The sequence below is a fragment of the Pseudofrankia asymbiotica genome (assembly GCF_001983105.1).
GTDB lineage: Bacteria > Actinomycetota > Actinomycetes > Frankiales > Frankiaceae > Pseudofrankia > Pseudofrankia asymbiotica.
On the sequence record NZ_MOMC01000070.1, the window covers coordinates 1 to 57,671 of the forward strand.

At 74.5% G+C, this 57,671-nt stretch carries 49 protein-coding genes (1 of these 49 running past the window's edge); 30 read left to right on the top strand and 19 right to left on the bottom strand.

Annotated features, from left to right (window positions below):
• Positions 1 to 501 (top strand): transposase (locus BL253_RS39720; RefSeq protein WP_158230451.1); only part of this gene is annotated, 501 nt, incomplete at its 5' end.
• Positions 502 to 541: 40 nt separating this feature from the next.
• Positions 542 to 1,660, top strand: coding sequence for an MFS transporter (locus BL253_RS30310; RefSeq protein ID WP_198946460.1), 1,119 nt, complete (start codon positions 542 to 544; stop codon positions 1,658 to 1,660).
• Here the strand turns inward: BL253_RS30310 and BL253_RS30315 are convergent.
• Positions 1,607 to 2,680, bottom strand: coding sequence for an AraC family transcriptional regulator (locus BL253_RS30315; RefSeq protein WP_081438844.1), 1,074 nt, complete (start codon positions 2,678 to 2,680; stop codon positions 1,607 to 1,609). The genes BL253_RS30310 and BL253_RS30315 overlap by 54 nt on opposite strands.
• Before the next feature lie 105 nt (positions 2,681 to 2,785).
• Between BL253_RS30315 and BL253_RS30320 the strand changes: the two genes are divergently transcribed.
• On the top strand, positions 2,786 to 4,048 hold the full coding sequence (locus tag BL253_RS30320) for an amidohydrolase family protein (RefSeq protein WP_076820736.1): 1,263 nt from the start codon (positions 2,786 to 2,788) through the stop codon (positions 4,046 to 4,048).
• A 58-nt stretch (positions 4,049 to 4,106) separates the two neighbouring features.
• Here the strand turns inward: BL253_RS30320 and BL253_RS30325 are convergent, their stop codons facing one another.
• Together BL253_RS30325 and BL253_RS30330 are read right to left on the bottom strand one after the other, a co-directional pair.
• Complete coding sequence (locus BL253_RS30325) at positions 4,107 to 5,168, bottom strand: SDR family NAD(P)-dependent oxidoreductase (RefSeq protein ID WP_241835280.1); 1,062 nt, start codon at positions 5,166 to 5,168, stop codon at positions 4,107 to 4,109.
• A 229-nt stretch (positions 5,169 to 5,397) separates the two neighbouring features.
• Complete coding sequence (locus BL253_RS30330) at positions 5,398 to 6,369, bottom strand: methyltransferase domain-containing protein (RefSeq protein ID WP_241835281.1); 972 nt, start codon at positions 6,367 to 6,369, stop codon at positions 5,398 to 5,400.
• A gap of 567 nt (positions 6,370 to 6,936) precedes the next feature.
• On the opposite strand from BL253_RS30330, the gene BL253_RS30335 reads away from it, so the two are divergent.
• From BL253_RS30335 to BL253_RS30355, 5 genes are all read left to right on the top strand, one after another.
• Positions 6,937 to 7,593, top strand: coding sequence for an ABC transporter ATP-binding protein (locus BL253_RS30335; RefSeq protein ID WP_241835282.1), 657 nt, complete (start codon positions 6,937 to 6,939; stop codon positions 7,591 to 7,593).
• Entirely contained in the window at positions 7,590 to 8,312 is a 723-nt protein-coding gene (locus BL253_RS30340) for an ABC transporter permease (RefSeq protein WP_076820738.1), read from the top strand. Before BL253_RS30335 ends, BL253_RS30340 begins: the two co-directional genes overlap by 4 nt.
• A 191-nt stretch (positions 8,313 to 8,503) precedes the next feature.
• Positions 8,504 to 9,628: a sensor histidine kinase gene (locus tag BL253_RS30345; protein ID WP_241835283.1), complete on the top strand. Its 1,125-nt coding sequence runs from the start codon at positions 8,504 to 8,506 to the stop codon at positions 9,626 to 9,628.
• A 140-nt stretch (positions 9,629 to 9,768) separates the two neighbouring features.
• A complete protein-coding gene (locus BL253_RS30350; RefSeq protein WP_076820740.1) occupies positions 9,769 to 10,437 on the top strand; it encodes a response regulator in 669 nt (222 codons plus the stop codon).
• 250 nt (positions 10,438 to 10,687) lie between these two features.
• Complete coding sequence (locus BL253_RS30355; protein WP_076820741.1) at positions 10,688 to 11,137, top strand: peroxiredoxin; 450 nt, start codon at positions 10,688 to 10,690, stop codon at positions 11,135 to 11,137.
• A gap of 249 nt (positions 11,138 to 11,386) precedes the next feature.
• Here the strand turns inward: BL253_RS30355 and BL253_RS30360 are convergent, their stop codons facing one another.
• Both BL253_RS30360 and BL253_RS40620 read right to left on the bottom strand, forming a co-directional pair.
• Positions 11,387 to 11,737 carry a hypothetical protein gene (locus BL253_RS30360; RefSeq protein ID WP_076820742.1) on the bottom strand — a complete coding sequence of 117 codons (351 nt, stop codon included), beginning with the start codon at positions 11,735 to 11,737 and terminating at the stop codon, positions 11,387 to 11,389.
• A gap of 85 nt (positions 11,738 to 11,822) precedes the next feature.
• A complete protein-coding gene (locus tag BL253_RS40620; RefSeq protein WP_198946461.1) occupies positions 11,823 to 12,302 on the bottom strand; it encodes a Clp protease N-terminal domain-containing protein in 480 nt (159 codons plus the stop codon).
• 923 nt (positions 12,303 to 13,225) lie between these two features.
• Here BL253_RS40620 and BL253_RS39725 point away from each other — a divergent pair.
• Positions 13,226 to 15,046 carry an HNH endonuclease gene (locus BL253_RS39725; RefSeq protein ID WP_081438846.1) on the top strand — a complete coding sequence of 607 codons (1,821 nt, stop codon included), beginning with the start codon at positions 13,226 to 13,228 and terminating at the stop codon, positions 15,044 to 15,046.
• 348 nt (positions 15,047 to 15,394) lie between these two features.
• Here BL253_RS39725 and BL253_RS30385 read toward each other — a convergent pair whose 3' ends face one another.
• Positions 15,395 to 16,027, bottom strand: coding sequence for a DJ-1/PfpI family protein (locus tag BL253_RS30385; RefSeq protein ID WP_076820745.1), 633 nt, complete (start codon positions 16,025 to 16,027; stop codon positions 15,395 to 15,397).
• Positions 16,028 to 16,584: 557 nt separating this feature from the next.
• Between BL253_RS30385 and BL253_RS30390 the strand changes: the two genes are divergently transcribed.
• Positions 16,585 to 16,893 (top strand): DUF1272 domain-containing protein, encoded by a 309-nt coding sequence (locus BL253_RS30390; RefSeq protein WP_076820746.1) that lies wholly within the window; start codon positions 16,585 to 16,587, stop codon positions 16,891 to 16,893.
• 551 nt (positions 16,894 to 17,444) lie between these two features.
• Positions 17,445 to 18,476, top strand: a complete 1,032-nt coding sequence (locus BL253_RS30395) for a serine/threonine-protein kinase (RefSeq protein WP_076820747.1) — start codon at positions 17,445 to 17,447, stop codon at positions 18,474 to 18,476.
• 94 nt (positions 18,477 to 18,570) lie between these two features.
• Here the strand turns inward: BL253_RS30395 and BL253_RS30400 are convergent, their stop codons facing one another.
• Both BL253_RS30400 and BL253_RS30405 read right to left on the bottom strand, forming a co-directional pair.
• Positions 18,571 to 19,338 (bottom strand): SDR family NAD(P)-dependent oxidoreductase, encoded by a 768-nt coding sequence (locus BL253_RS30400; protein WP_076820774.1) that lies wholly within the window; start codon positions 19,336 to 19,338, stop codon positions 18,571 to 18,573.
• 10 nt (positions 19,339 to 19,348) lie between these two features.
• Positions 19,349 to 20,050 (bottom strand): MarR family winged helix-turn-helix transcriptional regulator, encoded by a 702-nt coding sequence (locus BL253_RS30405; RefSeq protein WP_241835284.1) that lies wholly within the window; start codon positions 20,048 to 20,050, stop codon positions 19,349 to 19,351.
• Positions 20,051 to 20,408: 358 nt separating this feature from the next.
• Between BL253_RS30405 and BL253_RS30410 the strand changes: the two genes are divergently transcribed.
• Complete coding sequence (locus BL253_RS30410) at positions 20,409 to 21,998, top strand: MFS transporter (protein WP_076820748.1); 1,590 nt, start codon at positions 20,409 to 20,411, stop codon at positions 21,996 to 21,998.
• 56 nt (positions 21,999 to 22,054) lie between these two features.
• Here the strand turns inward: BL253_RS30410 and BL253_RS30415 are convergent, their stop codons facing one another.
• A complete protein-coding gene (locus BL253_RS30415; protein WP_241835285.1) occupies positions 22,055 to 23,209 on the bottom strand; it encodes an oxygenase MpaB family protein in 1,155 nt (384 codons plus the stop codon).
• A gap of 634 nt (positions 23,210 to 23,843) precedes the next feature.
• Between BL253_RS30415 and mptB the strand changes: the two genes are divergently transcribed.
• The 8 genes from mptB (at position 23,844) to BL253_RS30455 (ending at position 33,852) form a co-directional block, all read left to right on the top strand.
• Positions 23,844 to 25,553, top strand: coding sequence for a polyprenol phosphomannose-dependent alpha 1,6 mannosyltransferase MptB (mptB, locus tag BL253_RS30420; protein ID WP_198946462.1), 1,710 nt, complete (start codon positions 23,844 to 23,846; stop codon positions 25,551 to 25,553).
• A 38-nt stretch (positions 25,554 to 25,591) separates the two neighbouring features.
• Positions 25,592 to 26,797, top strand: a complete 1,206-nt coding sequence (locus BL253_RS44900) for a galactose-1-phosphate uridylyltransferase (RefSeq protein ID WP_076820749.1) — start codon at positions 25,592 to 25,594, stop codon at positions 26,795 to 26,797.
• A 73-nt stretch (positions 26,798 to 26,870) separates the two neighbouring features.
• Positions 26,871 to 28,145, top strand: coding sequence for a galactokinase (locus tag BL253_RS30430; protein ID WP_081438849.1), 1,275 nt, complete (start codon positions 26,871 to 26,873; stop codon positions 28,143 to 28,145).
• A 1,104-nt stretch (positions 28,146 to 29,249) separates the two neighbouring features.
• Positions 29,250 to 30,863: an ATP-binding protein gene (locus tag BL253_RS30435; RefSeq protein WP_081438856.1), complete on the top strand. Its 1,614-nt coding sequence runs from the start codon at positions 29,250 to 29,252 to the stop codon at positions 30,861 to 30,863.
• Between the two features lie 210 nt (positions 30,864 to 31,073).
• Complete coding sequence (locus BL253_RS30440; protein ID WP_198946463.1) at positions 31,074 to 31,493, top strand: roadblock/LC7 domain-containing protein; 420 nt, start codon at positions 31,074 to 31,076, stop codon at positions 31,491 to 31,493.
• The gene (locus BL253_RS30445) at positions 31,490 to 31,864 is read left to right on the top strand and encodes a DUF742 domain-containing protein (RefSeq protein WP_076820752.1); all 375 of its coding nucleotides are present in this window, start codon (positions 31,490 to 31,492) and stop codon (positions 31,862 to 31,864) included. The genes BL253_RS30440 and BL253_RS30445 overlap by 4 nt, the downstream gene beginning before the upstream one ends.
• 58 nt (positions 31,865 to 31,922) lie before the next feature.
• Entirely contained in the window at positions 31,923 to 32,528 is a 606-nt protein-coding gene (locus BL253_RS30450; RefSeq protein ID WP_076820778.1) for a GTP-binding protein, read from the top strand.
• Between the two features lie 76 nt (positions 32,529 to 32,604).
• Positions 32,605 to 33,852 (top strand): cytochrome P450 family protein, encoded by a 1,248-nt coding sequence (locus BL253_RS30455; RefSeq protein ID WP_076820753.1) that lies wholly within the window; start codon positions 32,605 to 32,607, stop codon positions 33,850 to 33,852.
• Positions 33,853 to 33,967: 115 nt separating this feature from the next.
• Here BL253_RS30455 and BL253_RS30460 read toward each other — a convergent pair whose 3' ends face one another.
• Positions 33,968 to 35,206, bottom strand: a complete 1,239-nt coding sequence (locus BL253_RS30460; RefSeq protein WP_076820754.1) for a hypothetical protein — start codon at positions 35,204 to 35,206, stop codon at positions 33,968 to 33,970.
• Between the two features lie 255 nt (positions 35,207 to 35,461).
• On the opposite strand from BL253_RS30460, the gene BL253_RS30465 reads away from it, so the two are divergent.
• Positions 35,462 to 37,192: a DNA polymerase ligase N-terminal domain-containing protein gene (locus tag BL253_RS30465; RefSeq protein ID WP_076820755.1), complete on the top strand. Its 1,731-nt coding sequence runs from the start codon at positions 35,462 to 35,464 to the stop codon at positions 37,190 to 37,192.
• A 13-nt stretch (positions 37,193 to 37,205) separates the two neighbouring features.
• Here the strand turns inward: BL253_RS30465 and BL253_RS30470 are convergent, their stop codons facing one another.
• On the bottom strand, positions 37,206 to 38,549 hold the full coding sequence (locus tag BL253_RS30470) for an FAD-dependent oxidoreductase (RefSeq protein ID WP_076820756.1): 1,344 nt from the start codon (positions 38,547 to 38,549) through the stop codon (positions 37,206 to 37,208).
• Positions 38,546 to 38,902 (bottom strand): hypothetical protein, encoded by a 357-nt coding sequence (locus BL253_RS30475; protein ID WP_076820757.1) that lies wholly within the window; start codon positions 38,900 to 38,902, stop codon positions 38,546 to 38,548. Before BL253_RS30475 ends, BL253_RS30470 begins: the two co-directional genes overlap by 4 nt.
• Before the next feature lie 245 nt (positions 38,903 to 39,147).
• On the opposite strand from BL253_RS30475, the gene BL253_RS30480 reads away from it, so the two are divergent.
• Positions 39,148 to 39,522 carry a YccF domain-containing protein gene (locus BL253_RS30480; RefSeq protein ID WP_076820758.1) on the top strand — a complete coding sequence of 125 codons (375 nt, stop codon included), beginning with the start codon at positions 39,148 to 39,150 and terminating at the stop codon, positions 39,520 to 39,522.
• 97 nt (positions 39,523 to 39,619) lie between these two features.
• On the opposite strand, the gene BL253_RS30485 is transcribed toward BL253_RS30480, so the two are convergent.
• The 4 genes from BL253_RS30485 to BL253_RS30500 all read right to left on the bottom strand — a co-directional run bounded on the left by BL253_RS30485 (position 39,620) and on the right by BL253_RS30500 (position 45,749).
• Complete coding sequence (locus tag BL253_RS30485; protein WP_081438850.1) at positions 39,620 to 40,345, bottom strand: TetR/AcrR family transcriptional regulator; 726 nt, start codon at positions 40,343 to 40,345, stop codon at positions 39,620 to 39,622.
• A gap of 25 nt (positions 40,346 to 40,370) precedes the next feature.
• Positions 40,371 to 41,930, bottom strand: a complete 1,560-nt coding sequence (locus tag BL253_RS30490) for an MFS transporter (protein ID WP_081438858.1) — start codon at positions 41,928 to 41,930, stop codon at positions 40,371 to 40,373.
• Positions 41,931 to 42,127: 197 nt separating this feature from the next.
• Positions 42,128 to 44,068, bottom strand: a complete 1,941-nt coding sequence (locus BL253_RS30495) for a rhodanese-like domain-containing protein (RefSeq protein WP_076820759.1) — start codon at positions 44,066 to 44,068, stop codon at positions 42,128 to 42,130.
• A 187-nt stretch (positions 44,069 to 44,255) separates the two neighbouring features.
• Positions 44,256 to 45,749 carry a carboxylesterase/lipase family protein gene (locus BL253_RS30500; protein WP_076820760.1) on the bottom strand — a complete coding sequence of 498 codons (1,494 nt, stop codon included), beginning with the start codon at positions 45,747 to 45,749 and terminating at the stop codon, positions 44,256 to 44,258.
• Between the two features lie 377 nt (positions 45,750 to 46,126).
• Between BL253_RS30500 and BL253_RS30505 the strand changes: the two genes are divergently transcribed.
• The 6 genes from BL253_RS30505 (at position 46,127) to BL253_RS30530 (ending at position 52,502) form a co-directional block, all read left to right on the top strand.
• Entirely contained in the window at positions 46,127 to 46,906 is a 780-nt protein-coding gene (locus BL253_RS30505) for a hypothetical protein (protein WP_131831611.1), read from the top strand.
• Between the two features lie 98 nt (positions 46,907 to 47,004).
• Positions 47,005 to 47,988, top strand: coding sequence for a hypothetical protein (locus BL253_RS30510; protein ID WP_076820762.1), 984 nt, complete (start codon positions 47,005 to 47,007; stop codon positions 47,986 to 47,988).
• Entirely contained in the window at positions 47,985 to 48,959 is a 975-nt protein-coding gene (locus BL253_RS40625) for a hypothetical protein (RefSeq protein ID WP_076820763.1), read from the top strand. Before BL253_RS30510 ends, BL253_RS40625 begins: the two co-directional genes overlap by 4 nt.
• Before the next feature lie 10 nt (positions 48,960 to 48,969).
• Positions 48,970 to 49,401, top strand: coding sequence for a hypothetical protein (locus BL253_RS30520; protein WP_076820764.1), 432 nt, complete (start codon positions 48,970 to 48,972; stop codon positions 49,399 to 49,401).
• Between the two features lie 49 nt (positions 49,402 to 49,450).
• Complete coding sequence (locus BL253_RS30525; protein ID WP_131831612.1) at positions 49,451 to 50,257, top strand: copper resistance CopC family protein; 807 nt, start codon at positions 49,451 to 49,453, stop codon at positions 50,255 to 50,257.
• On the top strand, positions 50,247 to 52,502 hold the full coding sequence (locus tag BL253_RS30530; RefSeq protein ID WP_081438853.1) for a bifunctional copper resistance protein CopD/cytochrome c oxidase assembly protein: 2,256 nt from the start codon (positions 50,247 to 50,249) through the stop codon (positions 52,500 to 52,502). Before BL253_RS30525 ends, BL253_RS30530 begins: the two co-directional genes overlap by 11 nt.
• Before the next feature lie 80 nt (positions 52,503 to 52,582).
• On the opposite strand, the gene BL253_RS30535 is transcribed toward BL253_RS30530, so the two are convergent.
• Positions 52,583 to 52,942: a YkvA family protein gene (locus BL253_RS30535; protein WP_076820765.1), complete on the bottom strand. Its 360-nt coding sequence runs from the start codon at positions 52,940 to 52,942 to the stop codon at positions 52,583 to 52,585.
• A 219-nt stretch (positions 52,943 to 53,161) separates the two neighbouring features.
• Between BL253_RS30535 and BL253_RS30540 the strand changes: the two genes are divergently transcribed.
• Both BL253_RS30540 and BL253_RS30545 read left to right on the top strand, forming a co-directional pair.
• Positions 53,162 to 53,791 (top strand): pyridoxamine 5'-phosphate oxidase family protein, encoded by a 630-nt coding sequence (locus tag BL253_RS30540; protein WP_076820766.1) that lies wholly within the window; start codon positions 53,162 to 53,164, stop codon positions 53,789 to 53,791.
• A gap of 148 nt (positions 53,792 to 53,939) precedes the next feature.
• Entirely contained in the window at positions 53,940 to 54,797 is an 858-nt protein-coding gene (locus BL253_RS30545) for a thioesterase family protein (protein ID WP_241835286.1), read from the top strand.
• Positions 54,798 to 54,873: 76 nt separating this feature from the next.
• Here the strand turns inward: BL253_RS30545 and BL253_RS30550 are convergent, their stop codons facing one another.
• Both BL253_RS30550 and BL253_RS30555 read right to left on the bottom strand, forming a co-directional pair.
• Positions 54,874 to 56,829 carry an Hsp70 family protein gene (locus BL253_RS30550; RefSeq protein ID WP_241835287.1) on the bottom strand — a complete coding sequence of 652 codons (1,956 nt, stop codon included), beginning with the start codon at positions 56,827 to 56,829 and terminating at the stop codon, positions 54,874 to 54,876.
• Between the two features lie 82 nt (positions 56,830 to 56,911).
• Positions 56,912 to 57,671, bottom strand: the end of a protein-coding gene (locus tag BL253_RS30555; protein ID WP_076820768.1) for an acyl-CoA synthetase. It continues 872 nt past the right edge of the window; only the last 760 of its 1,632 coding nucleotides appear in the window; its start codon lies off the right edge, out of view — the gene reads right to left on this strand; it ends in the stop codon at positions 56,912 to 56,914.

Below are 57,671 nucleotides of genomic sequence, written 5' to 3' on the forward strand. Positions count from 1 at the left end.
GTCCAGAAGTGGGCGGGCCGGCTCATCGACCTGCTCCGCGAGGCCAACCGGCTGGCCGTCGCCGCCCGCGCCACCGGCCAGGCCCGCCTCGACCAGCAGGTCATCGACAGACTGCGGGCCCGCTACGACGCCGACGTCAGGATCGGCGAGCTGACGAACATGTCCCGGCTCTGGCACGACGAGAAGAACCATCCCGGCCTGGTCCTGGCCCGCCGGCTCGCCGCGAAGGCCGACCAGGTCTGGCTGTTCTGCACCGACTTCAAGATCCCCTGGGTGAACAACGCCGCCGAGCAGGCGATCAGGCTCCCGAAACGCCACCAGACCGTCTCCGGCTACTGGCACACCCCGACGACGCTGGCCGGCTACCTCCGCGTGCGCTCCTACCTCGTCTCCGCCCGCGACCACGGCATCCGCGCCATCGACGCCATCCGCCTCGCCCTCGCCGGCAAACCCTGGCTACCCGTCCCCCCGACGGCCAGCGCCGAGGCCCTCACCACCTAAAGCAACATCAACACAGGGGTGCTGGAACCGCCACCCGTGAATGGACACGTTCTTCGGTGTCGGCGCGCTTCTCGGGCCGCTCCTGGCGGCCTGGCTGCTGACGTTCACCGGCTGGACGACGGCGATGCTGATCATCGCGGTCATCCTCGCGCCGACAGTCGCGGCCTGTGCCGTCGCTTTCCCGACTCGCGCCGCCGACCCGCTGCTGACGGCGTCACCGGCGCCGGCCGGGTCAGCGCCAGCCGGGCTGGCGGCGGATGGGCCAGCGCCGGCCGGGCCGACGGCGGGCCGATCAGCGGCGGGCGGGCCCACGGCGGGCGGGCCCACGGCGGGCGGGCCCACGGCGGGCGGGTCAGCGGCGGCCGGGCCCACGGCGGGCGACAGCCGGCCCGCCTCCGCCCTTCCCACGGTGCTGCGCCAGCCGGTGGTGCTGCTCGGCGCGGCCATGCTGGCCGTCTACGTCGGGCTGGAGATCGCCGTCGGCAACTGGGGCTACACCTACCTGGTCGAGGAACGGTCCGTCTCCGGTCTGCTGGCGGGCTACACGACCAGCGGGTACTGGCTCGGCCTCACCGCCGGCCGGTTCCTCATCACCCCGGTCACCGCCCGGCTGCGGCTGACCCAGACCGGCCTGATGTACGCGTGCATGGCCGGAACGGTGGTCGCGGGCGCGCTCGCGTGGGCGGCGCCGGGCACGGCGGGCCTGGCGAGCACCGCGTTCGTGCTGCTCGGGTTCTTCCTCGGCCCGATCTTCCCGACCACCATGGCGGTCTCCCCGCGCCTCACGTCGGAGCGTCTCGTGCCGACGGCGATCGGGGTGCTCACCGCGGGCGGGCTCGTCGGCGGCGCCCTGCTGCCGTGGCTCGCGGGCACGCTGCTACAGGTCGCGGGAGCCTGGACGTTGTTCCCGTTCGCCGTCCCGCTCGCGCTTGTCCAGCTGGCCCTGTGGTGGCGGGTCGCGCGCCGGATCGCCGCCGCCGGTGCCTCAGCGGCCGCCGCCGTGCCGCCGATCATGACCGCGCCGACGAGCCTTCCCGCGCCGACGACGCTCGCCGATGCGGCGACCGCGGTGGAGCAGGCGAGGGGGAGCGTCGCCGCCGCGGCGCTACCTCGCGATCAGCCCGGTCATGCGGCCACCGGCCAGGCTGGAGATCGCTAGCCGGGCGTGCGGATCCGCGTCCGTTCCGGTGGGCGTGGCTTCGGGGGCCCCGGCATGGCCGGGCGCGCCCGCGCGGGCGGCCGAGCCGGGCCCGCCGGCCGCCACGCGGCGGCGATAGGCCGACGGGGTCTCGCCGCAGCGCTGGGCGAACGCGCGGGCGAACGCGCTGACGTTGTCGAACCCGACAGCGAGCGACACGTCCAGCACCGACGGCCCCGGCTCGGCGAGCAGCGCCATCGCCCGCAGCAACCTGGCCTGCAGCAGGTAGCCGCGCCACGGCATGCTCAGCTCGGCGGCGAACTGCCGGCGCAGCGTCCGCTCGGACACCCCGATCGCGTGGCTGACCTCGGCCGCGGTGACCGTTTCGAGATGCTCGCGGGTGTAGGCCATCGCCGCGGCGACCACCGGGTCGGTCGACGTCGGCAGGCTCAGCGGCTCCTCGTGCTCGAGCGACTCGGCTACCAGGTGGGCGAGCGTCCGGAAGAACCCGTCGGAGATCTCGTGGGACTCCGGTCGCGCGATCGGCCAGCGCAGGGCGTAGAGCATCATCTCCCGGATCAGCGGGGAGACGGCGAGGATGCGGGCCCGGTCGCCGGGGTGCGGCACGATGCTCGGGTCGAACATCACCGACACCGTGCGCACCGCGGTGTTCATCGTCGCCTGGTGCTCCAGGCCCGCCGGGATCCAGGCGGCCTGCTGCGGGGGCAGGAGGTAGTGACCGGCGGCGGTCTCCACCTCGACGACGCCGGAGACGCCGTACTCGATCTGGTGCAGGTCGTGCGAGTGCCAGCCGGTGACCAGCCGCTCGCCGACGTACTGGTAGCCGCCCCCCAGCGCGGCCCCGCCCTGGCGCAGGTCGACGGTGCCGCGGTGGATCCGCCCCAGGTCGGTGGACGGCGGGGACGACGAGGACCGCGCCGGCGGTGCCTCGGTCGCCCACTTCGCGTCGACCGTCGGCGCCGGAGCCTGGTTCGTGGCCGTTTTGGTGGGATTCCTGGCCGAACATGCGGAGACGGACATGGTGGCGAAGCGTACAACTAGCAGGGGGCCGGACGCAGGCCGACGTTCCTGGCCACGTCCGACCGTTAGGCCCCGTCGCCCCGCGACAGAGGAGGTAAGTGCCAGATGAACATCGACGAGATGATCCTGGTCAGCATCGATGATCATGTGGTCGAGCCGCCGGACATGTTCGACGGCCGCGTGCCGGCGAAGTGGGTGGACCTCGCGCCGCAGGTCGTGAAGGGCGAGGACGGCATCGAGCGGTGGATCTACCGTGGCCGCCCGACCGGTGTCTCCGGCCTGAACGCCGTCGTCTCCTGGCCCGCCGAGGAGTGGAACAAGAACCCGGCGAGCTTCGCCGAGATGCGCCCCGGCGCCTACGACATCCATGACCGCGTCCGCGACATGGACCGCAACGGCATCCTCGCCTCGATGTGCTTCCCGACGTTCACGGGCTTCTCGGCCGGTCATCTCACCCACTACAAGGACGAGATCACCGTCGCGATGATCGAGGCCTACAACGACTGGCATGTCGACGGCTGGGCGGGCGCCTACCCGGGCCGGTTCATCCCGATCGCGCTGGTGCCGACCTGGGACCCCCAGCTGATGGTGAACGAGATCCACCGGGTCGCGGCCAGGGGCGTCAGGGCCGTGACCATGCCCGAGCAGCCGCACCTGGAGGGCCTGCCGAGCTACCACGACCTCGAGTACTGGGGCCCGGTGTTCAAGGCCATGTCCGACACCGGCCTGGTCTGGTGCCTGCACATCGGCCAGGGCTTCGGTGCCATCAAGGGCGCGCCGGACGCGCCGATCGACAACCTGATCATCCTGGCCTGCCAGATCTCGGCGCTGGCCGCGCAGGACGTCCTGTGGGGCCCGGCGATGCGTACCTACCCGGACCTGAAGTTCGCCTTCTCCGAGGGCGGCATCGGCTGGATCCCGTTCTACCTGGACCGCTGCGACCGGCACTACACCAACCAGCGCTGGCTGCGCCGGGACTTCGGCGGGAAGCTGCCGAGCGAGGTGTTCCGCGAGCACACGCTGGCCTGCTACGTCACCGACCCGACCACGCTCAAGCTGCGTCACGAGATCGGCATCGACAACATCGCCTGGGAGTGCGACTACCCGCACTCCGACTCGATCTGGCCCACCGCCCCCGAGTTCGTCCACGCGGAGCTCACCGGCGCCGGCGCCGACGACACGGACATCAACAAGATCACGTGGGAGAACGCCAGCCGCTTCTTCAACTGGGACCCGTTCGCGCAGATCCCCAAGGAGAAGGCCACAGTCGGCGCCCTGCGCGCCACCGCCACCGACGTGGAGACGGACGTCGTCCCCCGCGCCGAGTGGGCCCGTCGCTACGCGGAGAAGCACGCCGCGGCCGCGTAGCCAACCAGTCCGGATGACGAAGGGCCCGGGGGCGGGCCAGGAGCCCCCGGGCCCTTCGTCATCCGCGCAGAGCGCCCGCTGTGAGCGGTGCGGGCTCGCCGGCACGCTGCCGAACAGTGGCGAGAGCCGCGCTCACGGCCTCCAGCCGAGAGGCCTCCAGTCGGGCGGCGTCCACCCAGGCCGCTTCCAGCCGGGTGGCTTCCAGCCGGGTCGCGTCGCTCGGCGACGCGACCGCCGGCACGGTGGTGACCGAGACGGTGTCGAGCGGCGCTGCCTGGGGCGCCGGTGCGTGCAGCGGAGCCGCGTTCACCAGCTCGGCTGTGCGCCGCCACAGGGCACGCCGGAACCGGGCGTCGTACACGAGCGGGTTGGGCCGGGCCGGGCGGCGCTCGAAGTAGTAGGCGCCGTCGATGAGCCGCGCGCCGTCGACGGTGGCGAGCCACACCAGCGTGTCGGCGGCCTGCTCGGGCGAGCGCAGGAACGCGCGGAGCGGGGAGCGCATGAACGTGCGCACGAACATCGGGCCCTCGGCCCCGAAGTTCGTGCGCACGATGCCCGGGTGAAACGACACAGCCCGGACCGCGCCGACTTGGGCGGCGATCTCGGCGGCGCACGCGATGTTCGCGAGCTTTGACGCGGCATAGGCGTCAAGCGCGCGGTATCGGCGGCCGTTGCTCAGCCGCTCGGGGTCGAAACGGGCGAGCCTGCTGCTGCTCATCAGGCTCGCCGTGACGACCACCCGGCCATCCCACTCGGCCAGGCGCGGGGCGAGCAGCTGGGTCAGGAGGAACGGCGCGAGGTGGTTGACCTGCAGCGTCCACTCGTTGCCGTCCTCGGTGACCGCGCGCCGCGCGCCGCTCATCATCCCGGCGTTGTTCACCAGGAYGTCGATGCGCGGCAGGTCGGCCAGCAGCCGCCGGCCCAGCTCGCGCACCTGCGCGAACGAGGAGAAATCCGCGGTGTAGGCCGCCGCCCCGAGCTCGGCGGCGAGACGTTCGGTGTCCGCCCGCTCGAGTCCGACCAGTGCCAGCCGGTGCCCCTGCCGCGCCAGCTCGCGCGCCGCCGCCGCACCGATGCCACCGTTCGCCCCTGTGATCACGATGACCTTCTGCTGCTCCACAACGCCGACCGTAAGGCGTTGTCTGCTGCCCGGAGTCGCATTGTCACCATGCTGATATCGACGTGTCGACCGGCTGGGAACCACTACCGACGGCTTCATGCCGTTCCCGCGTCGTCGCGCCGGCCGGCGCCATGTACCAGTTCGAGGCTTCGGGCACCAGCCTCGGGCACCATGACCCGGGCCAATCGGCCACTGGGCCGCCGTCGCGGCCGCTGGCGCGGCCTACCGGTCAGGGCTGGCGGCGGTGGACCAGGTGGACCAGACGCGCCACCTGCCGGTATGGGTCGAGCGTGCCCGCGACCCACTCGGCCTGGACGATGTCGTCGAGGTCGGCGGTGGGAGGCTCGTCGGCCAGATGGTCGGTGAAGGTCCGGATCCCGTACCAGGCGAGCGGTTCGGCTCCCTCGGCGACCAGCACGGACCTGATGAGGGAGGGGTCGTCGGCGCTGTTGGCCGGAGCCGGGCCGAGGACGACGGGCTCGGGCGGCAGGGCTCCGTTCCCCGCGCCGTCGCCGTTCTCGGCCAGCTGGGTGAGCACGTCGCGCCAGCGGCCCTGCAGCCCGGCGCGCAGCGCGAGGCCGGGCCCGTTCTTGCCGACGATCGAGATGGTGCCGCCGGGGCGGGTCAGACGCACGAGGGCGCGAAGGAGCGCCTCCGTCTCGGGGACGAACATGATGACGCCGTGGCAGAGGGTGGCGTCAAAGCCGGTGCCCACCCGGTCGGCCACCTCGAACGCGCCGCACTGGACGAGCCGGATCCGGTCCCGGATCTCCTTGGGCGCGGTGGCGAACGCCCGCGTGGCCTCGTCCACCATGCGCTCGTCCGGTTCGCAGATCGTCACGTCATAGCCGAGCCTGGCCAGTGCGAGCGCCTGGACGCCGGTCCCGCCGCCGACGTCGACGATCCGGGCGGGCGCGGCCGGCAGGTGTTCGCGCAGCGCCCTGGTGACGAGACGTTGCCGCACGACACCCCGCAGCGTCGCCGTGTGGGCGACGTAGTCGTAGTCGGGAACGCCGTCGATCATCGCGAGAAGCTGGCCGTCGTCGCGTCCGCCGGCGGGCCCGCGGCCCGGTCCGCCTCCGCTCTGGCCCTGGTCGAGATCCTGGTCCGCGGCGATGTCGGCTGTGTCGGCTCTGTCGGCTGTGGCATCGACGCCGGCCGCGCCGGCCGGGCCGGCCGCGGCCCCAGTCCGAGCGCTCACCTGGGGGCGGGCCGGGACCCGGCCGGCGACGGGTGCCAGGCGGGCCGGGCCGGCGCTGGCAGGACCACGGCGAGGTTCCTCGAGAGGTGTCTGGTCCGGCCGGGTCCGACCATCGTCCAGGTGTCGCCGCATTGGGCTGTGCTCCTTTTGTTGTCCGCGTCGTCCCGCGGGAATTCGTTTACCTTCTCTTCTCCTATCCTCGGGCCGCCAATCCCGCAAACCACCACAGCTGTGTAGATTCGGACAGCTTGGGCGAGGTGAGAACGGTTCGCCCCGGCGGCGCCTGGCCGGCGAGCTGTCTCCGTCCCTGGGCGGATGGGTGCCCGTCCGGCCTCCGACCACGGTCGAGTCCCGAGATCGGTCCGCGTGCCGATGACCGCGAGATCGGCCGACCGGATTCTTCCGGGCATGGGAATTTCACGAACGGCGGATGGGGCCGCGGCCACCTCCGCCACCGGAGCCACGGCCGCCACGGGGGCAACGGGGGCAACGGGGGCAACGGTCGCCACGGGGGCCGACATCGCGATCGCCGCGGAAGGGCTGACGAAACGCTATGGCGGGCGGGCCGTGATCGAGAATGCGTCCTTCAGCGTGCGGGGCGGCGCTATCACCGGCTTTTTCGGACCCAACGGTGCCGGCAAGACCACGGTGCTCAAGGTCATCAGCGGACTGGCCACAGCGAGCTCTGGGCGCGTGCTGCTGCACGRCCGAGCCGGCGGCCGGACCCGGGACGCACGCACGCTGGGGGTCCTCATCGAGCCCTGTGGCGCCCATCCGGGCCGTACGGCGCGCGCGCACCTGCGCTCACTGGCGGTCATGGCCGGGCTGCCCCGGACGCGGGTGCCCGAGGTGCTGGCGCTGGTCGGCCTCGATGCGGACGCGGGCCGCAGGGTCGGGAGGTACTCGCTCGGGATGCGGCAGCGGCTCGGGCTCGCGGCGGCACTGCTGGCCGACCCGGACATCCTCGTGCTGGACGAGCCGACGAACGGGCTGGACCCGCGAGGGATCCGGTGGCTGCGGACCCTGCTGCGGGAGCGGGCGGACGCGGGCCGCACCGTCCTGCTGTCGAGTCACTCGCTGACCGAGGCCGAGCGGATGGTCGACGACGTCATCGTCATCCACCGGGGACGGGTCGCGCACCAGAGCCCGATCGCCTCCCTCACGGCGCGCGGATCCTCGCTCGAGGACATCTTCCTTAACCTGACGGGAGGGCGGGACGCGTGAGCCGGCTGATCCGCGGTGAGCTGATCAAGATCCTGAGCACGTGTACGGCGTCGGCGTTCGCGGCGGCCTCCGTCGCGCTGACGGCCGCCAACCTCGTGATCGTCGCACTCGCCTCGGGGACGCTCGACGAGGTGGGAGAGAAGGAGGAGACCCTCTCCGGCATGCCGATCCTGTTGCTCCTGCTCGGCGCGGTCGGCGCCGCCKGCGAGTACCGGCACCGCACCGCCGCCCCCGCGGCGCTCGCCTCCGGTGCCTCCCGTGCCCGACTGCTCCTCGGGCGGGCCGCGGCCTACGCGACCACCGGCCTGGTCGTCGGGCTGCTGATGGCGGCGGTGTCGCTCGGGGCGGGACTGCCGCTGCTGGCCCGGCAGCCCGGACCCGCGCTCGGCGCCGGCGAGGCGGCCGGGGTGGCGGCGGGCCTGGTGGCGTCCTCGGTGCTGGCGGTGCTGATCGGCGTGGCCGTCGGTGCGCTGGTCCGCAACCAGGCACTGGCCGCGGCCGGCGCGCTGGTTCTGACCTTCGTCGTGAACCCGATGATCGACGTCGTCCGGGAGGGCGGATCGGACTACACGCCGCTCGGCGCGGTCGCGGTCCTGACCCGGATGTCCCACGGCCCTGGCCGCGTCTCGCTGCTCGCGGCGGCGGTCGTCCTGGGAGCGTGGACGGCGGGCCTCCTGACCTTGGCCCTGGCCGGCGAGCGCCGCCGCGATCTGGCATGACCATCGAGAAGACGGGGCCGCGGCGGCGGCGGACCTGGTGGCCCTCGCGGCCCCGGCGGACTCGGTGGCCCCGGTGGCCCCGGCGGCCCCGGTGGGCGGCTCGGTGGCGGGACCGCGGGTGGGCCCGGGCGCGGGCGGCCGTCCTGGCGCCGCGCGACGCACGGGAGGACGGCCCCCGGGACCGGCGCGCGTTGGCGTTCGATCTTCTCGTCGCGGCGGTCGCCACGGTCGCCGAGCTCAGCCTCCTCCTCGACGACGACCACACCGCCCGGGTGTCGACGGTGCTGCTGGCGGTMTGCTCCGGCGGCGTGGTCACGGCGCGCCGCCGGGCACCGTGGCCGGTGCTCGTCGCGACGCTCGCCCTGGCCGGGACGCTGACGGTCACCGGGGACTCGCCCGGCGGGGTGCCCGTCCTGGTCGCGCTCTACTCGGTCGGCGAACGTGACGACTGGCGGCTCGGGCTCGTCGCGTTCGTGCCGACCGCGGTGCTGCTCGCGGTCTGGTCGATCGACTCGGTCCCGGTGACGGCGGGGGCGTTGGCGCTGGGTGTCTACGCGCGGACCCGCCGCCGCTACGTCCGGGCGCTCGAGGACCGCGCTCGCGACCTCCAGCGCGAGCGGGAACAGCTCGCCCGGATCGCGGTCCATGAGGAGCGGGCGTCGATCGCCCGCGAGCTGCACGACATCGTCGCCCATTCGGTGACCGTGATGCTGCTCGGCGTGCGCGGCGCCCGGGACGTGCTGCGCGCCTCCCCGGACCGGGCCGACGACACGCTGGCACGGGTCGAGACGAGCGGGGAACAGAGCCTCGCCGAGCTCCGCCGGATGCTGACCGTRCTGCGCGCCCCGGGGACGCCCGCCGACTCCCGCCCCGCCCCCTCGCTGGGGGATCTGGAAGGCCTCGTCGCCGAGTACCGCGCCGCCGGGATCGCCGCCKAGCTGGAGGTGACGGGAGAACGGCGGCCGCTGCCCGGGGGACTGGAGCTGTCCGCCTTCCGCATCGTCGAGGAGGCGCTGACCAACGCGGTGAAGCACGCGCATCCGAGCCAGGTCATGGTCGGGCTCGCCTATCGTGACCGAGGCATCGACATCGAGGTGGCCAACGACGGCACGGCCACCGGACCAGCGCGGGCCGCGGTCCCGGGCACCTCCGCGGACGCGCCCGGGACCGCCGGCCCTGCTGGGCACGGGCTCATCGGGATGCGGGAACGGACCGCGGTGCTGGGCGGCGAGCTGGAGTTCGGGCCTCGGCCGGGTGGCGGGTTTCGGGTCGCGGCCCGCCTCCCGGCCGGCGAGGGGCGAGACGACGGGCGATAGGCCCAGGCGTGCCTCGCGGCCGGCGGCGATGGCTCGCGCGAGGAGCGCGGAAACGAGAAGCGGGAACGAGGGCGGCGTCGAGATCCCTGGTCGAGAAGCGGTAACGAGAACCAGAGACGAGGACGGGAAAAGGGAATCGGATGAGTATCCGCCTGCTGATCGTGGACGACCAGGAGCTGATCCGCACCGGCCTGCGGCTGATTCTCGAGGCCCAGGACGGCTTCGAGGTGGTCGGCGAGGCGGCGGACGGCCAGGAGGCGCTCGCCCGCGCGCGGGAACTGCGGCCGGACGTCGTCCTGCTCGACATCCGCATGCCACGCATGGACGGTGTGGAGACCACCTCCCACCTGACCGCCGGCGGGTTTCTCCCACCGCCGCGCGTACTCATCCTGACCACCTTCGACCTGGACGAGTACGTGTTCGGCGCGCTGCGCGCGGGCGCGGCGGGCTTCCTGCTCAAGGACGCCTCCCGCGAGCGCCTGGTCGAGGCGATCCGTGTCCTGCACGCCGGTGACGCGCTGCTCTCGCCCGCCATCACCCGCCGGCTGGTCGAGACGTTCGCGGCGCGTACCCGGCCGCCGACGCCGCCCGGCCTGCTCGACGACCTGACGCCGCGCGAGCGCGAGGTCCTGGTACTGGTCGCCCGCGGGCTGTCGAACACCGAGATCGCCGGGCGTCTGGTCGTGACCGAGGCGACGGTGAAGAGCCACGTGGGCGCCATTCTCACCAAGCTCCATCTGCGCGACCGGGTCCAGGCCGTGGTCCTCGCCTACGAGAACGGCGTCGTCGTCGCGGGTGAACCCGCCTGAGGCGGATCGGGAACATCACCGGCACTTTGGTGCTTACCTGTTAGGCCGTGGGCTAACGGTCACGTCCCGCTGCCTGATTCGTGGGCGCGGGCGCCGTGCCGGGCCGCGCCGGCGCGTGGCGGGGACCGCATCTGGCGGTGGAGGATATCGACCGGTGGTTCGGGCTGGATTCGGCGACAGGCGCACAGATGTGGAGTGCGCGTCCCGCGGTCGGCGTCACCGGTCACATGATGAGAGGAACGGCCGGGAAATGAACGTCGGCGACCGCATCGAGGATCTGTCCGGAGTGGACGAGACGGGTGCGACCCTGCGCCTGTCCGACCTGTTGGCCAAGGGACCGCTGGTGGTCTTCTTCTACCCGGCGGCGATGACCTACGGATGCACCAAGGAGAGCTGTCACTTCCGTGACCTGGCCGACGAGTTCGCCGGCGTTGGCGCCGGCCTCGTCGGAATCAGCGCCGACGACATAGAGAAGCAGGCGGCCTTCAGCGCGAAGCATTCGTTCGGCTTCCCGCTCATCGCCGACACCGACCGGAAGATCGCTGAGGCGTTCGGCGTCCGCCGCAAGCGAGGCCCGAACAAGCGCGCCACCTTCGTCCTTAGCGCGGACGGGGTCGTGCTGGCGCGTATCGAGTCCGAGTTCGCCATGAACCGGCACGCCGACGAGGCGCTGGAGGCGCTCCGTTCGGCCGCGAAGTAACGAGCGCCCTGACCGCGCCCGGCGGCTCCACGAGCCGGGCCGTCGAGCCGGGCCGTCTGGGCGCGAGTGCCTCCGGCCCGGCTACGTACGCGGCTGACGCGTACGCGGCTGACGCGCACGGTTGATGCGTACGCGGTTGACGCGCATCCTGCCGGGCGCTACCAGCGGACAGCCAGCCTGCCGCCGGCTCTCGCTCAGCCGAGCCTCACCCCAGTCCCAGCCGACGGCCCTGGCCGACAGGAGCGAGGTTCACATCTGCTGGGAGCCGTCCGGGCGGGCTGGCGGGGGCGCGCCCATGGCCGTCGACCTCGGCCACGATTGGTCCCCTTCGTCTTCGTCGTGGGCGCGGTGCAGGTAGTCCTCGAAGGTTGGGCGTCGGTCTCTCCGGTGCCCCGAAAGGACCGCKCTCATCAGAGCGATGGGCGTGATCGCGAGCCTGAACGCCCGGCGGACCAGATGACGGGCCGCCGTGAGCAGTTCCCTGAGCGCCTGCCACGGATGAGCGAGGGTCACGACCGCCAGGACAAGGACCGTTCCGCCGCGGCTGACTCCCGCGAAGTCGTCGGCGTCGTCGCGCTCCTTCGCCCTGTCCCCGCTCACGGCATGAGACCAGAGGCGGTGGGTGGGCGACTGCCGTCGCGGGCCATGGAGTCCTCCGGAATGAGCGCGGTGCGCCGTGCGCCGTTCAGCTGCCTGGGAACGCATAGCTCGGGGCTGGCGCCGCGGGTGTGTCGATCCCGTGGAGCCGGAGATCCCGTAGAAGGTGCTCCGGCTCCACACTAAGAAAGCGCATGTGGGTGGAGAAGCCCATGCCGGCGGGGCTGTAGATCAACGCAAGCAGCCAGTGCTCGGGCCGAGGGCTGACCATGCCGTCCCTGACGCCCTGCGCGAGCGCGAAACCCTGAGCCCGGCYGACCACCTGCTGCCCATCCGGGTTCGGCCCRCTCGGGCCTCTGGCTGGGTCATATCGCCGCGCGGGGCCGGCCGGCACAGCCATGAAGGCCGACGCGGACAACGACGCGTACGTCACCCCGTGACGGCTCAACACCTCGGTCGCCACCGACGGCTCGGCCAGTAGCGCCAGGAGAATGTGCAGGCTGCCAACATGGTCGTGCTCACGCTGGATCGCCTCCTGGAACGCACGCCGGACAAGGGACAGTGCCATGAGATCCACCGCCTGACCACTGAGCTGACCTGATCCGCCGCCCGCGCTGGCCGCCGCGAGGCTGCCTCTCGGCGATCGGCACGCTAGGCGTCGCCCGACAGAACCGCAAGGATCCGGACCTGAGCTGTTGATTCCAGACCATGATGGAAATCCGGGCGAGTTGGTTGAGTAGCCCCTACACATGCCGACCCGTTCGGTCGGAGGAGCCCGTTGATCCTGCTTCACTGGTCCGCTCATGGCTCGCCGGCCCACCTTCCGGCCCGCGCATCTGCTGGCTGACACCGGACCGGTCGATGGCCGTGCCCCGCCTGGGTGTCTGTGGTGGTCCCGTGTCGCGTTCCGCGGAACGTGAAGATCTGCTGGCTGGGCTGCGTGGCTGGTGGCCGTGCGTGGCTCGTGGGTCCTGCTGGGTGTCCATGGTGGTCCCATGTCGCGTTCCGCGGAACGCGGAAGTCCACTGGTCGACCGCGTGACCGGTCAGTGTCCGTGCGTCGGCTGGGACTGCCGCACCTGGCCCCGCGGTCGGCTCCTGCCGCGTTCCACGGAACGTGAAGATCCGCCAGCACCGGATCGGATCCTGGAGCGGGAGGGCGAGTGGGCGAACCTTTCCGGTGGCGGCGGCAGGCGGCGCACGGCGGTGGCTGGCGCGAGGTGAACTCGGCCGGTGGCCGGTGGCCGGTGGCTGGTGGCCGGTGGCCGGTGGCCGGTGGCCGGTGGCTGGTGGCTGGTGGCCGGCGGCCGGTGGCCGGCGGACGACGGCAGCGGCAGGCGGCCGAGGCGGTCGGCGGTCGGTCGTCTGCCCGCGGTCTCGGCCCGTGGCCGGACCGCGGCAGTGGGGACGAGTTCTCGACGACAGGAATTGTCGGAGGTGAGTGAGAGCCTTGGGGTGAGGTTGATCCAGCCCTTGGACCTGGGGGATCTTGATGGCCACTCTCGCGATCGATCCGACGCACAGCCCGGCGATGTCCGGCCCGACGGCCTTTGACGCGGTGGCGGTCGACGCCGTGGCCATGGGTGACCCGATGGATGTGGAGTCGGCGCCGTTGGAGGCGCTGGAGCGGGAGATCTGCGGGTGGGCGGGGAGGATCGCGGCGGCTACCTGTCGGATGTTGCTGGTGCTGGCGGCGTTCGACCGGCGGGGCGGTTGGTCGGGGCTGGGGATGGGGTCGTGCGCGCACTGGTTGGCATGGCGATGCGGTCTGAGCGTGCGGACGGCGCAGGACCACATGGCGGTCGGGCACGCGCTGGCTGAGCTGCCGGCGGTGCGTGCGGCGTTCGCGGCGGGGCGGCTGTCGTACTCGAAGGTGCGGGCGGTGGCACGGGTCGCCGACGCGGATACGGAGTCGACCTGGCTGGCGCACGCTTTGCACTGCACAGCCGGGCAGGTGGAACGCCTGGCGTCGCGGTATCACCAGCTGACCGCCGACCCCTCGGCGCAGCGGGCGGCGCGGAAGGCGACGTGGAGCACCCGGTCGGATGGGCTGTTCCGGTTGTCGGCGGTGCTGACGGCCCAGGAGGGTGCCCGGCTCGCGGCGGCGATCGACGCGGCGCGGGCAAGCCTGGATGACGTCTCCCCGCCGGCCGAGGGCGAGGCGGCACCGGTCGACGGAGAGGTGGTCGCCGCGCACCGGGACCGTCGCGCCGACGCCGACGCCCTGGTGGTGCTGGCGGAGGGGTTCCTGCGCCGCCCGGCGCCCGGCCTGCTGGACCCGGCGCACACGCTCACCGTGCACATCGACACGGACACGCTGCTCGCCGCTGGCGGGGGCGACGCGCGCGACGGGGTGGCGTTGGAGCCGGAGCACCTGTCCGGCCAGGCTGGCACCAGGGTTCGCGGCGCGGGCGGCAGTTCGACGCCCGCGCCCGCGCCGGCGCCGATGGACCAGGCAGACCCTTCCGGCGACAGGGCTGGCGGCGTGGCCGCCGCCGGGCAGGAGGCCCGCAGACCGGGGACCGGCGGATCCGGAATCGGCGGATCCGGGACCGGCGAGTCAGCAGGCGGCGACGAACCCGGTGGCGTGTGCGGCACCGACGGGAGCGTTGGTTCGGATCGTGGGCGGGTGGATGAGGCGGGCCGAGGCAGCCTCGAGGCCATTGACGGCCCGGCCGACACCGGGCGGGCGGCGAAAGACACGGATCCGGTCAGTCGGCTGGCGCGCGGGTTGCTGCGCTGTGACGCCGGGCCCGGAGTCGGGCTGCCGCGTGCCGTGGTGTCACGGCTGGGCTGCGACGCGCTGCTGCGGGCGCTGGTGCACGACGGCGCGGCCGGCCCCTTGGCGCTGGGGCGGCGCCGGCGAATGCCGACCCGGCGGCTCCGGGAGGCGGTCTATGCCCGTGACCAGGGGACCTGCCGCTATCCAGGCTGCGCGCGCACCCGGTGGCTGCAGATCCACCACCTGCGCGAGTGGCTGGCCGACGAGGGCGAGACCGACCTGGAAAATCTGACTCTGGTCTGCACCCGGCATCATCAGTTGATCCACGACGAGGGGACCAAGCTGCGCCGGCGCGCCGATGGCACCATCGTCGCGGTTCTGCCCGACGGCTTCGTCCTCCTGCCTGCGCCCCGCCTCGATCCGGGCACCCGGCCCGCAGAGGCGCTCGCCGCCGCGGTCGGACACGTCTCGCCTGACGCGATCCACACCCGCGACGGCGGCCGGCTCAGCTGGGACGACTCCCTCTACATCCTCATGCGGCACCGCCACCCCCCGACCCGCCGCCCGCCGGCGGCAGAGCAGCGTGACTGACCGATCAGTCCGGCCACAGGCGGTGCTCAGGAATGGCTCGCCCAAGGCTCCGGCGCAGAGTTCGGAGGCTGACAGGCTGACACGGGGCGGCCCGGATCTGGGACCTGCTCGGGAGCCCACAGCGAGGTGCGAGCGCCCCAAGCTACGGCGTGGTCCCGGTCCGGTCCCAGGATCGCCGCGAAGGTCATTCACTAACCCTCGGCCGCCGAACGCGGCGGACCGCAAAGGCTGGCGGGCGGGCCGCAAGGCTGGCGGGCCGGGCGGGTACGGCTGCCTGGCGGGCTGGCGGAGTAGGCGTGGGAAAGGTGAGGACGGTGGTACCGAGGCGTCTCGCGTGGTTTTCGCTGGTCAGCGGAGACGGTCGTCCCGATCCCGAGGGCCGCTGCCGTGGGTTGTCACCGCCCGGGTGCGGCGGTACTCCATCCGATCGGCGATCGTGTCAGCGTATTGGGCGCCGAAGAAGCGTTCGACGAGCCAGAGAGCCAGATCGATGCCGCTGATGACGCCACCGGCGGTCACGAGATCGCCGTCGTCAACGACGCGGGCGTCGGTCACGGCGGCACCGTAGCCCGCCAGGTCCGCCACGGCGGCGTGGTGCGTAGCCGCCGGCCGGCCGCCGACAAGGCCGGCCGCCGCGAGGATGAGGGCGCCCGTGCAGACACCCGCCGTCACGGACGCCCGCTCGGCCGCGGCGCGCAGCGGCCCAAGCAGCTCGCCACCGCGGACCTCCGCCCAGGCTCCGGTCTCGCCTCGGGCGATCCAGTTCCCACCCGGGACCACCAGGACATCGCAGCCGGGCTCAAGGACGGCGTCCGGTCGGAATCGGAGTCCATAGCTTCCGACCACCTCGTTGACCGGTATGCGGGTCACGAGCCGGCTGGTCAGCTGGCAGTGCATGCRCTCGGCGTTGCGGAAGACCTCCAGCGGGCCGACAACGTCCAGTTCGTCGACGCCGTCGAACACGACGATGTCGACGCGCATCGGCTTGGCAGATGCTGATGGCGCTGAAGGTGCTGATGGGGTCGGTTGCGTTGCAGGCGGCATGTCTCCAGCGTCGCCGCCGGCCAGAGGGACAGCAGTCGGGATCGCGACGGTCTCCGGCGGAATTTCCATCGCCCCCGCGTCTCCCACACGTCCGCGTCTCCCACACGTCCGCGTCTCCCACACGTCCGCGTCTCCCACACGTCCGCGTCTCCCACGCCCCGCGTCTCCCACGCCCCGCGTCTCCCACGCCCCGCGTCTCCCGCGCCCCGCGCCCGGTGTCCCCGCGTCCTGCGCCCCCGCGTCGGCGCCCCGCCCTCTCGGGCCCGCGTCCGCTGGCGTGTGCGTATGAGGGTGGTTGACCAACTGGCGGCGGTGGTGACTGGCCGGTGCCGGTGCCGGTGCCGGTGCCGGTGGCACCGGCAGTGACACCGGCAGTGCCGGTAGCCGTGGAGTGCCGGTCGCAGGCGCACTCGTACGGCGGGGCGGGGGAGAGCCTCTGTGTCGGGTGGGCGGGCTGGACCTGGGAGCGGCACCGTGCCGGCGAGAATCGGCCCATGGCACTCGAGCTGCGCCCGAACTGCGAGTACTGCGACAAGGACCTGCCGGCGGGCGCTCAGGACGCGATGATCTGCAGCTACGAGTGCACCTTCTGCGTGGACTGCGTCGGCAGGCTGCGTGACGTATGCCCGAACTGCGGCGGTGGCTTCGCCCCGCGCCCGATCCGTCCGGTCGGCGAGTGGCGCCCCGGGCTGTCGCTGGCCACACGTCCGGCATCGACGGCCAGGGTCCATCTGTCGTACTCCGGCGAAGAGATCGCGGCGCTGTCCGACCGRCTCGCGCACATCCCTCCGGCGCGCCGCTAGCGCCGTCCTGGCACGCCGCGGCGTCCCAACACGCGGTGCTGCTGTTCCACGTTCCACGTCGCACCGTCCCGGCATGTTGCGCGTGCCGTGCCGTGCTGTGCCGGCACGTCGCACGTCGCACGTCGCACGTCGCACGTCGCACGTCGCACGTCGCACGTCGCACGTCGGTCGTCGTGCCGTCCCGGCGCGTCGCGCGTCCGCGTCGCGCGTGGTGCGTGGTGCGTGTCGGGCGACACGACATGCGCCGTGCGGCGCATGTCGTGTCGCCCGACACGCTGACCGCCGCCGACCTGTCGTCGTGGTCGTGGGTGCGGCGACGTCACAACCGCCGGACACGTTCGTGGTGATCATGCGTGGTCGCCGGGGGTGGGGGTGGCGTTGGCCGGGATTGGGATGTGCCGGTAGGTAGCGGGCGGCGGTGGGGTGACGGCGGCGAAGTCCGGGAATCGTGGGCGCCTTTGGCACCCTTTTTGCGGCTTCGTCCGGGGGTCCATGGCATGGTGGGGGGCGCAGATCGTTGGCATGACGGTCCGGCGGTCCGGTGGGCCGCGGTGGCGGAGGAGATGGTGGCGGAGCCGCTGCTACCGTCCGACCCGGAGGCGGTTGGCCGGTATCGGCTCGACGCGCGGCTTGGCGTCGGCGGGACGGGACGGGTCTATCTCGCCAGGTCGGCGTCCGGGAGACGCGTCGCGCTCAGGGTGCTCAATCAGGCCCTGCTGTCGAGCGACAACGCCCGCTGGCGGCTGGCCGGCGAGGTCCGGGCGCTCTACCGGGTCACGGGCCCGCGTGCCGCCCGGCTCGACAACGCGGACCTGCACGGCGACCCACCCTGGCTCGCGACCGAATACGTCCCGGGCCGCACGCTGGGTGAGCACGTGCTGCGCGAAGGCCCCCTGGACGGGCCGCTGACCGCCGCCCTCGGGGTCATGCTGGCGGACGCGCTGAGCGAGCTCCACGAGGCCGGATCGCTGCACCGTGACCTCAAGCCGCGCAACATCATCCTCGGTCCGGACGGGCCGAAGGCCGTCGACGCGGGGCTCGCCGTGCTGGCGGAGCCGTTCGGGCCGGCCTACCGGGCGCCCGAGCAGGTGGCCGGCCGGGACGACACGACGGCGGCCGACGTCTATGCGCTGGGCGCGACGCTGGTGTACGCGGCCAGCGGGCACATCCTCTACCCGGACCGGGCCGCGTCCTCACTGCTCGCGGCCATCGTCGACCCCTACAAACCGCCGAACCTGTCCGGCGTCCCGGAGGAGCTGGTCAAGGCGCTGGCGGCGATGATCGCCGCCGACCCGGACGCGCGGCCGAGCGTCGACGACCTGCGCCGCCGGCTCGTCCGCCTCGCCGGCGGGCAGGAGGCCGTCGACGACCTGACGCTCAGGCTGGTCGAGGAGGGCTACCCCGATCCCGACGACCGCGAGCTCGACGACCTCGACCCTGATGGTGCTGGCCCCGGACCCGACGGCGACGCCGACGCGGCTGGCTACGACGAGCCGGTGCCGTTCGACTCCGAGACGACGAGGGACATCGGCCCACCGGTCGATCCCCCGAGCCGCCACTCGATTCCCCGGGCCACCACCTGATCCGCCAGGCCCGAGCCGCCACCTGATCCGCTGGGCCCGGGCCATCACATGATCAGCTGGCCCACCCACGCTTTCCCCGCCGGGCGGGGGCGCGTCAGGGACCGGGCTGGTTGGTGGGGCGGATGAGGATCTCGTTGATCGCGACGCGGCGTGGGCTGGTGACGATGTAGGAGATCGCGTCGGCGATGTCCTGGGCGTGCAGCATCTCGACGTTCGCGAACCGCTGCCGGGCAGTCTCGCGGATCTCTGGGCGCAGGTGGTCGGTGAGCTCGGTCCCGACGGCGCCCGGCTCGACGACCGACACCCGCACGTGCCGTTCGGTGACCTCCTGGCGCAGCGCCTCGGTGAACGCGTTGACGCCGTGTTTGGTGAGGTTGTAGACGCCCGAGAACGCCGTCGCCCGGCGGCCGGCGACGGAGCTGATGTTGACCAGGTCCGCGACCCGCCGCGGCTCGCTCCCGGCCGCCTCGATCAGGTGCGGCAGCGCGGCGTGGGCGACGTAGAGCAGGCCCTGCACGTTCAGCTGGACCATCCGGTCCCACTCCTCGACGGGCGCGCCGACGGCGGGGCCGAGCAGCATCACGCCGGCGTTGTTGACCACCGTGTCGAGCCGGCCCAGCCCGGCGACCGTCCGCTCGACGGCGGCGATCGCCTGGGCCTGGTCGGTGACGTCGGTCTCCAGCGCGAGCGCGCGACCGCCAGCGTCGGTGATCTCGGCGGCGAGGGTGTCCAGCCGGTCCCGGCGGCGGGCGACGAGTGCCACGGCCGCTCCCTGGCGGGCGAGCTCGCGCGCCGCCGCCTCGCCGATGCCGCTGCTCGCGCCGGTCACCAGCGCCACCGTGCCGTCCAGCCGCTCCGCCATCGTCCGCACTCTAGGGGAGCGCGCGCAGCAGCGTGCGCAGGGCCTCGTCGAGGCCCCGGCGCTGGTCGGGGGAGAGGACCGTGGTGAAACGGCTGACGATCTGGGCGTGCTCGGTGACCGCCGCGTCGATGACGCCCCGGCCCCGGTCGGTGAGCCGGACCCGGAAGCTGCGCCGGTCGGCCGGATCCAACGTTCGCTCGATCAGGCCAGCCGCTTCCAGCCGGTCGAGCCGGTTGGTCATGCCGGCGCGCGACATCATCAGCAGCGCCGACAGCTGCGACGGGATGAGCGTGCAYGGCGGCCCGGACTGACGCAACGTCGCGAGCACGTCGAACTCGCCGGCGGTCAGGCCGTGTCGCCGGATGACCTGCTCGGCGCCCGTCGCGAAGTTCTTGGCCAGCCACTTCATCCGGGCGAAGCAGCCCAGGGTGACGAGAGTCTCATCGTCAAGGTCGGGGCGCTCTCGACGCCAGCCTTCGATGAACTCGTCGACCTGGTCCGGTCCAACCTCCGGGGCCGCGCCCTCCGGCGTGACGCAGAACTCCGTCACATCGGCCGGCTCGGTCGCGTCATACCGAGTGGCGACCGGGTCGGGAGGGCTGGTCTCGGCGCACGTGTCCGGGACGTCGTCGGCGAGGAGGACGTCGTCGGTGCGCGTGCCCGCGTTGACGCCGTGGGTGCGGGCTTTCATGACGTGAGTGTAGTTGATCACGATAGTTTGATGCCAGCTCTGTTCGATGCCGTACTATCTGGAAGTGAACTACCGCCCGCCTGACCCGCCGGCGGCCCCTGACCCGGCGTCCGCTCCCGATCAGCCCCAACCACCGACGTCCACGGCGGCATTCCAGACCCTGCGCCTCCCGCCGAACGGCCGGCCCACCAGCCGGCCGGAGGCGGCGCGTTCACGGGGGCGCCGCGGCCGTGCGCCCTCGCCCGAGACGGTCCCAGCCCAGGGCCGCGACCCCGGACGAGGCGCCCAGGCCCGCGCGAGACCCTCGCCCCTGGCCGAGAAGACGCGACGATGCTCTCCCTCGCGGCTCCGGAGCCTCCCCAGAAGACACGGAGACACAGTGACCACAACCACCGACGTCACACCCTCGGGTGACGGTGGCGACCAGAGGGCCACCGCGCCGGTGATCCCGGCCCAGCCCGCGGCGCCGGCCGCGGCGGTCACCGCCGCCTCGTCCGCCGCCGAGGCATCGGCCCACGGGGCGGCCGGCGAACCCGACCCGCGCCGCTGGATCGCGCTCGCCGTCATCGCCGTCGCCCAGCTCATGGTCGTGCTCGACGGCTCGATCGTGACGCTCGCGCTCCCGCACGCGCAGTCCGCGCTGCACATCTCCACCGCCAACCGGCAGTGGGTGATGACCGCCTACTCGCTCGCCTTCGGCGGCCTGCTGCTGCTCGGCGGGCGGATCGCCGACTTCGCCGGGCGCAAGCGGGCCTTCATCTGGGGCCTGTTCGGCTTCGCCGCCGCGTCCGCGCTGGGCGGGTTCGCCCCGAACGCGGCGATGCTGTTCGCCGCCCGCGCCCTGCAGGGCGCCTTCGCGGCGGTGCTCGCGCCGGCCGCGCTCTCGCTCATCACCGTGACGTTCACCGACGGCAAGGAGCGCGCCCGCGCGTTCGGCGTCTACGGCGGCATCTCGGGCGGTGGCGCCGCGATCGGCCTGATCGTCGGCGGTCTGCTCACCGAGTACACCTCGTGGCGCTGGTGCCTGTTCGTCAACGTCCCGATCGCCGTGGTCACGGCCGTCGCCGCGATCTCGGTCGTGCGCGAGAGCCGCKCCGAGGGCAAGCCGAGCTACGACATCCCGGGCGCGGCGACGATCACCCTCGGTTTGGTCGCGCTGGTGTACGGGTTCACCAAGGCGGCCGACGACGGCTGGGGCTCGGCGGTGACCGTCTCGCTGCTGGCCGCGGCGGTGGTGCTCATGGTGGCGTTCGTCCTGATCGAGCTGCGTACGGCGAAGCCCCTGCTGCCGATGCGGGTCGTGCTCGAGCGCAACCGTGGCGGCTCGTTCCTCGCGTCGCTGTTCTTCGGCGCGGCGCTGCTGGCGATGTTCCTGTTCATGACGTTCTACTTCCAGCAGACGCTCGGCTACAGCGCGCTTCGCAGCGGGTTCGCCTTCCTGCCGTTCAGCGGTGGGATCATCTTCGGGGCGGCCGTCGCGAGCCAGCTGCTGCCGCGCGTCGGCCCGAAGTCGCCCATGGTCGTGGGCGGTGTGATGGCGGTGGTCGGCCTGCTGCTGCTCACCCAGGTCGGGCTGCACACCGGCTACGCCTCGCACGTCCTGCCGGCGGAGCTCCTGATCAGCCTCGGCATGGGCATGGCGTTCGTCCCGATGTCGAGCCTGTCGCTGATCGGCGTGTCGGACCACGACGCCGGCGTCGCGAGCGCCCTGGTCAACACGACCCAGCAGGTCGGTGGCTCGCTCGGCATCGCGCTGCTCAACACCGTCTACGCGACCGTCGTGACGAACTACCTGGGCAGTCACGGCATCGGCCCGGCCGCGCAGGCACAGTCCCAGATCGAGGGCTACACCACGGCCTTCCTCTGGAGCGCCGTGCTGATGGCGGCCGCGCTCATCACCGTCGTGATCCTGGTGAAGGCGCGGAAGTCGGACGTGGCCGCCGCCGGCGCCCCCGTCCACGTGGGCTGAGCGGCTCCGCGGCGTAGCTGAACGGCTACGCGGCGGACGGCCAGCGGCTGGGGCAGTCAGACCAGCCGCTGGCCAAGCCGGCGGCGCAGGCGCATGTCCAGGAGAAGCACGTTGTAAGGGAAGAGACGGGCGAACCGGGGGAGACGGCGCTGGACGGCGCCGAGCCGGCGCAGTGTCCGGTCGAACCGGGCCTGGTCGGCCGCCGACCAGGCCAGTCCCATCTCCTCGCGGAACCTGGGCGGCAGGAAACCGGTCGTCACGAACGTCACGAGGCGCCGCGGGCCGAGACTGAACGGCCAGCGCAGCCCGCGGCCGGTCACCAGGCCGTGCAGGTAGGCGTGGACGGCCGGGTCCATCGCGACCCGGCCGAGCGCCTCCTCCCAGTACAGGTCGAACGCGGCCCGGTCGGCGGGCCACATCGGCTGGCGCACCTGCAGGGTCGTGCCGAAGCGGGCGGCGTGCCGGTAGAACGCGTCCGCCGCCGGTGGCTCGATCGGGCCGTGCAGCCGGGTGTGGACGTCGACCGCGCCCCGGTACATGCAGGCCGCCACCCAGAGCTGCAGCTCCGGCCACAGCGCGTTGTAGCGGACGGAGCTGGCGGAGGTGGAGCGGACCTGCCGGTGCGCCCCGTTGACCGCGTCCCGGTAGCGGGCTCGCTCCTCGTCGCTGCCGAGCATGGAGACGGCGATGTAGGTCAGCGTGGTGCGAAGGCGCTTCACCGGGTGATGGGTCAGCCGCCCGCCGGTCACCCGGCTCTCCACCACGCCATGGCCGACGGGCGCCCAGCTCAGCTGCATGACGACGTTCGCGACGCCGGCGAGGAACGCGCCAAGGCCGTCGAGGTACTCACGTACGTCGAAACCGGCGGGATCGGGACCGGGTGTGCGGGGACCGGCCGCATCGGCATCGGCGTCGGCCGCGCCGGGACCGGCTGGGCCTGGGATGACCGCGTCGAGAGCGGGCGCGTCGGGGACGGCCGCGTCGGGGACGGCTGGGTCGGGGACGGCCGCGTCGGGGACGGCTGGGTCGGGGACGGCTGGGTCGGGGACGGCTGGGTCGAGAACGTCCACCGTGGGGCTCGCCGCGCCGGTGGCCGTGGCGGCGGTGAGTGCCGCGCCGGAGGCGGATGACGCGTCGCCGGGCGGGACGACGGCGGCGGGCGCCGCCCTGGGGGCCGGGATGTCCCCCGCGGCAGCCGGGGCCCTCGTCACGTGGCGTCTCCTTTCGCCCTGCGCCCAGACGGGCGCGTCGGCCGGTTCTCGACGTCCATCACCGAGGTTAGAGGAGGCGCTCGGCGCCGAGATCGCGCTCCGTGCCATCAGCTTCACCCAGGTGGCGAGATCCGCGCGATCCGTGGCCGGGCCGTGACCACGCGCTCGGGGCTCGGCGGCCAAGGTGACGGGTGTCACGTCGAGCGTGGCGGTGACCTCTCCAGTTCCGGTCTGTTCACTCCGGATCCGTTCCGCCGCCGTCTGGGCGTGCGGCGTGGCTGGCAGCGTTCACGTCGCGATGGGAGACACCAAGCCGGACAGGCAGACCAGAGGCCGCGACGTCCGTGACACGGCCAACGCCGGTGGAACCGGTGCCGGCGCTGGCACCGGCGTGCGGCCCGTCACCGACGATCCGCCGACCGGCTCCGGCGGCACGCCAGCCGTCACAGACAGGGCGTCGGCCGGCATCACACCGGCCGATAGCGCGCCGGCCGACAGCGCGCCGACCAGCGCGTCGACCGACAGCACGTCAGCCAGCACGTCGACCGACAGCGCGCGGGACGGTGGCGCGCGGCACGACGACGCGCCGACCGATGGGGGGCGGGGCGACAGGCCGAGCGGACGTGGGCCCCGGATGCGACACCTTGGCGCGCTCGTGCTCGCCGGGGCGGTCGGCGCCCTGGGCGCCACCCTCGTCGTCATCACCGGCGGGCGCCTCGCGCTCGGCCCCGTGGTACACCCGCCGACGGCCTGGTTCGGGCTGCTCGACCCGGTCGCGACCGACAAACCGTCGCTCCTGCCCGCGGTGCTGCTCGCCGGCGCCGCCCTGCTCGTCGGCGCCTGGTGGTGGGCGTGCCGACACAGCCAGCGCGGCGAGCTGTCCCTGCGCGGCGTCGCGGCGCTGATCTGCTGCTGGTCGGCCGCGCCCCTGGTCGGACCGCCGATCCTCAGCCTCGACGTCTACAGCTACGTGGCCCAGGGCGCGATGCTTTCCGCCGGGCTGGACCCTTATGCGGCCGGGCCCGCGCTGCTTGGCAGTCACCCGGCCGCGCTGGCCGCCGACCCGATCTGGCAGGACACCCCGTCGCCGTACGGCCCCGTGGGCCTGGGGCTCTTCCACGCGGTCACCGCGCTGACCGGTGGCCGGGTCGTCCGGTCGGTCATCCTGCTGCGGGTCGTGACCACCGTCGCGGTCGCGGCGCTGGCCTGGTGCCTGGTCCGCGCGGTGCCCGCACACCGCCGCCCGTGGGCGCTCGCCGCCGGGGTCGGCGGGCCGGTCGTGCTGCTGGAACTGCTCGGCGCCGTCCACCTCGAGGCGGTGATGATGGCGCTGGCCGCGGCCGGGCTGCTGGCCGCGCTGCGCGGGCGGGTCGGGCTCGGCCTCGCCCTGCTCACCGCGGCCGCCCTGACCAAGTGGCCCGCCGCCATGATCATGATCGTGCTGCTGGCCCGCCGCTGGGCCGATCTCGCGGTCGGCCCGGCCACGGAGCCGGAGCTGGAGCTGGAGCTGGAACCGGCGCCGAAGGCCGCGGACGGGTCATCGCCGGCCGCCCCCGTCAGGGCGCGGACGGCGACCGGGATCCTGGCCGGACGCGGGCGTGCCCTCGGTCGGCGGATCGCCGCGGCGATCACCTCCTCGGCGCCGGCGCGCTGGGCGCGCCGCGGCCGGACGGGCCGGCGCTGGGCTCTGCCCGGCCTTCCCGCGGGCGGGCCCGCGGCGCGGGTGCTCACGGCCGTGATCCGGGACCTCGCGGTGATCGGCGCCACGGCGACCGCGCTGTCGCTGCTGCTCGTGCCCGACGGGCTGGGCTGGGTGCGTGCCACGTCGACGCCGTCGCACGGGCTGAGTCTCTACTCGCCCGTGTCGGCGCTGGCCAACCTGCTCGCCATCGTGACCGACACACCGGGCCCCGCGCTGCCGGGCAGCGACCTGCTCGGCCTCGCCCGCGCCGCCGGGATGGCCGGGGCCGCGCTGCTGATCGGCTGGCTGCTCATCACGGTTCGCCGCCGGGACGTCCCGGCCACCTGCGGTCTCGCGCTGCTCAGTCTCGCCCTGCTCGGGCCGGTGCTCTACCCGTGGTACCTCGTCTGGGGCATGATCCCGCTGGTGATGGCCAAGGGTGTGCCGCGCCGCCGGGTGCTCATGGCCGTCGGGGCGGCCGGGGCGTTCCTGTCGGTGCCGCACCCCGAGGTGCTCTTCGTCAACGCGCCCGAGGTCACGTCCTGGTTCGCGCGGGAGGGCCCCGTCGTCCTGGTCATCCTGCTGGCGTGCGCGGGTGCCGGGCTGCTCGCCCGCCGCCGGCTGACCAGCGGCACCCGCGCGGAGGTCTACCGGTCGATGTGATCGGGCGGTCCCGGTACCGTCTAGCCCGTGACGACGGCGTGACAGCGGATGACGCGGCCGCGCCCGGCGCGACCCGGACGGCGGTGCGGCTGTCCGACGGCCGGGAGCTCATCTACTTCGACGACGAGCCGGGCCGCAGCCGTGGCGAACCCGACCGGCGTGGCCTCGCGCCGGTGGCCCGGCCGCCGTCCCAGCTGCGCCACGACCCGCTGACCGACGAGTGGGTGGTCATCGCCGCGCACCGCCAGGGGCGGACCCACCTGCCCGCGGTCGCCGACTGCCCGTTGTGCCCCAGTGGCCCGGCCAGGGAGACCGAGGTCCCCGAGGACTACGACGTCGCGGTCTTCGAGAACCGTTTCCCCGCCCTCGGCCTGCCAGCGGTCAGCCTGCCACCGGTCGACGCGCCCGTGGTCGGCGTGCCCGTGCCCGTGGCTGGTGCGCGGGCGGCCGGCCGGCCCGGCCCCGGTGAGGGCGGCCCGTCCGCGTCGGGGCGGCCCGGGCCCGGGGGCCGGGCCGGGCCGTTCGCCGGCCGGCCCGGCGCGGGGCGCTGCGAGGTCGTCTGCTTCACCGCCGACCACGACACCTCGTTCGCGGCGCTCACCGCGCGCCGCGCCGCGACGGTGCTCGCGGCCTGGACCGACCGCACCGCGGTGCTCGGCCGCCTGCCCGGCGTGGCGAGTGTGTTCGTCTTCGAGAACCGCGGCGAGGAGATCGGGGTGACGCTTGGTCACCCGCACGGCCAGATCTACGCCTATCCGTTCGTCCCAACGCCGCTTTCCACGATGATCCGTATTGCTCGTGGCCTCGGCCGCTGCCAGCACTGCGAGGCCGTCGCCGCCGAGGAGGCGGCCGGTGCCCGCACCGTCGCCTCGACGGACGCCTGGGTCGCGTTCGTGCCCTACGCCGCCCGCTGGCCGTTCGAGGTGTCGATCTACCCGCGCCGGCACGTGCCCGACCTGCCCGCGCTCGACGAGGGTGAGCGGGCCGAGTTCCCGTCGCTCTACCTGGACGTCCTGCGCCGCTTTGACCGGGTGCTCGGCGTGAAGATGCCCTACATCGCCGCCTGGGAGCAGGCCCCCGTCCGGGCCGGCCGCGGCTGGGCCCACCTGCGCCTGCGCGTGTTCTCCAACCGGCGCGCCCCGGACAGGCTCAAGTACCTCGCCGGCAGCGAGTCCGCGATGGGGGTCTACGTCAACGACATCGAGCCCGAGCGCGCCGCGGCCCTTTTGCGCGCCGCCGGCTAGGTCCGGCCGCGGCGGCGGGGTGCCCACAGGTGGGGGTGTGGATCGTCCCACCAACGTCGGGCGTTGCGTAGACATGACGGACGGCCGGGCCGCCGGGGGTGGTGGCGCCAGGAGTGCGGAGGTCGCGCTGGACAGTTCCGTCCCGCCCCGTCCCGGTGAGCCCGGAGAGTCCGGCGAGCCGGGGGGTTCGCCGCGCCGTTCCCGGATGCGCCGCGGCCGGCCCGCGGGCCGGGGCGGGCGGGGGCCGGTGACGGCGGTCGCCTTCGGGCCGGGGCGGGTCAACCTCGTCGGGGAGCACACCGACTACAACGACGGCCTGTGCCTGCCGTTCGCGATCGAGCTCGGCGTCACGGTGCGGGCGCGGCCCTCGCTGGACGGCCTGATGCGGGTGCACGCCGTCGACATCGGCGCGCACGACGTGTTCCCGACCCCCGTCCCGCCGCGCGTCGAGGGCTGGCGCTCGTTCGCCCGCGGGGTGGTCGCCCTGCTCACGGCGGCCGGGTACTCCATCCACCCCGCGCGCCTGGCGATCACCGGCACGCTGCCCCGGGGCGCGGGCCTGTCGTCGTCGGCGGCGCTCGAGGTCGCGCTGGCGCTCGCGCTGCTGGCGCACAGCGGGCACGGCGAGCCGGACCGCCGCCAGCTCGCCGGGCTGCTGTCCCGGGTGGAGAACGAGTGGGTCGGCGCGCGGACGGGCCTGCTCGACCAGACCGCCTCGCTGTTCGGCCGTCCTGGCCATGCCCTGTGCCTGGACGTCCGGGCCCTCGGTGCCGCTCCCGCCCCTGGCCAGGCACCCAGCGGCACGGCCGCGGCCGCGGGTGCCGAGCCGGCGGCGACGGGCATCGAGCCGGTGCGTCTCGACCTGGGCCGGTGGCGACTGGTGACGGTCGACTCCGGGGTCCGGCACGCCATCGCGGCGTCCGGCTACAACACCCGCCGGGCCGAGTGCGCCCGTGCCTGTGAGCTGCTCGGGATCGGTTCGCTGCGCGACGCCGACGAGGACGCGCCCGGCCGGCTGCCCGAGCCGCTGGGCCGCCGGGTGCGCCACGTGCTGACGGAGAACGAGCGGGTGCGCCTTGCCGTGGCGGCGCTGCGCGCCGGCGACCTGCCCGAGCTCGGCCGGGTGCTCGACGCGTCGCACGCCAGCCTGCGCGACCTCTACGACGTGTCGGTGCCCGAGGTGGAGGCGACGGTGGCGCGCGTGCGGGCCCTCGGCGCGGCTGGCGCCCGCATGGTCGGCGGCGGGTTCGGCGGGTCGGTCCTCGCGCTGTTTCCTCCGGGCAGGCGCCTGCCGGCCGAGGCGATGCGCGTCGCCCCGGGCGGCCCCGGCCGCCTGCTGCCCCGCTGACGCCGGACGCCGTCGCCGGCCCCTGCCCGCCGGGCCGCCGTACGCGCTCGGCCCGCCGCGCCCGCCGCGCCCGCCGCGCCCGCCGCGCCCGCCGCGCCCGCCGCGCCCGCCGCGCCCGCCGCGCCCGCCCGGACCGCCCGGTCAGCGCGGACGGCTCGAACCGCCCGGGTGGCCCGAACCGCCCGGGTGGCCTGGATCGCCCGCGAGCTCACCGCCTCCGAACTCACCGTTACCGAGGTCGCGTGGCGCGCCCGCTTGTCCGGATGGGTGCCGGCGGGCATCTCGGGTGCCCGGCCGCGCCGGCGAAACGGCCCCGGCACGACGGTCGGCCGCCGACGCAACGACGAGAAAACGTCGGCACTCCGGACGTGTCTGCGCCGTAGGCATCCGCGTTGTCGCGTGGCCCGGCCCGTTCGCGCGCGGCCTTGAACTCCGTCGCCGGCGATCACTTCCTGTGACGAATGTGCCGGGGCGGCGCGTGTCCGCGTGGCCGGTGAGCGGGGACGCCCGTCAAGGCCGAAGATCCCGATTTGTCCAGTTCCAAGTGCCGGCATATGGCGTCGACTCACCGAAATGTCCCAGATGCGCGAACGGTGCCGTCATTGGCGGCGATTCCGGAACGGTCCGGCGCTGATGTTCAGAGTGACCATCCGATTATCGCCGGTGGCCGGATCCGGGCCGCCCATCGGGTGCGCGCCGAAACCCGGTGTCCATCGGTGTGACAACGTGAACACATGCCACCCACTCGGCCGTCGCCAGGTGGCCGGCGGCGGCGCCGGCTGTATGCGGCCGGCGCGCGTGGTCTCCCTAGCATCGGGTGACGGCCGGCGCATGGGCAACGCCCACACGGCCGGCCGGCTCCATCGCGTGGCCGGCGGATGGCCGAGGAGTGGTCGCGGTGTGGGGGAAACCTGCGAGGCACGGCGCGCTTTTGCCGCGCATTCAGCGCCGGCCCGCGCGGCCACCGTGCCCGCCGCTCCCACCGGCGAATCCAGAGCTTTTGTTGGACGGTTTCTTTGCCGCGCCGGCCCGGTCCCGCGCCGTCGGCGTGGCCGCGGCCGCCCGGGCCGCCGTGACGACGAGTTGGACGAGGAACTGATCGCGATGCCACGTGTACTCGAGCCCACTCGCGGGCGCGCCGACACCTTCCCGGCCGGCGCGTCCACCCCGGCCGGCGCGTCCACGCGCCGGCAGCCCGTCCTCGGCGCGAACCGCACCGTCCTGCTGTCCGCGCTGCTGGTCGTCGCCGTCGCCGCGCTGTGCGCGGTCGCGGCGGCCCCGTCGTCCGCGCGGGTCCCGGTCGGCGTCGCGGTGCTCGTGGGCCTGGCCGCCGCGGCCGTGATCGCGGTCCTCGCGATCCGCCAGGCGGACGGCACGGCGCGGCTCGTCGCGCGGTTGGCGGCCCTCGACGCCCTGACGGAGCGGCGGGCCGCGGGCCTCGCCCAGCTGGCCGACGACACCCTGCCGAAGATCGTCGCCCATCTCCGTGACGGCGTCTCGGCCGAGGAGGCCATGGCGGGCGGGCCATCGCCGACCGACCCTGCCGAGCAGCGGATCCTGCGGACCCTCGCCGAGGAGGTCGGCCGCGGCGAGCGCATGCGCGCCGCCGCGATGGCCGCCTGCGCGAACGCCGCCGGCCGGGTCCAGGCGCTGGCCACGAGCATGCTCGCCGACCTGCGTGACATGGAGGACCGGCACAGCGAGGAGGTGCTCGGCGACCTGCTGCGCATGGACCACAGCGTCTCCCAGACCGGCCGGCTCGCCGACTCCATCGCGGTGCTCACCGGCGCCCGCTCCGGCCGGCGCTGGACCAAGCCGATCGTGATGGAGAGCATCCTGCGCGGCGCGCTCGGCCGGATCAGCGCCTACCAGCGGGTCCGGCTGCACTCGACCAGCACGGCCGCCGTCGCCGGCTACGCGGCCGAGGGCGTCATGCACGCGCTGGCCGAGCTGATGGACAACGCCACCAGCTTCTCCCCGCCGTCGGAGGAGGTGCACGTCTACGTCGAGGAGGTCCAGGCCGGCCTCGTCGTCACCATCGAGGACGGTGGGCTGGTCATGGGCCCGGCGGCGCTGCGCCGGGCGGAGCGGGCCGTCTCGGCCGCCTCCCTCGACCTGACCACGCTGTCCGGCACGCGCCTGGGGCTCGCCGTCGTCGGCGTGCTCGCCCGCAAGTACGGGCTCACCGTCTCCTTCCGCCCCTCGTCCCGGGGCGGCACCGGCGTGATCGTCATCATCCCCCGCCAGCTCATCACCCAGCCGCGGCCGGACGGCGCGCCGCTGCCCGGGGTACACGCGGCGGCGGCACCGGGCGCGGTGGCCGGCGCGCGCGGCGGCCGGCAGGCGGCGCCGGAGCAGCCCGATGAGCCCGCGGCGCTTCCGTCCCGGGCGGCGGCGCACCCGCCGGGCACGCCCGAGCCGCTGCCGAAGCGGGGCCGGGGCGAGACGCTCGCGGGTGCCGCGCGGGCGGCGGCGCTGGCTACGTCCCTCGACGGCCCGCCCGCCGGTGCGGACGGCCGCCCGGCCGCCCCCACGGTGTCGCCCGGCGCGCGGTTCGGCGCGTTCCAGCAGTCGCGTGCGCGTGTCCGGTCCGGCGAGACCGGCCCGACCGGCGCCGCCGGCCAGCAGCCGGCGGGCGCCACCGATTCCGACGCCACTGGTGCCACCGGCGGCGCGGAGGCCATCAACGCCACCGACTCCGGCGAGGCGGCGCCATGACGGCCCGGAGGCCGGCGGGCCGGGCCGGGCAAGGCCCGTGGCCACCAGGCGGGCGCTGACGCGGCGCCCGGCTCGCCAGACGCCCACGTCCCGCCCGTCGCCAGCCAGGAGGCGAACCGGGCCTTCGAGTTCCCGGACCAGACAGCGAGATAGGAGGCAGGGGCCGACCGGCCGCGGGCAGTAGCCTCGCGGCGGCCCCTACACCCGATGATGAAGACCAACGAACGCGAACTCGACTGGCTGCTCGAGAGCCTCCTCGCGCGCACCCCGGGCGCCCGGCACGCGCTGGTGCTGTCGCGGGACGGTCTGAAGATGTGCCGCACGTCCGGGCTCACCGTCGACCAGGCCGACCAGCTGGCGGCCATCGCGTCGGGCATCCAGAGCCTCGCGCACGGCGCGTCCGTCGAGTTCGGTTCCGGCAGCGGCGGGGTCCGCCAGTCCATGACCGAGTTCCACGGCGGCCTGCTGTTCATCGTCGAGGCCGGCGAGGGCGCCCACCTCGCGGTCATCGCCACCGAGGACGCCGACGCGGGCGTGATCGGCCACAACATGAACGAGCTGGTCGAGCAGATCGGCGAGCATCTCAGCTCGCCGGCGCGCGACCTGAGGGCCACGGTGGCTCCCGCGTGACCCGCGGCCACATCGACCGGGAGAACCCGGACCGGCTCTACACGATCACCGGCGGGCGCAGCCGCGCCGACGCGGACGTCTTCGACCTGGTCACGCTCGTCATCGCGGAGTGCGACCCCAGCCCGGGGATGCAGTCGGAGCACGCCGCGATTCTGCGGTTCTGCCGTTCCGCGCGCGCCGTCGTCGAGATCGCCGCTCACCTGCGCCTGCCGATCAGCGTTGTCCGGATCCTGCTGTGCGACCTGCTGGACGCCGGGCGCATCATCGTCCGCCAGCCGGCCAGGTCCGCGCCGCGCCACTCGCCGGTCGAACTTCCGTACGCCCACCCAGAGCTGCTGAGAGAGGTGCTCGTTGGACTCCGCCGGCTCTAGGATCGCCGCGCCGCTGCTGACCGGGCCGGCCCGCCTCTMGGGGCGCGTCGACCCCGGCATGCCCCAGATGCTGGCACCGCTGCGCGACACCGTCCGCGAGGGGCTGAAGATCGTCGTCGTCGGCGGGTTCGGCGTCGGCAAGACCACGATGGTGCGCGCGGTCAGCGAGATCCGCCCGCTGTCGACCGAGGAGGTCATGACCGAGGCCGGCGTCGGCATCGACGACACCGCCGGGCTGCGCGGGAAGACCACGACGACGGTCGCCTTCGACTTCGGCCGGATCAGCCTTGACGACCACCTGGTGCTCTACCTGTTCGGCGCGCCCGGCCAGGAGCGGTTCTGGTTCCTGTGGGACCGGCTGTTCGCCGGCACGCTTGGCGCCGTCGTGCTCGTCGACACCCGCCGGGTCCAGGACTCCTGGTACGCGATCGACCGGCTGGAGCACCAGAAGGTGCCGTTCGTCGTCGCCCGCAACAACTTCGGCCCGCCGGTTCACTCGCTCGACGACGTGCGCGACGCGCTGTCGCTGGACCCGGGGGTCCCGCTGCTCGACTGCGACGCCCGCGCCCGGGACTCGAGCAAGGCGGTGCTGATCGAGCTCGTCGACCATGTCCTGGCGCTGTCCACCGCCGCTCACGGCGCGGCGGCGGGGCGCCGGGGGTGAGCCCGGGGCCGTCGACGCAGGCCCGGTTGACTGAGACCCGGTTGACGGCGGGCTCTTGAGGGTTGAGGGAGACCCGATGACTGATCTGACCACCGCGCCGGACCGGGCGGCCGCCCTGGCGAGCCGCTACCCGGCGCACGTGGGCGCGGCCCGGCTCTACGGCGAGGAGTACCACCGGGACACGGCCGGGCTCTACCGCGCGCTGCGGGCGCGGCACGGCGCCGTGGCCCCGGCCCTGCTGGAGGCCGACCTCCCGGTCTGGCTGGTGCTCAGCTACCGGGAGATGCACTACGTGCTCACCCGCCCGGAGCTGTTCGACCGGCAGACGCCGTGGAACGCGCTCGACCTCGTCCCGGCGGACTGGTCGCAGCGATGGCTGCTGGGCACCGAGTCGGTCATGCGGTCGAGCGGCCGTGAGCACGAGCACCGCTCGACCGTGCTGCACGACGCGCTGGCCGGCGTCGACCAGCTGGAGCTGCGCTCGCGCTGCGAGCGGATCGCCGACGCGCTGATCGACGAGTTCGCCCCGGACGGCCGGGCGGAGCTGATGAGCCAGTTCGCCCTGCAGATGCCCGTGCGGGTGGTGTCCTGGATGCTGGGCATCCCGCTGGCGGAGGCGCCGGCCGTGGTGCGCGACCTCATCGTCCTGATGAACTACACGGGCGAGGCGCCGGCCGCCTACGGGCGGCTGCTCGCCCGCATGCACGACCTGATCCGGCAGCGACGCGAGCGGCCGACGTTCGACGTCGCCTCCCGGATGGTCCACCACTCGCTGGCCGCACCGGACGACCTGCTGGTCGAGGACATGCAGTACGTGGTCGGCGGCGGGCAGCAGCCGACGGCGTACTGGATCGGCAACACGCTGCGGCTGCTGCTCACCGACACCCGGTTCGCCATGACGCTCGCCGGCGGGCGCCGCAGCGTCGGCCAGGCGATGGGCGAGGTCCTCTGGGAGGAGCCGCCGCTGGCGAACCTGAGCGCGTACTGGGCCGCCCGGTCCTGCCAGCTGGGCAACCACCAGGTCCAGGCCGGCGACATGCTGGTCCTCGGCATCGCGGCCGCGCACGCCGACCCGCACATCCGCCCGGACCAGACCGTCAGCGTCGGCGACAACCAGGCGCACCTGGCGTTCGGCCACGGCCCGCACCGCTGCCCGTTCCCCGCCCAGGAACTGGCCGAGGTCATCGCCGAGACCGGCATCGAGGTGCTGCTCGACCGGCTCCCCGACCTGAGGCTGGCCGTGCCCGCGCCGGAGCTGCGCTGGGAGGAGTCGCTCTGGATGCGCGGCCTCGCGAGCCTGCCGGTCGTCTTCACCCCGGCCTGATCGACGCCCGGCGCGGCGTCCAGCCGTGCGGCTTCGCCGCCGTCATCGCCGGATTTGGGATCGGCGCCGGCCAGGCCCCGGAGAACACCTTCGGCCTGACCGGCGCCCTCCGTGGCTACTCGGCCGCGGGCTTCGGCTTGGGGCCGGCGGAGCGCATGTTGACGAGGCGGCCGAGCAGGTCGAACCAGAACGGGGCACCCACGGTCAGGGCGGCCGCGGCGACCAGCCAGCCGAGCGCCTTCAGCGCCCAGTCACCGGCGTCGTCGGGAACGGCCCGGGGGTCGGTGACCGTGTCGGCGTGGGTCCAGCCGAACGGGAGCTGCAGCGCGCCGATGTCGCGCACCGCCGAGACCGCCGTCTCCGCGGCGCCTTCGCCGGACGAGCCGTCCCCGCCGGCCGGAGTGGAGGTCTGCACGCGGGTCTCGGCCGAGGAGACGGCGACCGCGCGCAGCGCGCTGTCCTGCCAGAGCGCCCGAGTCAGGCCGATCGCGTCCAGGTTGAACGCGACGGTCAGCGCGATGGCGTAGACCAGCAGGAACTTGCCGATCCGGCGCTTGTACCAGCCGGAGAGCCGGTCCATCGCGGCGTCGTACCACTGGGCGAGCTCCGCGACCAGCTTGTCGCGGTCGGCGCCCGCCCGCGCGGCGGTCGCGGTCAGCGCGGTCTTGAGCGGCGAGTCCGGCAGCCGGGCGATCTCCGCTCCCAGTGGGAGCACCGCCGTGTCCGGCGACTGGGCGAGCAGCGCGACGATCGCGGTCGTGACCGCGCGGCCGGACTCGGAGCTGGCGGGCATCGCCGCGCTCAGCGCCTGGGCGGTCGCAGGGGTCAGGTTGTCGTAGGCGGCGCGGTAGGCCGCGGCGTACGCCGTGCGCTGCTCGTCGGTGACGTCGCTAGGGAACGCGCCGGCGAGTTCGGCGGGGCTGGCGCGGTGCAGCAAGGCCCGTGCCGGCGGCTCGACCAGCTCGAGCACGGCGCGCGCGAACGCCGTCGACGAGACGTAGGTCGGCAGTCGCAGACCGCGGGCCCGCCGGACGGCGCCCAGCCAGCCGTGGGCCGGCGGCATCGCGGCGACGGCGGGGACGGCGGCGCGTCCGCCGGCCCGCAGCGCCCGCAGCGGCCCGTCCAGCAGCTCGGCGGTGACGTCCCGCGCGGGCGCCGCGCCGTCCGGAGACGCCGGCGGCGTCCGCGGCCGGACGACCTCCGAGGCGAGGCGGCGCAGCTCGGCCTCCAGCTGGCGTCCCCGGTAGTTGAAGAAGCCGAGCACGGCCTCGTTCACCCGGGAGACGGCGACGCTGAAGACGGCGAACACCAGCGCAAGTCCGATGAGCACCTGCAGAACGGCGGAGTCCGACATGACACACCTCGTTCGCATTCGCCATGACAAAGAGTGATCCGCGCATTTCTACCGGAACCGCGTACGGGCCGCCTCGGCGGGCCGCGCCAAACGGTGGGCGTGGGCGGGCGTGGCGTGTTTCCTTGTGGGGACGTGGTGAGTAGGCGCGTTTCCCTGCCGGGGCGTGGGGGAAAGCGCTCTTTCTGGCGAGCATCCGGTGGGAGGCGGCCGAGCGCCGTCGGCGGCGGCACCGCCGCGGAGGGGCGGGCAGGACGCGTGACGTCGGAGAAGCCGCGTTCGCTGGACACCTACCGCGCCCGACGAGACCCGGCGCGCACCCCCGAGCCGGTTCCCACCGCGCCCTCACAGGACGTGTCCGTGCCCACGCCCGCCCAGGACGCGTCCACGCCCATGGAGGAGTCGACGGCGACGCCTGGCGGCGGGAACCAGGACGGTGAGAACGAAGCGGTCGACCACACCGGTGACGACCAGGCGGGGCGGGGCGACACCTTCGTCATCCAGGAGCACCACGCGCGGGCGCTGCACTGGGACGTGCGGCTGGAACGCGACGGGGTGCTCGTCTCCTGGGCGGTGCCGAAGGGGCTGCCGGTCGACCCGCACGCCAACCACCTGGCGAAACAGACCGAGGACCACCCGCTCGAGTACGCGGGCTTCGCCGGCGACATTCCGCGGGGTGAGTACGGCGGCGGGTCGGTGAGTATCTGGGATCGCGGCACCTACGAACTGGAGAGCTGGACCGCGGACAAGGTGAAGGTCGTGCTGCGCGGCGAGCGCGTGCGCGGCCGGTACGTCTTCTTCCGCGCCGGTGGCCGGCCGGGGCGGGAACCCGGCACGACCGGCACGACGCGCGCGGTGGGCCGGCGCCGCGGCGCGCGGTACGGGCCGGACGACTGGATGGTTCACCGGATGGACCCGCCCCAGGACCCGGCTCGCGAGCCGATGCCGGCCGCGCTGGAGCCGATGTACGCCGTCGCCGGTCCGCTGCCGTCGGGGCTCGAGTGGGTGTACGAGGTCAAGTGGGACGGGATGCGGGTGCTCGCGTTCGTCGAGGGCGGCCGGGTGCGCGCCCGCAGCAGGGCGGGGCGCGATGTGACCGCCGCGTTCCCCGAGCTGCGGCCGGTCGGCGCGGCACTCGGAGCGACGCAGGCGGTGCTGGACGGCGAGATCGTCGCCTTCGGCCCCGACGGCCGGCCCGACTTCTCCTTGCTGGCGCACCGGATCCACGTCGCCGACGCGGGCGCCGCCCGCAGGCTGGCACGCCAGATCCCGGTGAGCTACGTGGTCTTTGACCTGCTCTTCCTCGAGGGGCACGCGACGACCGGCCTGTCGTTCGACGAGCGGCGCGAGCTGCTCGGCCAGTTCCCGGGGCTGACGTTGTCGGACACGCTGCCGGGCGACGGGCCGGAGGTGCTGCGCGCGAGTGCCGCCGCGGGCCTGGAGGGCGTCATCGCGAAGCGCCGCTCGTCGGTCTACCAACCCGGCCGGCGCGCCGCCGACTGGGTGAAGACGAAGAACATCCGTACCCAGACCGTGGTGATCGGCGGATGGGAGCCGGGTGCCGGCCGGCGGGAGGGCCGTATCGGCTCGCTGCTCGTCGGCGTCGCGGACCCCGGCGGGGCGCTTCCGGGCGGGCCGGCGGGAGGCGAGCCCGATGGTGAGATCGGCGGAGACTCCGGCGGCGACATCGCGTTCCGGTACGCGGGGCACGTCGGGACGGGCTTCTCGGACGCCACCCTCGACCTGCTCGCCGGCCTGCTGGAGCCGCTGCGGCGGGACACCCCGCCATTCCCGGACGTACCGGCCCAGCGCGCCCGAAGGGCCATCTGGGTGCGTCCCGAGCTGGTCGCCGAGGTCGAGTACGCCCGCTGGACCCCCGACGCCCGGATGCGCCACCCGTCGTTCAAGGGCCTGCGCGACGACATGACCCCCGCCGACACGGCCCGGGACTTCTCACCGGTCGGCGAGGCCGGCGAGGGGCGTTCATGAGCCGCCGTCAGGCCTACGACGGCGAGGCCGGCGCGTGGGCGGGCGCCTGGCGTGGCGCGGGCGTGTCCACGTGCTCGGGGCGCAGGCCGACGCCGACCAGGCGGCCGGCGAGCCCCCGCAGGGCCGGCTGCCGGTCCAGCAGCCGGACCGCCCGGGGGGACCGCACCGGGGCGTCGGCCGCGAGCGCCGGGCCGATCAGGCCGCGGCCAAGCCCGCGCTGCAGCAGCTGGGTGCCGGCGGTCGGGAACCACCGGCGGCGTTGGAACGCGCGCAGCACCCTCGTCACCTCGGCCGTCCCGGCACCGGAACGCAGCGGGCCGGCGAGCATCCGCGCCGCGGCGACCGCGTCCTGGACCGCCAGGTTGATGCCGACCCCGCCGACCGGCGACATCGCGTGCGCCGCGTCGCCGATGAGCAGCACGCCGGGGGAGTGCCAGCGGCGCAGCCGGTCGAGCCGCACGGGCAGGAAGGCGACGTCCTCGGCGTCGACGATCGCGCCGACCCGGCCCGCGAGCCAGGGCGCGAGCGCGGCGACACCGGCGCGCAGCGCCCCCGTCCCGGCCGCGAGCGTCTCCTCCCTGCCGTCCTTCGGAATGAGGTACGCCGTCTGCCAGTAGTGGCCGCGGTCGATGAGCACCAGCATCCGGCCGGCACCGACGTGCAGGGCGACGCCTTCCGGGTCGTCGGGCCAGCGCGGCAGCCGGAACCACAGCACGTCCATCGGCGTGCCGAACTCGTGGCGGGTGAGCGCGCGCCCCGCGGCGTCGAGTGCCGCGCACACCGTCGAATGCCGCCCGTCCGCCCCGATGACCAGCCGGGCGCGGATCTCGGCCTGGCGGCGCGTGGCCTCCGGCCTGCCCGACGGCGCGGCGGGAACGGTCGCCACGACCCCGCGGGCCGGGCCGCCCGGCGTGTCGAAGAGCAGGCCGGAGGCCGCGTGGTTCCGCAGCAGCAGGAAGGTCGGATACTCCGCGGCCGCCGCGGCGAGCATCTCCAGCAGGTCCCACTGCGGCAGGAAGAGCACGTACGGGTGCGGGATGCGCAGGCGGGAGAAGTCGGCGACCCGGAAGGTGCCGTCGGCGAAGGTCGCGGTCAGCGCGCGCACGGGCCGGCCCGGCAGGGCGTCGACCCGGTCGCCCAGCCCCAGCTCGTCGAGCACGTCCAGGGTGGACGGATGGACCGTGTCGCCGCGGAAGTCGCGCAGGAAGTCGCCGTGTTTCTCCAGCACGGTGACCCGCACTCCCGCGCGGGCGAGCAGCAGTCCGACCAGCAGCCCGGCGGGCCCGGCGCCGACGACGCAGACATCGCATGGGCCGGGGTCGCCGACGTCCCGGCTGGAGAAGGAGCCGGCAGTCACAGGGCGGCCCTGGTCCCGTGCGACCGGGTGTGGGCCGACCGGGTGCCACCGCGGCGCCGGCGCGCGGGCCGGAAGTGCGGCGGTTGCGGCGGTGCGGGATCGGGTGGCAGGTGCGGGCCCGGCTCGGGGTGCGGGCCCGGCTCGGTGGGCGTCGGCTCGGTGACGCCGAACAGCGGGGCGTCGAGATCCTGGTCGGCGTCCTCGCGGGCGCGCGACGCCGCCGGCGAGGTCAGCCGGTCCGCGAGCCACCAGGACGGGCGCGACGCGGGGCTTCGCCGCGGTCGCGTGGCCTTCTGCCGGGCGCGGCTTCTCGATTCCCGCTCGGCCGCTGGCGGGGTGCACGAGTCGCTCATGATTTCCCTGTACCCGCATTGGCCCGGGCTTACCGGGCGACGGCGTTCCGGGGCCCTGGCCGGGCGGCCACACTGACGGATGCCGGACATCGGTGTGGACGTCGCGATCGGTGGCCACAATACTGACGGCCGCGTCGGGACTGACGTCGTGTCCGGACTGACCGGGCCGTCGGGCCGTCGGGCCGTGGGGCCGTGGGGAGCGCCGGGGCCGCCGGCGAAGGGAACGCCGAGGAGAGGAGGACGCGATGCGCCTCGTGCTGAACCTGATCTGGCTGGTGCTGTGCGGGCTGTGGATGGCGATCGGCTACACGATCGCCGCGTTGGTCTGCTTCATCCTGATCATCACGATCCCGTTCGGGATCGCGTCGCTGCGGATCGCGAACTACGCGCTCTGGCCTTTTGGCCGGACGGTGGTCGACGACCCGGAGGCCGGCGCGCCGTCGCTCGTCGGCAACGTGCTGTGGGTGGTCTTCGCCGGGTGGTGGCTGGCGATCGGCCATCTCGTCACCGGGTTCCTGCTCTGCCTGACGATCATTGGCATCCCGCTGGGCCTGGCCAACTTCAAGCTGATCCCGGTGTCGCTCCTCCCGCTCGGCAAGCAGATCGTCCCCGCTCCCTGACACGGCTCGCCGGGGAGCGCGGCTGGCAGGGGTTCGCCGGCCAGGGTTGGCTGGCCGGGTTGGCTGTTGGCGGATGGCTGGCCGGAGCGCCCGGGCGTCAGCCGAGGCGGAGCACGGGGCTGGCGGCGACGAGGTCCTCCCAGTCGCCCTGCGTGACGGGGCGGGTGGCCAGCGGGCGCTCGCCGCCCGGGCGCAGGCTGTCGACGAGCAGGTCCAGGTAGCGGCGCCAGATCACCGGGGCGGCGTGCTGGGTCGCGTCGATCAGACCGGTGATCGACCAGACGACCACGCCGACGTCGTACGGCTCGACGTCGGCGCGGACCCGGCCGGCGGCCCGCGCCTCGGCGAGGATCAGCCCCAGGGTTCGCACGTACTCGTCGCGCAGCGGCCGGGCGACGGCCGCGTCCCACAGCCGGCCCGAGCGGACGCCGTCGATGGCGTGCTGCTCCGCCATCGCCCGGATGAAGACCTCCAGCCGCTCGGCCGGCTCCGGGTGGCCGTGAGCGGCCTGCGCCGTCGTCAGCAGCTGCTCGAAGAACGGGCGGGCCAGCTCGTCGAGCAGCGCGTTCTTCGTCGGGAAGCGCCGGTAGACGGTGCCGACCCCGACGCCGGCGCGGCTCGCGACCTCCTCGACGGTGAACGCGCCGCCGCGCTCCCGGTAGAGCTCCAGCGCGGCGGCCAGCACCCGCTCCCGGTTGCGCGCCGCGTCACAGCGCAGCCGCTCGGCGCGCGCAGGCGTCCGCGCCGATGTGGGGGAGGCCGGGGCCGGCCCCGCCGCAGCCGGCGCGGCCGCGACCGACGACGCCGAGGCCACGGAGGTCATGTCACCAGCCTAGGCCAGAACCCGATCAGCTCGCCGCTGGAGCGGCGACGGCTTGGTCCGCCCTGGCCGCGGGCACCGACGAACCCGGCTCGCCCGTCCGGCCCGACCTGGCCCGCAGCGTCGGGACCAGCGCGCCGGCCAGCGCCGCGACCAGCGTCGCCACGCCCAGCAGCACGAGGCTGGTGACGTAGCTGGACTCCTTCGGGTACCCGCCAGGCAGGCCGCCGGAGGCGAGCACGCTCGCGACGATGCCGCTGCCGATCGACCCGCCGATGGTGCGGATGTTGGAGTTCATGCCGGTGGCGGCGCCGGTCGTCTCGATCGGGACGGCCTGGATGATCAAATTGGCCATCGAGGAGAACGCCAGGCCGATGCCGATGCCCTGCACACCCGACATCACGATGAAGTTCCACGGCGAGCTGTGCGCGACGACCAGCTCGGCGCTGGCCGCCGCGGCCACCACCGAGCCGACCACCAGCGGCAGCTTCGCGCCGAACCGTTCGGTGATCCGGCCGATCAGAACGCCGAGAACCAGCATCGCCACCGTGCCCGGCAGCATGTACAGGCCCGAGAGCGTCACCGACGCGCCGAGGCCGTAGCCGACGCTCTTCGGCGTCTGCATCATCGGCGGCACGATGATGAAGGTCGCGTACATCCCGATGCCGAGCAGCAGCGCGGCGACGTTCGTCCACCACACCRCCGGGATCCGCATCACCTGCAGGTCGATCAGCGGCACCGCCGAGCGGCTCTCCACCAGCATCCACACGCCGAACAGCGCGACCGCGGCGACGAACAGGCCGATCGTGCCGCCCGACGCCCAGCCCCAGGTGGAGCCCTTGGACAGGCCGAGCAGCAGCGCCACCAGCCACGCGGCGAGCGCGCCCGCGGCCGGCAGGTTCACCGAGCCGGTCGCCCGCACAGGCGACTCGGGGATGAAGAAGATCGTGGCGACCAGCGAGATGCCGGAGACCATCAGCGGGAACCAGAACAGCCAGTGCCAGCCCAGCGACTCGACGATCGGGCCGGCGAGCACGACGCCCAGGCCGCTGCCGATGCCGAGCATGCCGGACATCAGGCCGATCGCGGCGGGGACCTTGGCGGGCGGGAACTCGTCGCGGATGATGCCGAACGCCAGCGGGAAGATCCCGCCGGCCAGTCCCTGGATGATCCGGGCGATGATGAGCAGGCTGATCGAGTCGGTCAGCCCCGAGATCAGCGAGCCGATGCTGAGCGCGGCGAAGACGACCAGCAGCATCCGCTGCTTGCCGAACAGGTCGCCGATGCGGCCCAGGATCGGCGTGGCGATCGACGCGGAGAGCAGGAACGCGGTCAGCAGCCACGAGACCGTCGCCTGCGAGGTGCGCAGGTCGTGCTGGATCACGGGCAGCGCGGGCAGGACCAGCGACTGCAGCACCGTGTACGCGAACGCGCCGAGCGCGAGCGTGACGAAGATGACCGTCGAGTTGCCCCGCCCCGGCGCGCGCGGCTGCGGGTGCGTACCGGTGGTCGGCCGCTCGCCGGCGGCGGCGTCGGGGCCTGATGACGCGGCGCTGCCGGGGCGGCGACTGCCGGGTTCGGCGGACATGGGGCTCCGTTCGCGGGCGGACGAGAAGGGGGCGAGAAGCGGAATCGCGCTCCGGATCATACGACAACCGGAATCGTCTTCCGCTTCCGTCGCCCACGTTGCTTCCGTCACCCGCGTCTGTCTGAGCCGGGTCCGGCCGGGCGACGCGCGCCGCCCGCGCCCGCCCGCGCCGCCCGCGGTCGCGTGGGCCGGCCCGGTCAGCTCGCGCCGGTCGCGACCGGGCGGTCCGGGTCTGACGACCAGTCCGACCACGACCCGGGATAGAGCACGGCGTCGATCCCGGCGACGGCGAGCGCCGCGAGCTCGTGGGACGCGGTGACCCCCGAACCGCAGTAGACGCCGACCACACCCGTGCCCTCGCCGGCGCCGAGGGCACCGAACCGGGCGCGCAGCACCTCCGCGGGCAGGAACCGGCCGTGCTCGTCGAGATTGGCCCCGGTCGGGGCGCTGCGGGCGCCCGGGATGTGGCCGGCGCGCGGGTCGACGGGCTCGATCTCGCCGCGGTAGCGCTCGGCGGCCCGGGCGTCGAGCAGGATCCCCTCGACGGCGACGCGCGCCGCCCCCTCGGCGTCCAGCGTCGGCAGCGCGCCGCCGCGCAGCAGCACGTCACCCGGCGCCGGGACGACGTCGCCGGTCTCCAGCGGCAGGCCGGCCGCGCGCCAGGCCCCGAGCGCGCCGTCGAGGATGCGCACGTCGCCGACGCCGGCCCAGCGCAGCAGCCACCAGGCCCTCGCCGCCGACTGGCCGCCGTTGTCGTCGTAGACGACGACCCGCCGGCCCGCGGCCAGGCCCCAGCGGCGGGCGGCGGCGGTCAGCGCCGCCGCGTCGGGCAGCGGGTGGCGCCCCCCGGGGACTGACGCCGGGGCGGCCAGCTCGGTCTCGAGATCGACGTAGACCGCGCCGGGCAGGTGGCCGGCCAGGTAGTGGTCACGCCCGTTCGGGTCGCCAAGCGCCCAGCGGACGTCGAGCAGCAGCGGCGAGCCGCCGGCGAGCAGCTCGTCGCGCAGCTGCTCGGGGTCGACGAGGACGGCGGCTGGCGCCTGGCCGTCGGCCGTCGCGCCGTCGCTCGCCGTGGCGGGCAACGTGCGGCCGGCGGCGGTGAGCACGGCGGTCAGCTCCGCCTCGCCGAACGACGACGGGGCGGCGCCGGTACGGGCGGCGGTGCCGATCCAGCGGGCCAGCGCCGCGTTCACCGGCGCCTCGATCCCGTGCAGGCGGGCGAGCAGCACGATCTCGCCGTTGAGGTAGTCGGACTCGACGGAGGCGCCGCGGGCGAGGCTCTGCCAGGTGGAGCTGCCGGAGCGCTCGTAGCCGGGGATCTCCTTGATCGACCAGCCGGAGAGGTCGAGCCCGGGGGCCGTGATCGGCTCGGCGGGCTCGATGCCGGCCGCGGCGAACGCGGCGCGCGCCTCGTCGGCGACCGCGGCGACCGTCGCGTCGCGCAGCGGACCCGGGCCGACGGCGGCGTCGACGTTGTAGGCGAGGTTGCCGAGCAGCTTGCCGGCCTTGTAGCGGCCGATGTCGTCGACGACGGTGGTCGCGAACCCGCCGCGCCGCAGGTCGGCCGCCACCTGCTCGGCCGCCTGGTCACCCGGGTGCGCCGACCCGGGTCCGCCGCGCGGCGCCCGCCCGATGACGAAGCCGCCCACCTGCGGCGTGCCGGGCGAGACGACCTCCCCGGGGCGCAGGTGGGTCGCGGGAATCACGACCACGGTGTCGATCACGGTGGCGAACCGTCGCAGCGCGCCCCGGACGCTGTCCATGCCGTTCTGCGGCAGGACGACGGGCAGCGCCTCGGCCGCCACCGCCGGCTCGCCCGGGGCGGTGCCGAGTCCCGGCTTGGCCCCCTCGACCGGCTGCCAGGCCCAGGTGGCCAGCAGCGCCTCCGCGTCCTGCGACTTGGTCGCGAGCACCAGCACGTCGCCGGCGCGCAGCCGGACCTCGTCCGGGCCGGCGGCGACGTCGAGCGCCACCCGCCGTTCCCCGTCCGGCCGCAGGTAGCGCAGCCCGTGCTCACGCAGCGCGGTCAGGTTCGCGCCGCGCGCGACCACCACCACCGGGATGCCGGCCTCGGTCAGCTGAGCGGCGACGCTCGCGCCCACCGCGCCAGCGCCGATGATCACATACCTGGAGCTCACGATCTTCCTTCCACCCGCCCACCCGCGACCGCACCAACCCCACGCTCAACGCCCGCCATCCTCGGCACCATTCACCTGGACGACAGGATTTATCGCGTCTTGAGCAACCTGTCACACTCGCGCAACAACGGGCCGCCGGCCGCCGGCCGCCGGCCGCCACGCAGGCACTGGCTGAGGCAGGCGCTGGCTAAGGCAGTGACAGGCCGGACCAGGCGGCGTGGAGGCGTTCGTCGGGGTGCTCGACGACCCGCGGTGAGGTGCTCAGCAGCAGGCGTGACCGGCGGTCGGGGCCATGGCGGGGCCAGGGCGGCAGGGCGGGGGTGGCAGGGTCGCCGGTGCGGGCGAAGGCGAGCAGGGCGTCCTGCCACAGCGCGGCGGCCCGCCGGGCCGGGTCGGGGCTCGCAGCGTCGGCTCGCCCCCAGGTCAACGGAAGGTCGGCGCCGTGTGGCACGGGCACGTAGTCGCCGCGGTCATCGGGCGGGCCGAGGCCGTCGCGGTCGCCGGGCTCGTCGGGGCGGTCGAAGCGCAGCATCCACACGCGGCCGCCCGCGGCGTGCGCGGCGTCGGAGAGGCGCGCCGCCGGCCGTGCGAACGCCGCGTCGGTCAGCAGCGCCGAGCGGGCCCGCGCACCGTGGGGCTCGGCGTAGTGGGCGAGCAGGCCACGCCACCGGTCGTCGCCGAGCGTCGCGCGCAGCCGCGCCTCCTCGGCCGCCGGCACCACGTCCGGGGCGAGCGTCAGGAAGAGCTCCATCTCGTCGCGGCACCAGGTGACCAGCAGCGGCACGTCCCGGCAGGCGCCGGCCGCTATGGCCCGCGTCGGCGGCTCGGGCAGTACGGCGCCGTCGACGGTCGGCAGGAACGGGTCGCTCGACGAGGCGAGCAGCGCCTCGCCGGCACGGACCAGCTCGGCCGTCGACGCCTCGGCCGGTGGGCGGCCGAGATGGTCGACGAAACGGCGGCCGGCGGCCTGGGCGGCGGGAAGGCCGCGGGCGTGCTGCGCCGCGCCGCTCTGGAGCACCGCCCGGTGGAACAGCCCGCGGGCGGCGGGTGCGGCCAGCAGCGCGCCGATGTGCATCGCCCCGGCGGACTCCCCGAAGACGGTCACCCGCCCCGGATCGCCGCCGAAGGCGGCAACCGTGTCGCGCACCCAGCGCAGCGCGGCGATCTGGTCGAGCAGCGCCAGGTTGCCGGCCCCGGGCTCGCCGCGGCCGTCCGGGGTCAGGTCGAGGTGACCCCACGGGCCGAGGCGGTAGTTGATCGTGATGACGACGGCGTCGCCGCGGGCGGCCAGGCGCGCCCCGTCGAACGAGCTGCCGGCGCCGCTGACGAAGCCGCCGCCGTGGATCCAGACCAGCACCGGCCGTGGCGGTCCGCCGGGGCCGGGCCCCGGTGACCAGACGTTGAGGTAGAGGCAGTCCTCGGAGCCGCGCGGCGCCCGGGCGCGCCGTCCCGGTCCGCGCAGCCCCGGCGGCCGCAGCTGCGGGCTCGTCGGGCCGAACGCCGAGCAGTCGCGTTCACCCGTCCAGGGGCCGGGTGGCCCCGGCGGCCGGAACCGCGCCCGCCCGACCGGCGGCGCCGCGTATGGCAGCCCGCGCCATACCCGCACCGCGCCCAGGTCCAGCCCACGGGCGTCCCCCCACGGCGTCCTCGCCACCGTGGCCACCGAAGGCAGCGTGGTCATCGGGTCGGACCCATTCCTCTCCCCGGTCGCGGGCGGAACTCGCATTCCTGGCACAATCGGCGCCCCGGGCGGGCGACTGTGGCGCACGGGCGACCGTACGCCACCGGGCCGACGTGTCCTGGCGGGCAGCCCCGCCCCGCCGGGCGGACGTGCCCGCCGGCACCGCCATCCCGGCCGGAACCGCTGTCGCCCCGGCGTCATCATCGCGTTCTGGTATCCCGGGGTTGCTGACGCCCAGGGCCGCTGACGGCCGAAGTTGTCGACGCCCAGAGAGGACCTCGTTGAACGACTCCGCGTGGGTCTTGCCCGGCCAGCCGGGCGTGTTGTCACTGCCACTCGCCGAGGTGGCCGCGTCGCGTGAGGGCGAGGAGACGCGGATGYGGGCCGGACTGCTCACCGTGACGGTGGCACTGGTCGGGCTGGGCTGCTCGCTGATCGCGCAGGGCGCGTTCGACGACCGGCTGAACGCGAGCGTCGACCTGGTTGTCGCCGGCGTTTTCGACGCCTACTACGCGACCGGGATTCTCGGTGCCGTGGTCGCGCTCGTCGCGGGGCGGTGGGTGCGAGGCGGCGCGATCGCCTGTGCCTGCTGCGCGCTCGTCGGACTGGCCACGGTCGGGTTCGCCGTCATGTGGGCCGACGCCGACAGCCTGCCGGCGTCGCTCGTCCCCGGGATGACCGCGTCGTTGGGCTGCGGCGGGCTCGTTCCCGCCGCGCTGCTCGCCACCGGCCGGCGGTGGCCCGCCTGGATCGGCGCGGCGCTGGTCATGGCCTTCTGCGGGCTCGAGATCTATGTGATGCGGGACCTGCCGACGTGGCCGGGCGACGGCGGCTCACTGGACCAGGCGGGCGTGGCGGAGACAGTCTCGACGGACCGCCTCGCGCTCACACTGTTCGGCGTGGTGGCGCTGTTCGCGGGCGGAGGCGGATCCGTGGACGCGCTGCGCGCCTGGTCCGGTGCCCGGCGAAGTGCCTGGCCGGCGGGAGCCGTCGCCGGCCCGCCCGACCTGCCCGTCCCCTCCCCGGCTCTCGCTCAGCACCCGACGAAGGAGGAGGGCGACGATCTCGACCTCGTCGAGGGAGGCGCCCAGTGGCTGACTCGTGCCGTTGACGGGCCGGCGGCCCTCGGCCTTGACCCGGGAACGGGCCGGCGGTGAGGGACTTCGGTGTGGTCGGTCAGCGTGCTGGCGCATCGCCGCCCGACGCGTTGGCGCCCGTCCCGCCGTCCCGCACTGCTTCCCGCACGTTGGCGCCGGTGGCCTGGCCACGGGCCGCCCGGGCGGCGCTGTACACGGCGACCCTCGTCATGCTTGGGCTCAGCTGCGGCCTGCTCGCCTGGCTGGCGTTCGAGACACGGCTGTTCCTGGGCGGGCTGTCAGCCCAGGACCAGGTGCCAGCGCTGGCGGCGCTCGCCGGCGGCGCCCTGACCGGGCTGGGCGTGAGTTTCCTGGTGCGGCCGACGACGCTGATCAGCGCGACCTGTCTGATGATCGCGAGTGCGACGACCGCTCTCGGCGTGATGGGGCACGACGCGGGTGCCACCGCCGCGCTGGTGCCCGGCTGCGTCGCCGCCTTCGGCGTCGGCGCGCTGGTGCCCGCGGCGCCGCGGGCCGCGGGCCGGACGCGGGCGGCGGTCCTCGGCGGTAGCATGATCACTGCCGTGGCGCTGGCGCTGATCGCGCCCCTGACCTCCGCGGCGCACGGTGGGTCCCCGTCGGCCTGGACCGACGCGGCGGACTCCGCCGGGCGCCCCTATTACACCTGGGACGCCCGCGGCTTCGGCAACGTGCCGGACGGCGCCACATATCGCGATCGCTTCCTGACCGACCCGATCCGGCTGACCGTGTTCGGCGTCGTCACCTATCTCGCGGCGATCGGCGGGGTCGCCGAGGCGTCCGTCGGCCGGCGCTCCAGGGGGCGGGGGTTCCGCGCCCGGGCAGCCGGGGCCAGGCAGGCCGTGTTCGCGTTCCTCGTCCGTTGCGGGGTGGCGTTCGGCCCCGTGGTGGGGAACGGCCCGGTTCCCCGGGCGCGCGTGTTCCGCCGTGCCCGCTCCCGGGCGGCCCGGCCCTCCCCGGAGGTGATCAGCCCGAGCGAGGTGAACGAGCCGACCGAGCCGACCGCGGCCGGTCAGCCGGGTGAGTCGGGCGAGGTGGCCTTGGCGGGTGCGGCGGGTGCGGCGGGTGCGGCGCCGATGGCTCCGTCCGGTCTCGACGGCTCGCGGCCGGCCGCGCTGCCATGAGAGACCACACTCCCCGGCGGGCGCAGTGGCCCACCGACCCCCGGCCGCGTGTCGAGGCGGGAGGCTGGCGGCTTGCCGTCGCCGCCGTCGCGGCGGGGTTGGCGGCGGTGTGGATCTGGGAGTTCCTGCGCTTCCAGCCGCTGTCCGCCGGGGTGGCCGGCGCCGCGGCCGGGCGTCCCGGGCTTGGCGCGGCGCTGTGGGCGATGGTCCCCACGTTCGCGGCGCTGTTGGGCGGGGCAGTGGCCGCGCTCGCGCTGCTGTGGCTGCGCGCGATCGTTCCGTGGGGGGTGGTGATGTGTGGCTGCTGCCTGGCGGCCACGGCCCCGGCGCTGCTCCTGCTGGACGACGAAGGTTCCGGCTATCCACGCGCGGTGATCGCCCCGAGCCTGGCGGCCGGGCTGGGCTGCGCCGGGGCGCTGACCGCGGTGGTGGCCGGCTGGCGCGCGCCCGGGCCGTCGGGGCTGGGGCCGGGACCGGCGGCCTCGGGATCGGTGGTCTTCGCCTTCACGGTCGTCGGCTGGGCTGTCGGCTTCCTCGCCGCGGCGGCCTGGCGAGGCTTGGCGCGCACGACGGCCCACCCGACGGCCCACATCGTCGAGGAGCTTTCGCCATACCAGTCCGAGTCTCGCTGGTCCTCCTACGACGCCGGCCTGCTGCTCGCCACCGCGGCGGCGCTGGCCGCGGCGTTCGTCGTCCTACAGGCGGCGTCCCGCGCCGCGCTCGCCGGACCGGTCGGCCGGCCCGCCTTCCTCGGGAGGCTCCGCGCGCCGYGCCGCCCGCCCTCGACGCCCGCCGACCAGGGCACCGGGGGTGCTGGGGCCGCCGGGAGTACCTCGACCCTGGATGTGCTCGAATGGCCGCCCGCACCGGCGGAGCCGTCGGTCAGTGAGGACGGACGTCGAGCGCCGGACGTCGAAGGTCGGCTTCGTGATGCACGGGTGGCCATAGCTTCTACGTGGCGTAGAAGATAGCGTTTTCGGAATGGAGACGGTCTGGGATCTTGTCGTCGTCGTGCATCTGGTCGGGATGGCCGCCGTCGTCGGCGGGTGGCTGACGCAGCTCGGAGCCGCGCGGCCGCGCGTGCCCGCGGTGGTCGTGTACGGCGCGGTCGCGCAGGTGATCAGCGGGCCGGCGCTGGTAGGGCTGGCGTCGTCCGGCGCGGTCGACAAGGACGTCGACAACGTCAAGATCGGCGTGAAGCTGGTCATCGCGCTGGCGGTCTTCGTCGTCGCCTACCTTGGACTGCGGCGTGACGACGAGGAGCGGGCGTTGCCCGCGCCGGCCAGCGCCAGCGCCAGCGGCGGCGGCGCTGGCACCGTGTCGGCGGCGCGGGCGGTGGACCCGCGGGCGCCGGTGAACCTGGCCGGTGGCCTCGCCCTCGTCAACGTGCTGATCGCCGTCCTCTGGCGGTAGCGGAGGGCGACGGCGGGCCAGGTATCTTCGACGTGACGTAGAAGCGAGCGTGGGTGTGAACGGTGGCGGTGTGGCCCTCGAGCCGAACCCGTGGCCGTCGCGCCTGGCGGGGCTGGGGCTGGAGTCGCCGATGCGCGGAGTCGTTGCCGGACGGCGGGGGAGCCTCGCCGCGGCCCACGGGGTGGGACGTCCCCGGCGCCGACGGGCCCGCGGTGCGGCCGTCCTCGCCGCGACCCTGGTGGGCGGGCTGGCGACGCTCGGGATCCTCGCCGGCGCGTCGCCCGCGAGCGCGCACACCCAGCTGACGTCGAGCACGCCGGCCAATGGCGCGACCGTCCCGACCGTGCCCGATCACATCGAGCTGCTGTTCGCCCAGCGTCTGCTGGGCCTGGGCGCGGTCGCGGTCGAGGGGCCCGGCGGCGCCAGCGTCGCCGCGGGCAAGGCGGTCCTCGACGGCGCGACCGTCATCCAGCCGCTGGCCGCCAACCGGCCGGCGGGAACCTACCGGCTCGCCTACCGGGTGGTCTCCGCGGACGGCCACCCGGTCAGCGGCGAGATCACCTTCACCGCGACGGCCGCGACGGGCCAGTCCGCGCCGGCGCCGTCGACCGCGGGTGCCTCTATGGCCCCGGCCCTGACACCGACGGCAACCCCGGCGGCGGCCGGAGACCCGACCAGCGCAGCGACCGCGCTGACGAACTCCGGGGAAGACGCGAGCGGGAACGGCGGGTGGTCCACCGGCCTGACAGTGGGAGTCGCGGTCGGGGCCGGCGTGGTGGCCGGCGGCGCGGTCATCGCGGTGCTGACCAGGCGCCGGCAGGGGAGTCGCGGGCAGGGGAGTACCGATGGGACCTGAGCAGGCGCCAGCCGCGGCCGGCACCGGCCTGGCCGACACGGACCTGGCGGACGTCGGCGCGGTCGATGCCGGTCTGGCGGACGCCGACGGGACCACCGGGACACCCGGGACGGTCGCCGCTTCGACGGGCGCCGAGCCCGCTGCCTCGGCCGCCAGCCCGCCCGCCGCTCCGCCTGCCGGCGCGAGCAGGCCCCAGGAGACGGCCGGCGAGGACGACGGCGCCGCCGAGGGAGGCTCGGGACGGTGGCCGGCGATCGCCGGCGTGGCCGCGGGCGCCGTCGCGATGGTCGTGACGCTCGTCGTCGTGCTCAAGGCGGGCGGCGGCGCGCCGAAACGGCTCCCCGCCGAGCTCGCCGGGGCCGATCCCGGGCTGTTCACCGGCTGGGGGCTGCCGATCAGCCGGCTGATCTGTGACACGGCCGGCGTCGCCACGGTCGGCGCGCTGCTCGCCGCCGCGTTCCTCTTCCCCGCGGCCGGCGGGAAGCCGGGGGCGGCCGGCAGGAGGATGCTGCGCTGGGCGTCCGCCGCCGCCTGGGTGTGGTGCGCCGCCTCGCTCGCCCAGTTCGCGTTCACCGTCTCCGACCTGATCGGGCGCCCGCTGCCGGGCGCGCTGAGCCGCCACAACGTCAGCAACGTCATCGACGCCGTGCCGCAGCCGCGGGCGCTGCTGATCGTCGCCGGCCTCGCGTTCGCGATCGCCATCGGCGCCGGGGTGGCCCGCAGACTGGATACGTCCGCGTGGCTCGCGGTGCTGGCGCTCGGCGCCCTGCTCCCGGTCGCGATGACCGGGCACGCGCACGGCTCCGGCGGCCATGATCTCGCGACCGTCAGCAGCGGGCTGCACGTTCTCGGAGTGTCCGCCTGGGTGGGCGGGCTCGCCGCGCTGCTCGTCGGCGGGCGCCGGCTCGCCGGTCGCGAGCTGGTCACCGCCGTCACCCGGTACAGCGGGATCGCGGGGCTCTGCCTCGTCGTCGTCACCCTCAGCGGCGTCGTCAACGCGTACGTCCGGGTGGCCAGCTGGGGCGCGCTCCTCGACAGCCGCTATGGCAACCTGGTGATCGCGAAGGTGGTCGCGCTCGTCGTGCTCGCCGGCCTCGGCGCGGCGCACCGGCGGTTCACGATCCGTCGCCTCACCGCCTCACCCGGGCGGCGCCGGCCGTTCCTGCGGCTCGGCGCCGCCGAGGTCGCGGTGATGGGTATCGCGATCGCGCTCGGTGCCGGGCTGTCCCGCACCCCGACGCCGGCGAGCGCCGACGGCGCGGCGACCGACGACCCGGTGGTGTCGATCCTCGGCTTCCCGATGCCGTCGCCGTTCACCGCGGGCCGGATCGTCACCGGGGCCCGCCCCGACCTGCTGTTCCTCACGATCGTCCTGCTGGGCGCCTGGCTGTACCTGACCGGCGTGATCCGGCTGCGCCGCGCCGGCGCGTCCTGGCCCGCGGGGCGCACCGTCAGCTGGCTGCTGGGGCTCGCCGTCATCGCGTTCGCGACCAGCAGCGGGCTCGGCCCCTACGGCCGGGTGCTGTTCAGCGTGCACATGGCCCAGCACCTGCTGCTGATGATGCTGGCGCCGGTGCTGCTGGTGCTCGGCGCGCCGGTGACCCTCGCGCTGCGCGTGCTGCCGACCGGGGTCACCGGCACCACCCGCAGCGCCAGGGCCTGGCTGCTGCGGGTCGTGAACAGCCGCTGGCTGGCGTTCGTCTCCCACCCGGTGGTGACGTTCACCCTGTACTCGGTGTCGCTGTACGTGCTGTACCTGACGCCGCTGTACGGCTGGGTGCTGCGCAACCATCTCGCGCACCTGGCGATGATGTGCCACTTCCTCGTCGTCGGGTACCTGTTCTTCTGGCTGCTCATCGGTGTCGACCCGGGCCCGCGCCGGCCGTCCTACCCGGCGCGGATCATGCTGCTGTTCCTCGCCTCGGCGGTGCACACGTTCTTCGGCGTGATCCTGATGGTGTCGAACGAGGTGATCGGCGAGTCGTACTACCGGCTGCTCGACCGGCCGTGGGGCGGCTCGCTGCTCGACGTCCAGCAGGTCGGCGGCGGCATGGCGTGGAGCTTCGGGGAGCTGCCGTCACTGGCGGTGCTCGCCGCGCTGTTCTTCCAGTGGGCGCGAACCGAGGAGCGCCACGGCCGGGCCAAGGACGCCCGGATGGACAGCGGCGAGGACGACGAGTTCGAGGCCTACAACCGCTACCTGGCGGGCCTCGCGAAGCCGGGCCGGCGGCCTCCTCGCCCCTGAGGCCGCCGCTTGGCCGGGTCGCCCCGGAGCCGGAGGCGGGGCCGTGGCTCGGCTTCCCGAGTCGGGGGCGTGACCCGGGTTCACCTCCCGAGCCGGCGGCGGTCCCGGGGCACCCGCCCCGCGTCGCGGCTCAGGTCCTCTCGCATGTCCAGGCCGCCGGCCGTGGCACGGCGGGCCGCGATCAACCGGGCGACGTAGAGCGCCGCGGCGAGCAGGACGCCGCCGTCGTCGACCAGGCCGAACGGTCCGAACACGACCTCCGGCACGGCGTCGACCGGGGACACCAGGTAGGTGAGGGCGCCGACCGCGGCGACCACGCCGCGCAGTGGCACCCGGTACTTGACGAGCACATACCCGCCGGCGGCCACGAGGGCGAGGCCGACCAGGCCGACCACGGTCAGGATGACCAGTGCCGTGGTGGTGAAGGTGTCGTGGTCCACGCCGCCTGCGCCCCTTCCAGGTGCCGCTCCGGCCGCGCCCGGCGCCGCGTCGGCGCCGGATCGATCGGCCTTGCCTCACGACCATGCCCAACATCGCCCGGCGCCGAACGTCAGGAGAACGACTGTCCTGTCGAGGATCGTGTCCCTGTCGGGACGGCGGGATCAACGGGGGCGGCAAATGGGGCGACGTCGTGGCCCGGCGGGGGCGAGGATCGGGGCATGGGAAAGGTCTACGAGCGGATCGACGGGCGGCTGCGGGACTTCGTCGAGGCGCAGCCGATGTTCTTCGTGGCGACCGCGCCGCTGTCCAAGGATGGGCACGTGAACCTGTCCCCGAAGGGCGGGGCGGACACGTTCGCGGTGTTCGACGAGCACACCGTGGCCTACCTGGACCTGGGCGGCAGCCACGCCGAGACGATCGCGCACCTGCGGGAGAACGGGCGGATCACGCTCATGTGGTGCGCGTTCTGGGGGCCGCCGAAGATCGTGCGGGTGCACGGGCGCGGCGACGTGGTGTTCCGCGACGACCCGCGGTTCGGCGCGCTGCTCGCCCGCTTCCCCAGGCCCGGCCAGCCGTCGGTGCGTGCCGTCATCGTGGTGACGGCCGAGCAGGTCAGCGACAGCTGCGGGTACAAGGTGCCGCTGATGGAGCCGGTCGGGGACCGCGCGCTGCACGGCGAGTACTTCGGCCGCAAGACCGACGAGGAGTTCGCCGCGTACTGCGAGGCGAAGGACTTCAACGGCCAGAGCATCGACGGTCTCCCGGCGCTCCCGCTGCCCCTGCCACCGCTGCCCGACCCGGCTCCCGCCCCGACGCCGACGCCGGTCGGCGCGCGCCGCCACGGCTGACGGCGGCGTGATTGACGGCGGCGTGATTACGGCGGCGCGGCTGACGGCTGACGGCCGTCGCGACCGGTGTCGCGGCTGGCCCGCCGGCGGGCTGTGACGCGGATCACCCCGCCGGGCGGGGTGGGTGGAAGCGGCCTAACGTCGGGCCGTGGCCGACGGCGGCGTATCGACGACCAGTGAGTCCTCCGCGGTGCCGGGCGGCTCGCCGCCCGTCGCGGACGGCGTGAGCCTATACGTCGAGCTGGGTGACGGGCGCTGGCGCGCGACCGAGCACACGGCGGGGCCGTGGGACCCGGCGGCGCAGCACGGCGGGCCGCCGAGCGCGCTGCTGGCCCGGGCCGTCGAGCGGACCGCGCCACGCCCGGACATGATGATCGCGCGGTTCACCACGGAGCTGCTGGGGCCCGTGCCCGTCGGCGAGCTGAACCTGCGGTCGCGGGTCACCCGGCCGGGGCGCAGCGTCGAGCAGGTCGAGGCGGTGCTCACCGCCGGCGGCCGGGACGTGGCGCGCGCCACCGCCTGGCAGGTCAGGCGCGCCGAGGGCGCGGGCGTGCCGCCGCGCCACCCGGCGCCCCCGCCCCTGCCGGGAGCGCCGCCGCCGCGCGCGCCCGGGCCGGGGCGCCTGCGCGGGTTCGCGAGCGCGATCGAGTGGCGCTCGGCGGGCCGGGGACGGATGAGCGTGCCCGGGCCGGCCGCGCTCTGGGGCCGACTGCGTTACCCGCTCGTCGCCGGCGAGGAGACCAGCCCGCTGCAGCGGGTGCTGGCGCTCGCCGACAACGGCAACGGGATCTCCAGCGAGACCGACTTCCTGACGACGTACTTCATCAACCCGGAGCTCACCGTGCATCTGCACCGCGAGCCGGCTGGCGAGTGGATCTGCGTCGACGCGACGACGGCGATCAGCCCCGGCGGCGCAGGCCTGGCCACCACTGTGCTGTCCGACCTCGACGGCCCGGTCGGCGTCGGCGCCCAGGCCCTGCTCGTCGCCCCGCGCCCCGGGCGTTAGACCGAGTCCCGAGTCCCGAACCCCGGCCCGCGACGCGCGTCCGCCGTGCCTCCGGCCGGACCGTTCCCGCGCGGGGCTAGAACACGAGCGGGAGGTCGCTGGCCGAGCCGGTCGGGCCGAGAGTGATCGGGTCCTGGAACGTCGTCGCCAGGTCGACGCGCTCGGTGTGCTCGCTGCCGCCCGCCAGGTCCCGGGCGTGGATGGTGAGCTGGCGCCGTCGGTCGACCGCGAGGACGATCTCCACCCGGGCCGTGCGCGCCGCGGTCGCCGCGAGGCCCGTCAGCTCGAACTGCCGGACGCGCCGGAACGTGCCCCCGGGCACGAAGTAGCCGCCGTCCTCCACGATGTGGACGGTGATGGCGTCCTGGTCGTCGGCCGCGTTCGTGACGAGCACCGTCTCGCGGACCGGCACGGACTTGCGAGCCGTGATGACCTCGCGGAACCTGCCCCCGGYGATCTCGACACCCAGCGGGTAGGCGACGGTCGTCGTGACGATGGGCAGGTTCTCGAAGACGGGGCCGCCGTCGATGCCGTTGAGGCGCCGCGCGCGGGTCGCCGCCCGGGCGCTGGCACGGTCGATGACGCGGGACTCGGCGCGTCCCGTCCCCAGGTCGGTGGCGGTCACCCGCAGCGTGCCGCCCGCGTCGACGTCGAAGGCGACGTCGATCCGGTGCGCGAACGCCGGCGCCGGGGCCAGATCGGTGATGTCGAGCCTGGCGAGGGCGATCGCGTCGTCCCGGCCGGCCCGGTCCTCCTCGGACTCCACGACCAGCACGGTGACCGAGGACTGGTTGTCGACGGCGGTCGTGAGCAGCTGATGGCGCCGGGTCGGCACGGTCGTGTTGCGCTGGATGACGGGGAGGTACAGCCCGCCGACCTGCTCGACGCCCACCGACGCCGGGATGACGTCGCGCAGCCGGAGGTCCTTGACCTGCCCGGTGAGGCCGGCCGCCTGGAGGGCGGCGCCCGTCACGACCCCTTCGGAGATGGTGCGGAACGGCGGCTTGCCCGCGAGCTTCTCGACGAGCCCGCCGACGGCCGGCATCCGGGCGGCGCCGCCCACGAGGATCACGTGGTCGATCTCACTGGCACGTAACGCGCCGTCGCGCAGCACCCGTTCGAAGGGCCCGCGGCAGCGTTCCAGGGTGGACTGGGTGATGGTCTCGAGCTCGTCCCGGGTCAGGGCCACGTCCACATGCGCGAAGCCGTCGCCGGCGCGGGCGAGGTGCGGCAGGTAGACGTTCGCCGTGGACGCCGCGGACAGGTCGATCCGCGCGGTCTCCGCGGCCTCCCGCAGCCGGGCCAGCGCCGTCAGGTCCCGGCTGATGTCCAGTCCGTGCTGCTCCCGGAGCAGGGCGACGAAGTAGTCGACGACGGCCTGGTCCCAGTTGTCGCCGCCGAGGTGGTTGTCCCCGGCGGTCGCCTTCACCTCGCACACGCCGGCGCCGATCTCGACGAGCGAGACGTCGAACGTGCCACCACCGAGGTCGAAGACGAGGCTTCGCTCCTCCTGCGCGCGGTGCAGGCCGTGGGCGATCGCGGTGGCGGTCGGCTCGCTGACGATCCTCGCGACCTCGATGTCGGCCATCCGCGCGGCGTCCTCCAGGGCCCGCCGCTGCACGTGGCTGAAGTAGGCGGGAACGGTCAGGACAGCCGTGCCGATGCTGGTGCCGGCGTACTCCCGCACGTCCGCGTGCAGCCGCCTCAGCACGAACGCGGCGACCTCCTCGGCGGAGTAGCGGGTGCCGTCGTGCTCGTGCGACCAGTCGCTGCCGAGCCGCAGCTTGACGGACCGGATCGTGTGCTGGGGATTGGTGACCGCCTGGCGCAGGGCGGCGGCGCCGACCAGCGGCGGCCCGTCGGCGACGAAGGCCACGACGCTCGGCGTGCTCAGCGTTCCCTCGGGGTTCGGCACGAGCCGGACCCGGCCGCGCTCGAAGATGCCGACGGCCGAGTTGGTGGTACCGAAGTCGATGCCGACCGCCGGCTCGGCCACGGTCTTCCGCGCCTGCTGGGCCTGTCCGTCCGACATCATTCACCATCACCCCGTCGTCGATCTCCGGTCCGGACGGCTAAACCGTAGTCGATCGACGACTTTCGGGTATTTGGTTGGCTCAGCGGGTGGCCGTGGTTGCGGACCGATAGTGCTCGCGGAGAAGGTTCTTGCGCAGCTTGCCGGTCGGCGTGCGCGGCAGCTCGTCGACGAAGTCGACGCCGCGCGGCGCCTTGTAGTGGGCGATCCGGTCCCGGACGTAGGCGATCAGCTCGTCGGCGAGGCCCGGGCCCGGCTCGACGCCGGGGGCCGGCTCGACGATGGCGTGCACCCGCTCGCCCAGGTCCGGGTCGGGGACGCCGATGACCGCGACGTCGAGGATCTTCGGATGCAGGGCGAGCACGTTCTCGATCTCCTGCGGGTAGATGTTCACCCCACCGGATATGATCATGAACGTCGCCCGGTCGGTCAGGTAGAGATAGCCGTCGGCGTCGAGGTGGCCGACGTCGCCGACCGTCGTCCAGGTCGGGTGCTGGGGGTGCTGCGCGGCGGCGGTCGAGGCCGGGTCGCCGTGGTAGGTGAAAGGCAGGGTCTCACGCTCGAAGTAGACGATGCCGTTCTCGCCCGTCGGCCGCTCCCCGCCGTCCTCGGCGCAGACGCGGACGACGCCGAGCGCGGACCGCCCGACCGTTCCCGGCCGCTCCAGCCACTCCTGGGACGAGACGAACGTGATGCCCGACGCCTCGGTCGCGGCGTAGTACTCGTGCAGGATCGGGCCCCACCAGTCGATCATCGCCCGCTTCACGTCGGGCGGGCACGGCGCGGCGGCGTGGATCGCCGCCTGGTGGGCCGACAGGTCGAAGCGCTCCCGCTCGGCCGCG

Coding starts and splice junctions, on each gene's coding strand:
- BL253_RS30310 (WP_198946460.1), top strand. CDS start 542: ATGGACACGTTCTTCGGTGTCGGCGCGCTTCTCGGGCCGCTCCTGGCG.
- BL253_RS30315 (WP_081438844.1), bottom strand. CDS start 2,680: ATGTCCGTCTCCGCATGTTCGGCCAGGAATCCCACCAAAACGGCCACG.
- BL253_RS30320 (WP_076820736.1), top strand. CDS start 2,786: ATGAACATCGACGAGATGATCCTGGTCAGCATCGATGATCATGTGGTC.
- BL253_RS30350 (WP_076820740.1), top strand. CDS start 9,769: ATGAGTATCCGCCTGCTGATCGTGGACGACCAGGAGCTGATCCGCACC.
- BL253_RS30355 (WP_076820741.1), top strand. CDS start 10,688: ATGAACGTCGGCGACCGCATCGAGGATCTGTCCGGAGTGGACGAGACG.
- BL253_RS39725 (WP_081438846.1), top strand. CDS start 13,226: ATGGCCACTCTCGCGATCGATCCGACGCACAGCCCGGCGATGTCCGGC.
- BL253_RS30400 (WP_076820774.1), bottom strand. CDS start 19,338: ATGGCGGAGCGGCTGGACGGCACGGTGGCGCTGGTGACCGGCGCGAGC.
- mptB (WP_198946462.1), top strand. CDS start 23,844: ATGCGACACCTTGGCGCGCTCGTGCTCGCCGGGGCGGTCGGCGCCCTG.
- BL253_RS30430 (WP_081438849.1), top strand. CDS start 26,871: ATGACGGACGGCCGGGCCGCCGGGGGTGGTGGCGCCAGGAGTGCGGAG.
- BL253_RS30435 (WP_081438856.1), top strand. CDS start 29,250: ATGCCACGTGTACTCGAGCCCACTCGCGGGCGCGCCGACACCTTCCCG.
- BL253_RS30440 (WP_198946463.1), top strand. CDS start 31,074: ATGAAGACCAACGAACGCGAACTCGACTGGCTGCTCGAGAGCCTCCTC.
- BL253_RS30450 (WP_076820778.1), top strand. CDS start 31,923: ATGCCCCAGATGCTGGCACCGCTGCGCGACACCGTCCGCGAGGGGCTG.
- BL253_RS30455 (WP_076820753.1), top strand. CDS start 32,605: ATGACTGATCTGACCACCGCGCCGGACCGGGCGGCCGCCCTGGCGAGC.
- BL253_RS30460 (WP_076820754.1), bottom strand. CDS start 35,206: ATGTCGGACTCCGCCGTTCTGCAGGTGCTCATCGGACTTGCGCTGGTG.
- BL253_RS30475 (WP_076820757.1), bottom strand. CDS start 38,902: ATGAGCGACTCGTGCACCCCGCCAGCGGCCGAGCGGGAATCGAGAAGC.
- BL253_RS30480 (WP_076820758.1), top strand. CDS start 39,148: ATGCGCCTCGTGCTGAACCTGATCTGGCTGGTGCTGTGCGGGCTGTGG.
- BL253_RS30485 (WP_081438850.1), bottom strand. CDS start 40,345: ATGACCTCCGTGGCCTCGGCGTCGTCGGTCGCGGCCGCGCCGGCTGCG.
- BL253_RS30500 (WP_076820760.1), bottom strand. CDS start 45,749: ATGACCACGCTGCCTTCGGTGGCCACGGTGGCGAGGACGCCGTGGGGG.
- BL253_RS30520 (WP_076820764.1), top strand. CDS start 48,970: ATGGAGACGGTCTGGGATCTTGTCGTCGTCGTGCATCTGGTCGGGATG.
- BL253_RS30530 (WP_081438853.1), top strand. CDS start 50,247: ATGGGACCTGAGCAGGCGCCAGCCGCGGCCGGCACCGGCCTGGCCGAC.
- BL253_RS30540 (WP_076820766.1), top strand. CDS start 53,162: ATGGGAAAGGTCTACGAGCGGATCGACGGGCGGCTGCGGGACTTCGTC.